Genomic DNA, 51,706 nt, shown 5'->3' on the forward strand with positions numbered 1-51,706 from the left:
TGAATTGCTTTTACGACATTGTCTTCATTAAGCCCACCTGCGATGAAAAATGGCTGAGCTAGTCCAGTCGTATCCAGTTGGCCCCAGTCAAAGGTCTGGCCACTCCCAGCCACAGGGGCATCAAAGAGTAGATAGTCTGCCTGAGAATTGGGTACATGCCCCTCTCCATCCACTTGCACAGCTTGAATGCTGGCACAAGGCAAATTCTCAAATAAATAATCTGCCACCTGACCGTGAACTTGAACCAAGTCCAAGCCAACTTTGTCAATCGCTTCTAGCAGTTCTGCCCGACTTGGTGAAACAAATACACCAACCTTTTTGACATCTGCAGGAATAAGCTTTGCCAGCTCAGCAGCCTGATCCAAGGTCACCTGTCTTTTACTAGGTGCAAAGACAAAACCGATGTAGTCTGCCCTTGCTGATACGGCTGTTTCCACCGCTTCTTTGGTCGATAGTCCACAAATCTTAACCTTTGTCAATCTGCAACTCCTTGATTCTCTGGGCTACATCTTCTGCCTGCATGAGAGCTGTCCCTACTAAAATTCCGTTAAAGTATGGCGCTACTCGTTCCGCATCCTGCCCTGTGAAAATAGCAGATTCGGAAATGTAGAAGCAATCATCTTTGAAATGTTTAGCCAAATCTACACTGGTCTGCAAGTCAACTTCAAAGGTGGTCAAGTTGCGGTTATTGACCCCGATAATCTGGGCACCAAGTCTGTGAGCCACTTCTAGTTCAGCTAGATTGTGAGTTTCCACTAAAACTTCCAGACCAAGCTCTGTCGCGTAGTCATACAGTTCCTTGAGGCGTTCTTCGGACAAGGCTGCCACGATGAGCAAGATGACTGTCGCACCTGCATTGCGAGCGCAGATAATTTGCTTTTCATCGATAATAAAGTCCTTGTTAAGCGTCGGAATCTGTACCTGACTGGAAATCTCCCGTAGATAATCCAGATGCCCTTTAAAGAAAACCTCATCTGTCAAAACCGAAATCATCGCTGCACCATTTGCTTCATAAGTCTGGGCCTGTTGCACAATATCCACATCGAGATTGATATCTCCCAGACTAGGGCTAGCCTTCTTGACTTCTGCGATTACTTGCAAGCGGTCCTGATGATTCTTCAAAAATTCTGCCAAGCGATAGGTCTGGCGCAGGGACTGGATTTCCTCCAGCTCCATCTGCTCAACCTCACGCGCCTTCTGCTCCAAAATTCGTGCTAAAAATTCCTGACTCATTTTTGGTACTCCTGTAACAGTCTGAGTTTTTCAAGGGCCTTGCCACTAGCAATCACTTGACGAGCTAAGGCAACTCCATCCTTGATACTAACTACCTTACCATTAGCATAGAAACCAAGACCTGCATTTAAAACTGTCGTTTCCAAGAATGGACTTGGTTCATTTTTAAGAACGCTGAGCAAAATTTCTCCATTTTCCTGAGCATTGCCTCCACGAATATCTTCGATAGCGTAGCGCTCCATTCCCAAATCCTCGGGAGTAAAGCTTGATAAGGTGATTTCGCCATTTTCAAGAAGTGCAATTTTGGTTGTTCCATTCAAACCAGCTTCATCCAACCCTTCTGGTCCAGCAACCACGATGGCACGTTTGCGACCCATATTTTTCAAAACCTGAGCTGTACTTTCTAGGAGTTCTGGACGACTAATTCCAAGAAGCTGTGTTTCTAAAGCCATTGGATGAATCAGGGGACCAGTCAAGTTCATAATCGTTGGAATTCCCAATTCCAAACGAGCTGGCATGATGTATTTCATAGCTGGGTGCATATTTTTAGCGAAGAGAAAGACGATTCCAGTTTTATCAAAGACCTTACCTAGTTCAGCTGGTTTGAGGTCTAGGTTGATACCCAAGGCTTCGAGAACATCTGCAGAACCAGATTTAGAAGAAATCGAGCGGTTACCATGCTTGGCCATGTGAACACCGCCACCAGCCAAGACAAAGGCTGCAGTTGTGGAAATATTAAAACTGAAAGACTTGTCCCCACCTGTACCACAGTTGTCCATGGCATCATGAATTTCAGTTGGAATGTGTTGGGCATGTCCTCTCATGACTTGGGCAATGGCTGTGCGTTCTTCAGGTGTTTCCCCCTTCATCTTAAGAGCCAAAAGGAGAGAAGCAATCTGCGCTTCCGTTACACGCCCAGTTACGATACGCTCAATGACATCCGTCATTTCCACACCTGATAAATTTTCAAATTTTGCTAGTTTTTCAATAATCTCTTTCATCCTAGTTTCCTCACTTTACAACCTTCTCGATAAAATTCCGAATAGAAGACAAACCATCTGGCGTTCCGATACTTTCTGGATGGTACTGGAAACCATAAATCGGTAGGTTTTTATGTTGAATTCCCATAATAGCTTGGTCATCAGTCGAACGAGCTGTCACTTCAAATTCTTCTGGCATTTCCTCAATCAAAATACTGTGATAACGCATGACCGCACGGCCATCCTCGATACCTTGATACAAAACAGATGGTGCTTCAAAGCTGATATTGCTCTGTTTCCCATGCATGACTTTTGGAGCCAAACCTAACTTACCACCAAAGACTTCTGCGATAGCTTGGTGGCCCAAACAAATCCCAAGAATTGGCTTCTTGCCAGCAAAATCACGAATCATGTCTTCCATCTTTCCAGCATCAACTGGCCAACCTGGGCCAGGCGAAAAGACCAGACCATCTGCTTTTTCAGCTTCTTCATACAGCTTGGGATCATCATTTCTCAAAACCTGAACTTCTGCAAAATTCCCAATATACTGCGCCAAGTTATAGGTAAAAGAATCATAGTTGTCAATCAATAAAATCATGGTCTTAGTTCTCCAATTTTAGTCATAGATTTAGCTTTGTTAATGGTTTCTTGGTATTCGTTTTGGGCGATAGAGTCGTAGACAATCCCCGCCCCAGCCTGCACATAGGCTGTTTGATTTTTGAGAATCATGGTTCTGATGGCAATGGCAAAATCCATATCACCCGTCGCAGACAAGTAGCCGATTGCTCCTGCGTATACGCCCCGTTTTTCTGTTTCCAGTTCATAGATGCGTCTCATGGCCCGAATCTTAGGTGCTCCTGACACTGTTCCAGCTGGAAGTGTTGCTTTCAAGGCATCCATGGCAGTGAGTTCTGGAAGCAAACGCCCCTTGACCACACTGGTCAAATGCATGACATAACGGAAGAGCTCCACTTCCATATACTTGGTGACTTGGACACTGGCCGTTTCAGAGATGCGACCAATATCATTACGACCCAGGTCTACTAACATTCGATGCTCTGCTGTTTCCTTCTCATCCGAAAGCAAGTCTGTCGCCAAAGCCTTGTCCTCTTCATCCGTAGCACCTCTTGGTCGTGTCCCTGCAATCGGATTGGTTGTCACGATGCCATTTTTAACTGAAACTAAACTTTCTGGACTGGCACCGATGATTTGATAATCCCCAAAGTCATAGAAATAGAGGTAATTCGATGGATTGGTCACGCGAAGATTTCTGTAGAAGTCAAATGGATTTCCAGTCACTTCTGCTGAGAAGCGTTGACTAAGTACACATTGGAACATATCGCCATTACGAATCAAGTCACGAGCGGTTTCCACCATTTCCTCAAACTTCTGAGGAGCAATATGCGGTTTGAAGTCCAGCGGAGATAGATCCAAGTCTTCAAATTCATTTGGAGCAGGAATGCGTAATTCCTCAAGCACTTGGTTCAAGGATTTTTCCAAGTCTTCTTGACTGCGCTCACTATAGAGAGAATCCTCGATGACATGGATTTTTTCCTTCTTGTGGTCAAAGACCATGTAGCTCTCATAAACAAAGAAATGCATGTCTGGCGTCCCAATTGTATCTTCAGGAATTTGACCAATTTCTTCATAAAGCGAAATCATATCGTAACCAACAAAACCAATTGCCCCACCACCAAAAGGTAGCTCTGAATGGTGCTGGCTCTTATGAGTCACTTCATAAAGAAAATCCAAGGGATCCCGATCAATCACTTGACCATTTTGATAAAGGACTCCATTTTCAAACTTAATCTCAAAAACTGGATTATAGGCTAAGATAGAAAAACGAGCTGTTTCCTTGTCTCTCGGAATACTTTCTAGAATAACCTTGTGTTGCCCCTTTAAGCGCATATAAGCCAAGATTGGTGATAAGACATCTCCATGAATGATTCGTTCCATTGTAATTTCCCTTTCAGTTCCTTATTTTTAATTTTTTATCTTTTTCTATTTCCCTTAAATAGTGCGGACGGGAGGTAAAATTATCCAGTGGATGATTTTAGAAAACCATGAAATGAAAGACCTAATTTTTGAGCTCCTCGCTCATTCATTTCTAGGCTCAGGCTAAAATAGTTCCCCGAACTATTTTACTCTCAAAAATTCCGTCCTAGAGAAGCATCTTTGCTTCTCTAGGATACCACTATGGCGGGAAACAGCTTTTAGAAACTCACTTCGTTCGTAAATATTCTATAACGACCTATTTATTGAAAATATTTAAAAAATTAATCGCAATATCTGCGGTAAATATATAAAAATCCCCACGCAAAATAACTTGCGTGAGGACGAAATTCGCGGTGCCACCTCAATTATAGGATTTCTCCTATCTCTCATGCCTGTCTCAGAAACCTCCTGTAACAGGCTGTGCGATAAAGGGCACTCCCTTGAGAATTATGTTTTCTTCTCTCGTTTCAGATGGACCCAACCTTACAGCTTTCTCTGCTTGTTTCCAGCAACCACAAGCTCTCTGTGAGAGAAAAGACTGTAATTTTTCCATCTATTATTTTTTAGCTTCTAGATAGTCTGCAATCGCAGCTACGTCCTTGTCTCCACGACCAGAGACATTGATGATGATAATGTCGTCTTTACTTAGTTTCGGTGCACGTTTAACTGCTTCTGCGATAGCGTGTGAGCTTTCAATCGCTGGGATAATCCCTTCAGTCTTGCTGAGAAGGAGGAGAGCCTGAACAGCTTCTTCATCCGTCGCAGCCACATATTCCACGCGACCTGAATCTTTGAAGTAGGCGTGTTCTGGGCCAACCCCTGGATAGTCCAATCCAGCTGAGATAGAGTAAACTGGAGCTAGCTCTCCATCTTCCTTAAAGACTGCATAAGTCTTCATGCCGTCGACAATTCCGATACTACCTTTTGTCATAGTAGCTGCGTGCTTGTCTGTGTCAAGTCCATGACCAGCAGCTTCGACTCCAACCAATTTAACTTCTTCATCAGCCACATACTGAGAAAAAGCACCAATAGCATTGGAACCACCACCTACACAGGCAATAACGTAGTCTGGTAAACGACCTTCTTTTTCTAAGATTTGACGGCGAGATTCTTCACTGATGACCTTTTGGAACTCATGAACAATGGTTGGATATGGGTGAGGTCCCACAGCAGATCCCAGAACATAAAAGGCTTCAAGGTCATTCATCCATGCTCCAAAGGCTGCATCAACCGCATCTTTGAGGGTGCGAGTCCCTGTTTCAACTGCGTGAACAGTTGCTCCCATCATCTCCATACGGAAAACATTGAGACGTTGACGTTCCACATCCTCTGCTCCCATGTAGACATCACAAGCCATACCAAACTTAGCTGCAGCCGCTGCTGTCGCAACACCGTGCTGACCAGCTCCTGTTTCTGCGATTACTCGTTTTTTACCCATGCGTTTAGCCAAAAGAATTTGTCCTAAAACATTGTTGAGCTTGTGAGAACCAAGGTGGTTAAGGTCTTCGCGCTTGAGATAAATCTTAGCGCCACCTAGGTGGTCTGTCAAACTTTCCGCAAAATAGAGCGGTGTTTCGCGACCTGAATAGTCCTTTAAGTAATGGCGAAATTCTGCCAAAAATTCTGGATCATCCTTGTACTTGTCAAATGTCACTTCCAACTCATCCAACAAAGCCTGAATCGGCTCCGGTACAAAACTACCACCAAATTGTCCAAAATAACCTTTAGTTGTCATAAAATTTTCCTCTTTCAGTATTGATTTCAAGATATGAAAAAAGCCCACACACAGAATATACTTCCATGTGAGGGCGTTGGTAACGCGGTGCCACCTCAATTATAAAGGGACTATCCCTTTACATCTCTGCCTTGTCTAACAACAAGTTGCACTGTAAGGTGTGCGCACCGAATTTTCATTGTTTCAAATTCATTTTTAAAATCAGCCCACTTTCACTACTTCCAACCACCTGTTCACAATCACCACAGGCTCCCTGAAGATCAAAAATAGTTACTTTTCTGATTTGTTGAACTTATTTTAATACTTTGTTTTTTCTTTGTCAAGACTTTTTTACGATTTTTTTGAAAGATGTGTGATTCGAATGTGATAATGTCTTTAGTAAATCGAACGTGAAAATGTCCCACTTGTTAGAAATTGGATCCAACTCAATAGAAACTGAATAGATGCTAAACAGAACTTACTTTAGAACACTCCATCTTTTCCATTAGGATTTTCAAGAATTAAACAATACTAGAAACTCTGTCTCCTAACAAGTTTAGTAGAAACTTCAACAGATGTGACACTTTCCCCCTTTATAATTGCTAATACCCCTTCAATCATTTCTTGAGCTAATTTAACATAATTAGGAGAAATTGTAGATAAAGCAGGAGTGTAATACTGTGAAATTGGAATATTATCAAATCCAACAACGGATATATTATCCGGAATCGCTATTCCTTTTTCGTAACACGCACGAATTAGTCCCTGAACTTTTTCATCGCCTGAAACAAATATAATATCTGGATAATTTCCAAAAGACAAATCATTCACAGCAAAGGAATAAACTGACTCTATTGTAGTTAAACCATAAACTACCTTCAAATCCATAGAATAATTATTATCCTTTAAAAAAGTTCTCACTCCTCTCTCTCGATCCTTATTTACATAAGACTCACCTCCCATAAGTAACCACATATCTTTAAAATTCTTTTCCAAAACTACTTTCATCATATCATAAGTAGCTTGAAAGTTATTGTTAGATACGTAAACTACTCCAGGTGTTTGAGACTCTCCAAAGACAATGAAAGGCATATTATTTTTCTTTAAATATTGGATTCGAATATCATTCTCCCCCTCATAAAAGACAATCACTCCATCTACAAGGCTACCAATACTTGAAATAATTGAATTACTAATCGAATCTTCCTCTCCAAAATATTCAACAATAGCATTTACTCCAAATTGTCTACAAGTTTGTAAAACTTTATCTAAAAGTGTTTGAAACCAGATTAAAGGAAAAGAATCAATCTTCTTCACAGATATTAAAATATTCGTGGTTTCTTTCTTCGTTAAATTCTGAGCATAGGCATTTGGAATATAGGATAACTCATCGATGACTTTTTTTATGGCATTATAAGTCTCAGGTTTTACTCTATTCCCTCCATTTATTACACGTGAAACTGTCTTTGGAGAAAAACCAGACAAACGTGCAATATCATATATCGTTACCTTTTTCCCTTTTTCCATTAAAATACTCCTGTCATAAACCTTCACTATAACTATACAATATTTAAATTATTTTAACAAGAAAATTACATTCTAATCTTTTAATCTAGTTTACATCTGGAGGAAATACTTCACTAAATCTACATTAACTTTCAGTACTAGTAACATAAATTTTACAATTCAATTCACTGTTTTGTACTATTTTGTAAACTGCATTACAAATCACCGTATAAGAAAATACACTACCTGAAAATTCCAAGGAATCATTTTCAGTAAATCCTTCTGTATTTAGAAATGTATTCATTATCTGTTCAATATAACACTCTAATATGGGAACAGCTTTCTCCTTAACAATAACATTTCTAAGCATTTCTTCAAATGGTAAATGACAAGCGAACACCATCTCACAAACATCATAAAATGAATGGAAGTGGTATACCTGTATGAGATTATAGTCATCAAAATAAGTTATTTTTCCTGCATCAAAATCCACTTTATATACTCTCAAATTAGTTAGATCCTTTTCTTCAAAAATTATTATGGACACCTCTAAAAACTACCGATTTTCTATTTTTATTGCTCAGAAAACGTTGATACATCAATGTTTAAAAGTATTGAAATTGAGTTTTTAGATGTGCCCTTATATTTCTTATTATTTAAAGAAAACAAAAGGACTAGAATAATCCGTCCCTTTGTTTATCCCTAGATTAGCTGATTTCCTCAACATAAATCACACCAACAATATTAGCAATTTCTTCCATTAGTTTAAGGTGCTCAAATCTACCTGATAATTCCAGAGTAATAAATGACGCGATTTTTTTGTCTGGAACATCAAAATATTCAATTCTTTCTGAATTAACATCTCCAAATGCAGTTCTAGAATCAGTCATTCTAATGCCATTCTCAGCACAGTATACTAGTACCCGATTATATGCCTCTGTAGATCTAACAACGATATACAATTCGATTATCTTTGAACGACTTTGAAGATATTTTTTTAAAGGTTGGAACATAGTTATAACACTCCAAACAGACATTGCTCCTAGTATGGCTCCTTCATAAAAACCAACACCAATAGCTAGACCGATTCCAGCTGAAGCCCATATTCCGGCTGCAGTTGTTAAACCAGTTATTTTCTTTTTATCTGTAATAAGTATTGTTCCAGCCCCAAGAAAACCAACACCTGATATAACCTGCGCACCTAAGCGTGTAGGATCTCCTGTACCAAATTTATAAGATACATACTCATTAGTCATCATAATTAAACATGCAGCCAGACAAACAATACTATGTGTACGAATACCTGCTGGTTGAGATTTACTTCCTCTCTCTAAACCAATTACACCACCAATAACTAATGAAAGTACAATTCTTAATACAATTTCGATATATGATAGTCCTAAGCTTGTTGCTTGCATTATTATTTCCTTTTTCTACTAACTGGTCTCTGAGTAAAGTATAAAACAGAACCAGAAATTATCATTAATACAATAGTATAAACGAATACAAGTGCTTGAGCATTTGAAGTTGCTGTTTCATCACCTGCTGAACGAATAGTTATACCCAGTGGTTGAGCTAATGGATGGTAAAGAAATACAGATAAGTCGAAGTCAGTTAATAAAGAGTTAAAGTTTAAAGCAATAACAGAGAGAACAACCGGTAAAATAAATGGAATGATAACCTTCATCATAGTATAAAAAGGTGAAGCACCCATACTTCTTGCTGCATCTTCCATCTCATCATCAACACTAAATAAAATAGCACGTACCATTCTATAAGAAAATGGGATTTTTACAACTATATATGCAATAAGTAGAATTACCAAACTACCTACCAAAATCTGATTCAAGACAAGAAATTGTGGCTGATTAAAAGTAAATAATAAACTTACTGCTAAAAGTGTACTTGGTAGTAACCAAGGAAGTAGAGCACCATATTCAAATAAGAAATCAAAACGAGATTTATGTTTTCTGACAACACGAGCAAATACAACTGCGAGAATTGTTGCTGTTGTCGCAGCAATAATAGAATAAATAAAGCTGACCAAGAATGGAGAGAATGCCGCACTATTACTAAAGAATAAGCGATAATTTTCTAAAGTAAAGTTTGATAATGTTAAGTTACCTGTTTGAATTGCAACTGGATCTGTAAATGAGTATAATACTATAAAAATTAGTGGAAGCATGAAAACTGTGAACAATCCATATGCTACAATGTGAGCAATGATATTCCAAGGCTTAGACGCAATTTTTTGTTTTTTAAGAGGCGCTTTAGTCTTAGAGATAGAAATATAATTTCCACCTTTTTCTATCTTGTTCATGATAGTAAGCAAAATTGTAGTTGCAATACCTAAAATAATTGCAAGTAGAGCAGCTAAATCACGAGAATTCCCCATCCCTGCAAATGTAATAATCATTGGATTTATAGTTTGAAATTCTTTACCACCAACAATCATGGGTGCTGCTACTGCAGATAAACCACTAAGAAAAACCATGATAGTAAGTGCAAATAGAGTTGGAATTAAGGTTGGTAACACTACTTTTCGGAAAACAGTAAATGGTTTTGCTCCCATATTTCGAGCAGCCTCAATAGTGTGATAGTCAACGCTTCGAATTGTATTTGTTAAAAACAATGTATGATTAGCAGTTCCTGAAAATGTCATAATGAATAAGACTGCACCATACCCAATAAACCAGTTAGGGTCTAAAGAAGGGATAATATTTTGTAAAAATTTTGTAATCAATCCATAAGGACCATAGACAAATTTATATCCAGTCGCTAAAACCACTCCTCCATAAATTAAAGAGGTCATATAACCTAATTTTAAAATTTTAGCACCTTTAATATCAAAGCACTCTGTAAATAGAACACAAAGAATACCTACGACATTAACTGTAATAATGAGTGAAAATGCTAACTTAAAACTGTTCATAATACTCTGAAGTGCCCTCTGAGATTTTAGAACACGATGTACAGCATCAAGGGAAAATTCTCCTCCTTTTACAAATACATTCACTACTAGATCAAAGTTTGGATAAATAATAAATGTTACTAAGAACCAGATTAACCCTAAACGAATAAGCCAATCTTTTAAATTTAATTTATGACGCATACTGCACCTCCTTAAAATTGCAGAACGTCTGATGGTGTGATAAATAATTCCACACTTTCTCCGACAGATCTAATAGCAGCCTGACTATCAATACTTGTTACATTAAGAATCTGACTTTCAGAAACTTTTATTGTATAGTGAATTGTAACTCCAGAAAACTCAACATCAATAATTGTCCCTTTTAGAGTGAAATCTTGTTCAGTTTCACGATTGAATCGAACTTTCTCTAATCGAATGTATCCTTTTTTATCTTCTAAGAAAACGCTTGCATTTTTCAGTAATACTTCGTGGACTGTTTCATCGGTCAAAACATTAATATCTCCAATAAAATCACATACAAATTCAGTTTGAGAATTATGATAAATCTCTACTGGTGTACCGACCTGTTCGATGTATCCATTGTTAAAGACTGCAATTCTATCAGATAAAGTCAAGGCTTCCTCTTGATCATGAGTAACATATAAAGTAGTAATACCTAACTCTTTTTGAAGTCTTTTCAACTCTTTTCTCAAATCTACACGTAATTTTGCGTCAAGGTTTGACAATGGTTCATCTAGACAAAGAATTTTAGGTTCAAGAACCAGAGCACGAGCCAATGCTACCCTTTGTTGTTGACCCCCAGATAATTCTGATACATTACGCTGTAACTGTTGATCAGAGATCTTAATTTTTGCTGCTACTGCTGATACTTTAGCTTTAATAACATCTGGAGCTACCTTCTTAACTTTTAAACCAAATGCAATATTATCAAAAACAGTCATAGTTGGAAATAGCGCATAAGATTGAAATACAATACCAATTCCACGCTTTTCAGGTTCCAAATGAGTGACATTTGTTCCATTAACTTCAATACTTCCTGATGATGGATCTAGAAAACCTACCAATGCTCTCAAAGTAGTTGATTTACCACACCCTGAAGGCCCAAGAAATGTAAAGAATTCCCCTTCATGTATATCTAAATTCAGATTATCAATTGCAACAAAATCACCATATTTAATTTGAATATTATCAAATTTAATCATCTCACTAACTCCCTCTATTACTAAACCAAAAGCCTCTCTTTATTTCTTCTATAAATTTAGAAATAATAGAGAGACTTGGACATAAAAATTAACTCTTATTTCTTATTGTACGTATTCTAATTCAGCTTTTTCTACCCATTCATCCAAATGTTTTCCAACAGCTTCCCAGTCAATATTTTGTGGTTTCACTTGATCAACAAATTTCTTAGTATCTTCTGGTAGATCTTTGAGGGCATCTTTATTTGCAGGAATAGATCCAAAGTTCTTACTATATTCTACTTGAATTTCTGTTTGACCAAACCAATCAATAAATTCTTTAGCTAACGCTTGTTTTTTACTAGTGCTTAAAACCATAGTTTGTTCAGTTACAAATGGTACACCAATCTCAGGAGTCATAACTTTGAAAACAACATTTTGTTCTTTTTGTCCAACTAATGCACCAGAACCCCACATCATTCCATATTGTATTGGATCTTCTTTGTCTAACATCTTAACAATTGAACTTTCTCCCTTTTGAAGAGTGTATGCATTTTTCAAATATTCTTTTGCTGCTTCCCAACCTTTTTCGGAAACACCTAATTCACCTTTATCATCAAGGTATCGAACTAAGATACTTGCTAGAATTGCCCGTCCTGTTCCACCTGAGAGCCCAGAAATTGAATATTTACCTTTATACTTACTACCTAATTCAGTCCAATCTTTAGGCATTTCTTTTACATCAGGCGCCCCAATTAAAACTAATGGTTGAACAATCACAGGATTATAATAATTATCTTTATCTGATAAAGATTGATCAATTTTATCTAACCATTTAGGCTTGTACTGGACTAGTAATTTTTGATCTCTAATTTTATTTGAATCAACAGCACCAATTCCAAATACCATATCTGCAACTGCATTATTCTTCTCGGCAATAACACGGTCTGCTAATTGAGCGCCAGGAATATCAACCATTTTTATATTAAAACCAGCTTCTTTTGCTTTAGCAGTTAACCAATCACCACGACCATTTGAGACTGAGTTCGAATAGATTACTAATTCTTGACTTTTATCAGCTTTTTCTTCAGATGAAGAAGCAGTCGTAGAATTTGAACCTCCAGAGCAAGCAGCAAGTGTAGTAAGAGCAACTCCCGTTGCAAGTACAGTAGACCAAACTTTCATTTTTTTCATGATAAGTTCTCCTTTTTTATTATTTTATTTAAATTTTTCGTGATATGGAACAAATTGTCTCATATCTTCAAATACAGTATAGTCAATACGGTTTACAGTAATAGTTGGAATCTTCTCTAATAAAATTTCAGTTAATTCCGCTCTAACTTTAGTAAACTCTTCTTCCTCCTCTTCGGTTAGAGGAATCCGAAGATACCCAATTGAAATATGGAATTGATATCTATCATGATTAGGGAAACGAACACCTGCTTTTTCTGAGACATAAGTACGAATTTCTTCTAATCTCTTAGCAGAAGCTTCATCTGCAGGTTCAACTAGTATGTTTTGTTTTCCCATTTCCGTTACACGCATAAGAATTTCTTCATTTAACAATGGAAAAATTTCAAGTTGTTTAGCAAAGTAATCATGTATTTCCTGTAAAGGTGTATCAAGAGGAAGATTACTGCTCCAAAACTCCGTTTCACGATTTTCATGGCACAACAATTCAATTACAGTCATGTGAATAGAATTCCTTGGAGTTAAAGTAAACTTATCGATAAATGGTAATTCTCTATAACGTGATTGAATAATATCAACAACTTCCATCAAATCTTGTTTAGTATAAAGATTTGCTACAACAGTATTTCCTGGAAAATGATTAAATTCTCCATTTTCTTTGAACTTAATTTTTGTTAGGTTTTTCATATAAAGACCCTCTTTTTTATATTTGACACCGGTGTCATCTATGCTTATATTATATAACGAAACCGTTTACTTTGTCAAGCGCTTTCAAACATTTTTTTAAAAAATTTATCTTTCATTAAATATGCATTTCATTAAAAGTTTAAGTAATTTTTCCAAAATACAGCACTCATATAGACAGTATCATCAATTATAGCCATTGGGATTTTTTGATTGCCAATTCCATGTATCTCTACACATGTCTTCAATCGATTTTGTTGTCCTCCAATTTAATTCCTTATATGCTTTGTCTGCATTTGCATAACAAGTTGCAACGTCTCCTGAACGTCTTGGAACTATTTTATAAGGAATAGGGATCTTATTAACACTTTCAAATGTATTTACAAGTTGTAATACACTAGTGCCTTCTCCCGAGCCTAGGTTATAGATATAAACATCTGTTTTTTCAGATACTTTTTCTAAAGCTTTTATATGTCCTATTGCTAAATCTACTACATGGATATAATCACGCACACCAGTACCATCAAGCGTATCATAATCATTTCCGAACACACTTAGCTCTGACAACTTACCTACCGCTACTTGTGCAATATAAGGCATCAAGTTGTTAGGAATTCCTGAGGGATCTTCCCCAATCAAACCAGACTCATGAGCACCAATTGGATTGAAATAACGAAGCAACGCAATACTCCATTCTGAGTCTGCCACATGAACATCTTTTAAAATTTGCTCAAGCATCACTTTCGTATACCCATAAGGATTTGTAGCACTTGTTTGCATTGTCTCAATTAGAGGTGACTGATTGTTAATTCCATATACAGTCGCACTTGAAGAAAAGACAATCTTTTTAACATTAAATTCTGACATCACTTCAACAAGTGCCAATGTACTCATAATATTATTTTTGTAGTACATCACAGGCTTTTGCACGGATTCTCCGACAGCTTTATAACCTGCAAAATGAATTGCAGCATCAATCGATTCTTGTTCAAATACCTTTCTCAATGCTTGTTTATCACAAACATCTAATTCGTAAAACACGGGACGTATTCCTGTAATTGCTTCAATACGGTCTAGCACCAAGATGCTAGAGTTCGAAAGGTTGTCGACAATGATGACTTCCTTTCCTAAATTTAGTAATTCTACTACGGTATGGCTACCAATATAACCAGCTCCGCCTGTTACCAATATTGCCATTTGGGTTTCCTCCTAATTAATTCCAACCGACTTAACAAATCTCATAAACGCTTCATGCCCAGACGGTGTATTCTTATAAACTCCTGCATCTTCCAGAACTCTCGCAAACACTTGTCCTGCTTCGTGTTGAACTACGCTATTAACCTCTTCTTTATTAATGCGAGGATATTTTTCTTTCAATTGGTCGGCCCATTCTAAATGATAATCCGCAATTACGTTTTCCTCTCCTAAAAGATATTTTCCAACTTCTTCTAACTCTGGTTTCAAACGAGGTGGTAATATCGCAAGTCCCATCACTTCGATTAATCCGATATTTTCCTTTTTAATATGTTGTACATCTTGATGAGGATGGAAAACACCATCTGGGTATTGTTCAGTAGTATGATTATCTCTTAGAACAATATTTAATTCATATCTCCCGTCCACTTTACGAGCAATAGGAGTCACCGTATGGTGTGGGACATCTTCAGTCATAGCAATGATGTCTACTTCTAAATCTGAATATTCTCTCCACTTATTTAGAATTTTAGTAGCTAAATCTAACAAGCGATTTTTATTTTCACTTTGTAACCTAATTACTGACATTGGCCATTTTACAATACCAGCATTAACATCCTCAAAGTCTTTAAAACGAAATTCACTCTCAAATTTTGCTTTTTCCATTGGGAAAATATGTTTCCCTCCCTGGTAGTGGTTATGACTAAGAATGGAGCCTCCTGAGATAGGAAGATCAGAATTTGAACCAGCAAAATATCCTGGCAAAATATCAACAATCTCCAATAATTGTTCAAATGTTTTAGAGGTAATAGCCATTGGTACATGTTGACTATTCAAAAATATCGCATGCTCATTAAAGTATGAGTAAGGAGAATACTGAAATCCCCATACTTCGTCACCAAGTTTCATCCGAATAATTCTATGATTCGAACGTGCTGGATAATTTATTCGCCCCTGATATCCTTCATTTTCCATACATAGTAAACATTTGGGATAATTAGTGGCTTTTACTAATTTTTCAGCAGCAATTGTTTTTGGATCTTTTTCGGGTTTTGACAAATTTATCGTAATCTCTAGCTCTCCGTATTTAGTTGATGCTCGAAACTCAATATTCTTAGCAATAGCAGAAGTTTTAATATAATCACTATCTTTACTTAACTTATAAAACTCTTCAACTGCTTCTTGAGGTGATATATCATATGAACTCCAAAAAATATCATTTAATCGACTAGGTAAAGGAACTATGAAATTCATTAACTCTGCTCCTAAACATTCCTTTTCCTCAATTAAATCTTTAATTTTACCGTTTTTTAAGGCGATTTCCACTAAGTAATCTTTTATTTGTTTCAGGTCATTTTCATCGGAAATGCGATCAGTTCCCTCCTCACCTATTAACGCTAGTACCCTATTTTTCACATATATTTTGTCAATTTCATTATACATTCCGTATTCAATTACTCTATCAACAAAATTATCAATAATTGTTTTCATATATTTTTCTTTCTAATTTATGTTCCCATATTTTCTATACATTATCCATTTATAAATTGATTGCGTAGTATGAGCAATTTTATCAAGGTGATGAATAATATCTAAAGCACCAATTACTTCAGAAACATTCCCATCATCTTCAAATATGTAATTCATTATTTTCTTTTCAATATTTATACTAAGCTCTTCTATCTCATTCTGTTTTTGTATAACAACCATATCTAAACATCCAAATTGTTCCTCTCTATAACAAGATATAGCCCTATTCATATGCAGTCCGATAACTTCATGAAGTATTTTTATTTCTGAAATAATTTTCTTCAAAATTTCATTATTTTGAATAATCTGTAGATTTTTTAAAATTTCAACAATTCTATCCCCAATACGTTCAATGTCAGTTGATATTTTTATTACACTAATAATTCTTCTTAAGTCATATGAAACGGGATGTTGTAAACAAATTAACTCATATCCTTTTTTATCAACATTTAGAACTGACTCATTTATGATTAAATCTTCTTTAATCAATTCTATTCGTTCTTCATTTGATAAATATTCAAATAACTTCTCGTATTTATCAAGCACAGATACCCAAATGGTCTCTAAATTATTTGATAATTCTATAATTTCATTTTCTAAATATAACCTTAACATTTAGGTACCTCTTCTTAACAAAGTTCAATAGTAACAATTAATATTTTAAACAATATATCAAACATCAATAACTAGAATACTTGCATCATCCTTCTTTCCATAGATTGGATCAATAGCAGAAGAATTAAATCTCATCTTAATTAACTCTTCAAAAGTCTTATTTTGATTATTTTGATAGAATTCATAAAAGCCATCGCTCATTAAAACAATTTGTTCACTAGTAACATCTATTTGATTAATAATAGCATGGTCTAAAAATCTCTCATCCAACGAACCTATCCAGTACCCACTCGGTTGATTAGATAATTTTCTGATTTTTTGTAAAATAATTTTTTTATTTAAAGCACTATTTGTACCAATTGAATCTTTTATCTCATTTTTTCCTTTTTCAAATAAGTTATCTACTCTATGATCAGTTATTTCCATTTCGTTTACTAACATGACGCAGTCACCTAGCATCATATACTCCAACTTTTTTTCTGAAAGTTTAGCAAATATAAAAGCAAATGTTGGTAAGCGATAATACTCTGTTAATTCATATGAGTTTAAACCGATTTCATCTTTAACCTCTAGTAAAGCAGTTTCAAATATTTGTTTAAGAGTTTTTGATTCTTTACAATTAACCGACAAACTTTCTGATAAAATATGTACAACTTCTGAGACTGAATAACCTATCTCCTCTTTAGAATTATATAAATCTGTAGCTCCATCGATAATCCAAAAATACTGATTTTGTGAACCTACAGTATCCTCATTTTCTACAGAACTTCCTTGTATCGAACAAATTTTATTTATCTTTACCATAATACTTCAACCCTTTTAGTGTCAAAAGTAAACCAATTCCTGTCACTGTTAAGAATAGTTCCATAATCTTGTTCGAACCAGTCTTTGGTAATTTTTGTTTTACATCTACTATTTCTTTAGATTTATTAATATGATTTTCAGTTTCTCTGCCATCTCCAACTATTTTATAGTTTACTTCTTCTGTCTTATTATCTTGTTTATTGTCGATCTTGTCATTCATTTGTCTATTATCTTTACTTGAGTTAAACTCTCCGTTCTTCTGGTTACTATCAATTACATTATTTGAATTAGATTGTTTTTCCTCTTTGTTTTTTTCTTTTTCGTTTTTATCACTTAAATTATTTGTTACAATTTTGTAAAGCCCATTCTCCGTTACAATATTGAAATTACCATCGCTATCACGTATAACAGGTTCTTTCCCATTTGCATTAGATTTGATGAATGATATATACTTACCGGATAAATTATAAAATTGGTTATTTAAAACGGTTATTTTACCCTTCGAATCCGCAATAACAATTCCTTCTTTACCACCGAATATACTATTCTCTGAGACTACTAAATTATCACTAACTCGTAATAATTCAATATTTGGTTGTTCTGTTTCCTTAGAATTATTATTAATTACATTTTTTGTTACAGTAATATCTGATACTTTTCCTAAATATTCTGCACTATCTTTTGCAACTCGTATCGCTTTTGTTTTAGGATCGGCAATATTAAATATATTTTCGGCGATAACCACCTGTTTATTTAAATCTAATAGGTCTTTAGTGTTTTTATAGCTATAAGCATTTACTAAAGCTGCTCCGCTTTCTCGATAATGTACACTCTCTCCTTTAACTTTCTTATCAAAGCGATTTCCTTTGATTAATACATCAGTGAATCCTGTAAAACGTACACCTGCATACATCATGTTATCAAAATGATTATTTAAAATTTTAATATTAGAGGGGTTCTGTGTCGACAATGTTTGATAGTGTGTGCCAATTGCTGTTACTAATTCCCCAGATTTATCACTTTTGCCAAAATAGGAATTTTGAATAGTCACATTTTCAGATTTTTTCCCATCATCATTCAAGGCATAAGGAAAACCTTTTCTAGTTAATGGTTCAATCTGAATGCTCTCCTTACTTATGATTTGCCCATCCTTCATCGTTTTGGGTAAGGCTTGCCCAAGAAAACGAGAATTATCAACTAATACATTTTTCGAACCTGCAATTTGAATAGCATGCCCTTGATAACTATCCTTGAATGTTACATTTTTTATAGTTACGTTATTTGAATTCCCAATAGCAAATGCACCTGAAGAATTTATAAGTGGTAGATTTTTTGCTTTAGTTCCTTCTTCATTCAAAGCACCGTTCATATCAATAGTACCACCAGAATAACTAATATCTTCTGTTGGGCCCCATTCTACTTGCGCACCATCATCCGTAAATAAACCTGTCATAAAAACAATAGAAGGGTGATTCTTAATATTTATACCATTTAGAATGGTAGCTTTCTCATTCAATTCTAAGTGTGTATGACTTTTTAAAAAAACAATTTCTTTTACTAAATAAGTTCCTTCCGGAAAATATACATTTCCTCCACCTAGCCCTTGAGCTGCAGCATCTATTGCATCTTGAATTGCTTGTCGATCATCATTAACCCCGTCACCTATTGCTCCATAATCTTTAACATTCAAAGCTACGTGTTCGTTCAGATTAGTACTTAAAATAGTATTCACTTCCATCCCAGAGATGTTACCCATCATAGTATCATTTGTTATATCAGGTTTATTTTGATTAATACTCACTCCTCCATTATTATCAGTACTTAAACTTGAATTGTTATCAAGACTGAGAGTATCAGGATGGGGTTCCGCAGATAATGATGTAGATGTGCTACTCAACAAAGAGTTCATTTGCATATTATCTTTAGACGAAGAAGTTTCACCAACTACTTCATTAGCTAAAACACTTTGTGTTCCAATAAATAAAACCGCTAAGAGAACTGAGCAAACTCCCACCTTAGACTTACGAATAGAGAAAACCTCATTTTGTTGAAAAGATTTCATATTAGCCTCCAATTAAAAATATTATGTCCTAATTTAATATTCATATAAATTCCATACCAGAAAATGACACCGCTGTCATTTTCTTTATAATATATTTTTAAATCAAAATTGTCAAGGAATAACACAATAAAATATCAAAATTGTGAAAGCGTGACCATTTATATATCTAACCATACTTCTAATAATTCTTTAACCTTCCATTCAAAAGTGATTACTATCTTTCTTAGCTTGAACATAAAAATATCCTATTCACTGTATTTAAAGCATGTTGACATCTTGTAAAATACTAATTTATAAATACAAGAACAAATATCTTGTCATGCAAGCATTCGCCAGGTATATTTACATGAATATCGTTCATATAGCGGATTGAAATCAAAACAATACAATATATTTCTTAAATAGATTTTCTATAAAAGCTAGATTCAAGCTCTATAAAAATAGACGCAGTTCTTCTAAAATACTGGAATAGGACATATAAATCATTGTAGACACGTGTTTTATAGATTATTTCAAAAGAATGACTAGAACATGAAAAATAGTCTCAAAACTTTGAACAATATTCTGAAAACAAAAAAGAAAGACGCGAGTTTCCACAACCTCATCGTGGAAACTCGCGTCTTTCAAAAAATAGGGTGAATTGAAAACTAGAACAAGACACTACATTTTCTAAATGATGCCTAATAAAAATTCTAAATGCTACACCAAATTGCTCACATCTCATTTCAAACCATACAGTATATTGAAACTATAAGAGTACACCTTTGCTTCTAAAATATTGCTAGAAATTAATTTGACTATCCTGATTGATTTGTCCTGTTTTTATTTCATTTTACTATAGGACTTTCAATTGAAAACAACAGTTTTACACTCAATTAGACTTTTTAGAAACAGAATCACTATTACTTGACTGTAGTTTGTCATTTTTTTGATGAAACTAGTACTTTTTCAGAAACTGTTTTGAAAGTCTCAATGATATAGTCTACTTCTTCATCGCTTAATTTAGTGTGAAGAGGGAGCGTAATTTCATTTTCAAAGAAGGCATAGGCCTTAGGATAGTTGGCTATATCAAAGCCAAGATTCTTATAGGCTGTCAAGAGCGGAAGCGGTTTGTAGTGGACGTTACTCGCAATTCCTGCTTTAGCCAATTCTTGGATGATAAGATTGCGTTCTTCTAAGCTCGCTCCTTCTACATGGGTGATGTAGAGGTGGCGTGAAGATTCGACAGTTTCAGTCTTGTGTGCCAAAGGATGGATGAGAGAACCTGCAAAACCACGATCATAGCGATCCACTATCTCCTTACGACGTTCTAGTAAACCAGGGTAACGGTCCAATTGTACCAAACCAAGTGACGCCATGATATCTGTCATATTGCACTTGTAGGCTGGTGTGACGATATCGTATTCCCATGAACCCAGTTGCATCTTAGCAAGAGCATCCTTGGTTTGCCCGTGAAGGGAAAGGATTTGGAATTCCTTGTACATCTCTTCGTCGTCAATCGCTGGATTGGCTTTCCAAGTGGCACTTCCACCCTCTGCAGTTGTAAAATTCTTAACGGCATGGAATGAGAAGGAGGTAAAGTCAGCGATAGAACCAGCTGGTTGTCCTTTATAAGTAGATCCCAAAGCATGGGCACTATCAGAAACAATCACGATACGGTTAAAGGCTTTTTGCCACTTGCTTGAAGCGGTAAAGAGATCACGTTTCTTCTCCACAACTTGGAACAAACGGTCATAATCGCAAACAATCCCTGCAAGCTCTACTGGGATGATCACCTTAGTTTTCTCAGTGATAGCTTGCTCCAGCAGGTCATAATCCATCTCAAAAGTATCTGCTTGAATATCCACCATGACAGGGGTCGCTCCTACGTGAGTGATGACACTACATGAAGCTGTATAAGTCATAGCTGGAACGATGACTTCATCTCCAGGACCCACTTCCAAAACACGCAAAATCAACTCAAGCGCGGCAGTTGCAGAGTTAAGACAGACAGTCTTAGGCGTCTTTGTGTATTGAGACAAGCGACGCTCCAGTTCTTTTGTTTTAGGACCTGTTGTGATCCAACCAGAACGCAGGGTATCCGCTACTTCAGCAATTTCTGCTTCCGTGATATCGGGTGGTGAAAATGGAATATTGTAATTTGGCATTGATTTGCTCCTTTTATCTGTACTCATTTTCTCATGACTACTTTATTTTAGCACTTCAAACACGGTTTGAAACATGATTTTGATGTCTCCAAGGAAACTAAACTCTCGGAGATAGGCGAGGTTATAGCGCATCTTTTCAGGGAGGACGTGTTCGACATAGGCTTGGTCAACTGACAGGCCTTTTTCGGTCATTTGACTGATAATAGTGTCCTCATCCTTGTAGTTGATGCTGGCTGGAGAGGTAATCCCTGCTGGTAAAAGTAAGGTCGCCATCATTTCAGGGCTATACTGCTCTGTGTAGCGTGGCACTTCAGGTCGTGTACCGACAAAGGACATTTCGCCTTTAAGGACATTGACCAGCTGAGGCAGTTCGTCCAAACGGACACGGCGGATAAAATTGCCAACCTTGGTAATGCGACTATCGTTAGCAGAAGTCACCAAACTTCCTTTTTTGTCTGCATCCGTCACCATGGTACGGAACTTCCAAATCTTGAAAGGTCGATTGTACTGGGTCACGCGCTCTTGCTTGTAAATCACTGGCCCCTTGCTATCCAACTTGATCCAAATGCTCAAGATGAGAAAGATGGGAGAGGCCAGAACCAGTAAGACCAAAGCTAGAACCCAATCCAAGCAACGCTTAAAAATCAGCGAACCCTTCCTTTTAGAGACAAGCTGGTAGTAAGACTCAACCTCGCTTGATTTCATTTCCACGGGCAAGTCTTCCCATTTCAGCATGCTGTTTCTCCTTTGTTTTTATTATACTATTTGTCAACATTTTTCATTATACCACAAAATAGAAAAGGCGGTGAAAGAAATCTGTAATTTGAAGGATTTCCTTCTTACACTCAATGAAAATCAATGTACAGCTTTGAGATTGCAGATAAAGCTGACATGGCTTGAATAGATTTTCAAAGAATATTAAGACATAGCACCCGCCTGCAAACTATACATCTTGTGATAGGTTCCTCCCAGAGCCAAGAGTTCTTCATGAGTTCCACTCTCAATGATGCGCCCCTTGTCCAAAACATAGATGCAGTTGGCGTCTTGGATGGTAGAAAGGCGGTGAGCAATGGCAATGGTTGTTCGTCCCTGTCTCATCTTAGCCAGAGAAGCTTGAACCAGACTTTCTGTTTCAGAGTCAATATTGGCTGTCGCTTCATCCAAAATCAGGATTTTAGGCTGACTGGCGACTGTTCTAGCAAAGGCAAGAAGCTGGCGCTGTCCAGTTGAAAAACTCGAACCACGCTCAGACACAGGGGAGTCGTAACCCTGCGGAAGTTCTTGAATAAAGGAATCTGCATCCACAAAAGCTGCCGCAGCCTGGACCTGCTCATCACTGATTTCTTGGTACATGGCGATATTGGACTTAATGGTTCCATGATAGAGGAAGGGATCCTGCAAGACCAGACCGATGTTTTTTCTCAACTCTTCCTGACTATAATCCCTAATATCCACACCATCCAAAAGAACTCGGCCTGACTGAAATTCATAAAAACGCATGAGGACATTGATAATCGAAGATTTCCCCGAACCTGTATGCCCTACAAAGGCAATGGTTTCACCCTTATTAACAGAGAAAGAAATATCATCCAGAATCTGATGTTTACCGTCATATGAGAAACACACATGTTCAAAACGGATATTGCCTTCTTGGACTTTGGCTTGCCCATCTTTTTGAAGAGGCTCATAGGTCTTCTCGTCAATCAAGGCAAATACACGCCCTGCAGAAACCATAGACGTTTGCAGGGTTGAAAAGTTTTGCGTCACCTCGATCAAGGGATCAAAGAGGCGATTGATGTACTGGATAAAGGCATACATGGTTCCGGCCGTTATCCCGATAGAAAGACCACGGTAGCCAAAATAGGCCATCAAGACAGCGTATCCTAGGAGTTTCAGCAAACTCATGGCAGGTCTCAAAAAGAGGGCATCCAAGGCTACAGAACGGTTGGCATAGACCAAGTGTTCTTGGTTGATCTCATCAAATTCTGCCTGCAGGCGCTTCTCTTGATTAAAGGCCTGGATTATCCTGATTCCCTCAATATTCTCTGCCAGCTTACTATTGATATCTGACAAGAGACTTCTGGTCTTCTCGATAATCTTGACTGATTTTTTCCGATAGAGATTGACCAAAAGGAAAATCAAGGGGAGAAAGAGCAAGACCAAAGCTGTCAAACGAAAATCCAACACCAACATGGTATAAAGGGTTGTCAGAAAGATGAAAACTGCTGAGATAAAGCTGGACAAAATTCCCGAAAACATATCACTGATGGTTTCGGTATCATTTGTCAAACGAGAAACGATGGAGCCTGCTGGTGTCTTATCAAAATAAGACATGCCCAGCTTCTCCATATTGGCAAAAGCATCCCGACGAATATCTCTAACGATGCTGTAGGATACGCGCGCAAAGAGAAGATTGCCGACATACTGAACTAGAGTTTGTAGGATATAAAGGTCATAATAGACCAGCAAAACGGTCACAGCGAGTTGGTTGAGATTGCTGAGATACTGGTCTATAAAGTGGGAAGCCACAAGGGGAATGACACTTTTGATGACTGTCGTCGCTAGTAGAAAACTGAGTGCCAAAAAGGTCAGGAGTCCATAAGGCTTGAGATAAGACATCAAGCGCTTCAATACAGTCCATTGTTCTTTCTTATTCTGCATCTTCTTCTCCTTTCATTTCCAGCTGCTGAGACTGGTAGGTTTGGGCATACCAGCCATCCATAGCTAGTAAGTCTTCGTGCCTGCCTCGTTCGATAATTTGACCATTTTGCAGAACCAAAATCAAATCTGCATGGACAACTGCACTGAGGCGATGGGCTGTGATAATGGTTGTCTTGTCCTGACGCGTTTCCTTAAGATTATCGACAATCGCATACTCTGTCTTGGCATCCACAGCTGACAAAGAATCATCCAAAATCAAGATATCAGGGTCTAAAATCATAGCCCGACTCATGGCCAGACGCTGCTTTTGACCTCCAGAAAGACTGACTCCTTTTTCACCAATCAGCGTATCAAATCCCTGAGGCATGGCTACAATATCTTGGTAAACTTGGGCTAGCTTAGTCGCTTCCTCGACCGCTGAAAGTGTTAAATCAGGATTCCCAAAACGGATATTGTCTAAGATCGAAGTCGCAAAGAGGAACTGGTCCTGAGGGACGTAGCCCATGAGACTACGAAGGTCTGTCAAACGGTAGTCACGAATATCGTGACCGTTTAGATAAATGGCTCCCTTATCCACATCGTATTCACGCAAGAGGAGTTTAATCAAGGACGTTTTCCCAGAGCCTGTCTGACCAACTAATCCCAATGTTTGCCCTTTTTCCAAACTAAAGTGAACATTTGTCAGTGTTTCCTCATTTTCAAATGCAAAACTATCAATGGCATACTGCAAGCGCCCATTTTCAATACTGTCTAGAGGAAACTCAGGGTCTTGTACAGGTGATTCCTGAGACAAAAGTTCCTCAATCCGCTGGTAGGAAACTTTCCCTCGCTGAGTAATATTAAAGAGGAAGCCGATGGCCATAAGAGGCCAAACCAGCATATCCAAATAACTGATAAAAGTGACCAGATTACCAACCGTAATTTGCCCTTTCTGAACCATCAAGGAGCCTACCAAGAGCGTTAAAACATAGGAGGAACCAACAAATAAGAGAACCATAGGGTCAAAGAGACTATCGTATTTCATGGTTTGCAGGTTCTTTTGGAAGGTCAATTCATTGACTGTCTGAAAGGACTTGAGCTCGTCCGCCTGGTAACCGAAAGACTTGGTCACTTTGATACCTGATACAGACTCCTGCACCTTGTTATTGAGTTCAGAAAAGGCAGCCTGTGATTCGCCAAAAGCCTTGTGGGTCTTTCTCCCTAGACGACTGGTCGCATAAGCCATGAAAGGCAGGGGTAGAATGGCAACCAAGGTCATTTGCCATGAAATGCTAAAGAGCATGGTCATCAAGGTCACTAAAGCCGTGATAGAGGCATCCACGGCAGACATAACACCACCCCCTGCCAGACGCGTTAGGGCATTGATATCATTGGTTGCGTGTGCCATCAGGTCCCCCGTCCGGTAGGTTTGATAAAAAGCTGGAGACATTTTTGTGAAATGTTCAAATAAGCGAGAGCGCATAATCTGTCCCAAACGGTAGGAAGTCCCAAGGATATACATACGCCAAACATAGCGCAGATAGTACATCCCAAAGGCTGAAAGAAGCAAGTAAAATAGGGCAAGAAGGAGGTCCTGCTGGGTTAATTGCCCCGATGTGATGGCATCAATGACCCTCCCCATAACCATTGGGGGAATGAGGTTGAGGACGGAAACCAAGACCAGAGCCACAATCCCGACTAAATAACGGCGTTTTTCTAACTTGAAAAACCACCAAAGTTTTTGAATAATGGACATAACATCCCTTTCTGATTGCAAATAGAAACCTGAGGCCAAGACCCCAGGTTTTTCTTATTCATAGGTTACGACTGTGACCGCACCCTTGTCATACTCAGCGATAAAGATATTGGCTACATTGTCATGCCCTTGCTTGCTGAGGTTATCAAGCAACCACTCTTCGTTACGACCAATCGACTCCAAAACATCGACTTGTATCACACCGTCAGTCACAACTGGATACTTAGGATTTTCATCTCCCATTTGGACCACGATGAGTTGGCCATTTTGCTCCTGCACAGCGCGTTTGACCTGCTTCATCTGGAAAATCCCTTGGCTACGAAGCTTGAGGGCTACTTCCGCTGCAGACAAACCAACTGAACGACAGGCTTCTGGGTCAATCTGACCATTTTTGATGAGGAGAGTTGGCTTACCATCAATCAAGCGTTTGACAAAATGAACATTGTTACTAAGCCACTTGAGGGTCAAAACCAAAATCGTCCACATCATCAAAATCACTGCGTACTGGAGAATGCTAATAGAACTATTGTAAATCACCCCACCGATAATACCACCGAGAACATAGTTCTGAATTTGGTCTGTCGCAGAGTTAGGCGCCAGATTTCCCTTTCCTGTCACATTGATAACAAAAACAAGCGAGAAAAGACCCAAGGCCAGTTTGATTAAAATTTCCATATAATTGAGTGTCATTTGTTTACCTCCACCAATTCAATAGCGTCTGTTTGATGCAATTCTAATTTCTCTAAAAGATACTTGTCTGGTTGGCTCCCGTTCATGGCACGATAGAAATTTGAACCTACCTTGATAAGTGCTCCATCAGTGGCTGCAGAAGTATTGACATAAACTTCTGATTTATCCACTCCCAAGTCTTTGGAAACAACCTCTATGAAATGAAGTGAAGTTTGAAATTGGTTGTTAGAGGCTTGATTGGTCTGGTATTTTGAGATTGTCACCAAAAGCATGGCCACCAAGGTCAAGGCCAAAATCATGACCAATTCCCGAAACTTAGTCCCCTTTTTATCTCGATAGGCTTTAAAAGCAAAAAATCCTGTGATAGCTAGGAGCACAATCCCAAAGCCAATCATCATTCCATTTTGCTGACTGATTTGGCTAAGTACATAGTCATATGAGTAAAATTTCATTTATTTTCACTCCCTTTCATAAAATCATTCTTAATTATAAACGAAAGAGAGTGATTTTTCAAGCCATACGTTGGGGAAATGGACATATCAGACCAACTTCTCAAACTAATGACTCCAGTAGCTATTTCAAGATTCTGATTTTGATAATTGATATGAATAAACACCAGGCATCAACACCACAAGTAGAAGTGTCAAGAAAAACACCCAGTAAACATATAGTTGAACAAAGGAATTTAGAAACAATAACAATCCTCCTAATACCCAAATTTTTCCAGCTAGACGATGCGTTTTTCTCCAGTTTTCATCATTCTCCAAGGTCCACGGTAGTCGAATACCGATTATATAATTTCGGTGTGTTTTTGGTAGATAATTTCCAATTACGATCATCACGACTCCCATAAAAATCTGAGCTAGTAGCCCACTCATCATGGAATAACCCAAATATTCTCCGAAGATAGAAATCATTAATAGACAAGATACAAAAGGAATAATCCAGTAAATCAAAACTTGTATTTTTGAACTGATATTGCTAGATTTAGGATCCTTAATCATTAAAAATAGAAGCAACCAATGCATCAAAAGCATGAGAGTCGGTAATCCAAAGATAGCAAACATTTTATGATTGTAGCCATCTGCTTGACCCAGTAGATTAAAATGAGTGGGTATCTCCTCTGGTAATTGATTCCAGAAAACACAACCTACAAGGGAAGGTAGTAGGATGAGAATGCTCGTAAATAATACCAATTTCTTATTGATTTTTATCTTCATCAAAATGATCTCCTTTCAGATCTGCTAACCAAACCATTATATCCTCTAAAACCGATGTATTTAACTCATAATAAATAAAGTTTTTTTCTTTCATTTCATGAATCAAATCCGCTGCTTTCAAAATCGTGAGATGATGTGAAATCGTTGCACTTGTCAACTCGAATTGACTGGCAATTTCTCCTGCAGATAATCTACCTGCTTTGAGTAAATTTAAAATCTCTCTCCTAACTGGATGAGAAAAGGCTTTAAAACTATTTGCAAAACTCATAATGGCTCCTTTCCCTTTGTAATATTAGTAGGGCTAGGACTAAGCAAGGTAGAACTGATAGTATTCCTGTCGGTGATGGGCCTAAAATCAAGAGGCTTGAAACTTTTTCTCCTGGTAATTGAAAGAGTAACCCAATACCTGCAGTTGCATTGATTGCCCCATGAAATAGGGCAGAAGCCCAGATAGAACCTGTCTTTTCCAACAACCAGCTCAACAATATTCCTAGGCTAAAACAAAATAGAAACATAGCAACAACTCCCAAAACGGGATAAGCAAAATAAGATAGTCCATAATTATAGCCTTGCAAATTGATTGGTAGATGCCAAATACTCCAAATGAGACCAAGCAAGACATGAGTCTGGACTAGTGAAAAGCGTTCTCTTAGAGCTGGGTAAAGATAGCCACGCCAACCAATTTCCTCTCCCAATGCAAAGAAACTATTAAGAAAAGGAGCGTAGGTCAAACTAGCTAGGATTTGAATCAAGGCCAAGAAAGATAAGGGAACGGTTGATTGAGAGACACCTTTTTCTTGTAAGATGGCTTGAATAGATTCAAAACCAAGGCTGAAATTGCTAGGGAATACAAGAAAATAAAGTCCCGCTCCTAAAAAACTGATGACAGCTGGTAACCAGATAGCTAGTAAGTAAAAGCGCCAGTTGCTCTTGAGATTCACAACTAATTTAGATTTGATTCCACTAGGTTGATTCGTGATTTTCCCTAAAATAAAGACTGCAAGTGCAGGCATCCACATGGCTACAATACTAGCAAGTTGACTCCATGGAGAATTTAGACCAACACCACTTAGCCATAGTGCCAACCATATTATCCAAGCAAGGGTATAAGCCAAGACCACAAAAAGAAGGATTGTTCTCTTATTTGACATATATGTAACGTCACTTTCTATTTAGATGTTTTTCTAAATAACATTATACACCTTTCCATTCTAAATACAATAACTATTTAGATTTTTTTCTAAATAGTTTAGGGAATTTTTATTTTCTCAGGATAAAGTCTAAAGAGTAATTTTCAAGCCATACGTTGGGGAAATGGACCTTTTTTTGGTATAATAAAATCTATAATCTGAATGAAAAAGGTAACTTTATGAAACTCATCTCATGGAATATTGATTCCCTCAATGCTGCCCTAACTAGTGACTCAGCTCGTGCCAAATTGTCCCAAGAAGTACTACAAACCTTGGTCGCCGAAAATGCTGATATCATCGCTATCCAAGAAACCAAGCTTTCTGCCAAAGGGCCTACAAAGAAACACTTGGAAATTTTAGAAGAACTCTTCCCAGGCTACGAAAACACGTGGCGCTCTTCCCAAGAGCCTGCCCGTAAAGGCTATGCTGGAACCATGTTCCTTTATAAGAAAGAACTCACACCCACTGTCACTTTCCCAGAAATCGGTGCCCCTTCTACCATGGACTTGGAAGGCCGTATCATCACGCTAGAATTTGATGAATTTTTCGTAACCCAAGTTTATACACCAAACGCTGGCGATGGCCTCAAACGCTTGGAAGAACGCCAAGTCTGGGATGTCAAATATGCTGAATACTTGGCTCAACTAGACAAAGAAAAACCAGTCCTTGCGACTGGTGACTACAATGTAGCCCACAATGAAATCGACCTTGCAAATCCTGCCAGCAACCGTCGTTCACCAGGATTTACCGACGAGGAACGTGCTGGATTTACCAACCTCTTGGCAACTGGATTTACCGACACCTTCCGCCACATTCACGGCGATGTTCCAGAACGCTACACTTGGTGGGCACAGCGCAGCAAGACTTCTAAAATCAACAATACAGGCTGGAGAATCGACTACTGGCTCACAAGTAACCGCATCGCTGACAAGGTGACTAAGTCTGATATGATCGACTCAGGAGCTCGCCAAGACCACACACCCATTGTCATGGAAATTGAACTTTAAGGAGGAATGCGATGGACTATCAGCCTGTCATTCCCGAATTTGTGGTATCTGACCTCGAACAGTCGCGCCACTTCTACTGCGACCTGCTAGGATTCTCTGTCGAATACGAGCGTCCAGAGGAGAAATTTCTCTTCCTCTCGCTTGAAGACTGCCAACTTATGCTAGAAGAAGGTAGCACAGAAGAATTAGCCCAACTAACCTATCCTTTCGGGCGCGGTGTCAATATTTCCTTTGGCATTGCAGATGTTCCTCAGCTCCACCAAAAACTGCTGGAAGCTGACTATCCTATCCATCGTCCCCTGACAAAAAGAGAATTTCGAGTAGGAGATAGCTTTATATATCCCCATGAATTTGCAGTTCTAGACCCAGATGGCTATTTTTTAAGATTTAGCGAGTAGAATAATAAAGATTGGGAAAAAGTCTTTAAAGTTAGAAAGAGGCATATTGTCAGGTGTTTAAAAACCTAATAATATGCCCTTTTATGATGGAAAAACCTTCTAAATGTTAGCTAATAAGTTAATTTTTTCCTATTTTTATTATATTTGTTCGTTTTTCAAACCAAAACACTAACAAAGTATTTGATTTATAAAGTTATTTAGTGTAAAATAAAAACATTGGCTCAAGCCTATTTAAAATTAAATATCGTTTTACTTGTTTATGTCGTGAATTGGCACGATGTTTCTACAAGGTGCCGGAACACCTAACAATAAGTAAGTCAGCAGTGAGGTATGGTCGTTTTTGCCACGCCTATTTTGGGGACTTACTTAGAGATTAAGTAAGTCCTTTTTCTATTTCTTGTTAGAAACTATAAACAAGCAAATGGATTGGCTTTTAGACTTTAGGAGGTCTTATGAAATTATTAGAAGAGCGCATCCTCAAGGATGGGCATATCTTGGGTGATAACATCCTCAAGGTAGATTCCTTTTTAACCCACCAAGTTGACTTTAGCTTGATGCGAGAGATTGGTAAGGTTTTTGCGGAAAAATTTGCTTCTGCTGGTATTACCAAAGTCGTGACCATTGAAGCGTCAGGTATTGCCCCAGCCGTTTATACAGCTGAAGCCTTAAACGTTCCCATGATTTTCGCTAAAAAAGCTAAAAACATCACTATGAACGAAGGAATCTTAACTGCCGAAGTTTACTCCTTTACCAAGCAGGTTACCAGCACCGTTTCTATCGCTGGAAAATTCCTCTCACCAGAGGACAAGGTCTTGATTATCGACGATTTTCTTGCTAATGGCCAAGCTGCCAAAGGCTTGATTCAAATCATCGAACAAGCTGGTGCCACAGTCGAAGCTATCGGTATTGTGATTGAAAAATCCTTCCAAGATGGCCGTGATTTGCTTGAAAAAGCAGGCTACCCTGTCCTATCACTCGCTCGTTTGGATCGTTTTGAAAATGGTCAAGTCATATTTAAGGAGGCAGATCTCTAATGCAAACTCAAGAAAAACATTCACAAGCAGCCGTTCTTGGCTTGCAGCACTTACTAGCCATGTACTCAGGATCTATCCTGGTTCCCATCATGATTGCGACAGCCCTTGGCTATTCAACTGAGCAGTTGACCTACCTGATTTCCACAGATATCTTCATGTGTGGTGTGGCAACCTTCCTCCAACTCCAACTCAACAAATACTTTGGGATTGGACTTCCAGTCGTTCTTGGAGTCGCCTTCCAATCCGTCGCTCCCTTGATTATGATTGGGCAAAGCCATGGTAGTGGCGCTATGTTTGGTGCCCTTATTGCATCAGGGATTTACGTTGTTCTTGTTTCAGGAATCTTCTCAAAAGTAGCCAATCTCTTCCCATCTATCGTAACAGGATCTGTTATTACCACGATTGGTTTAACCTTGATTCCTGTCGCTATTGGAAATATGGGAAATAACGTTCCAGAGCCAACTGGTCAGAGTCTCTTGCTTGCAGCTATTACTGTTCTGATTATCCTCTTGATTAACATCTTTACCAAAGGATTTATCAAGTCTATCTCTATTTTGATTGGTTTGGTTGTTGGAACTGCCATTGCTGCCAGCATGGGCTTGGTTGATTTCTCTCCTGTTGCAGCAGCACCACTTGTCCATGTCCCAACTCCACTCTACTTTGGGATGCCAACCTTTGAAATCTCATCTATTGTCATGATGTGTATCATCGCAACGGTGTCTATGGTTGAGTCGACTGGTGTTTATCTAGCCTTGTCTGACATCACAAAAGATCCAATCGACAGCACGCGCCTTCGCAACGGATACCGCGCAGAAGGTTTGGCCGTACTTCTCGGAGGAATCTTTAACACCTTCCCTTACACAGGATTTTCACAAAACGTTGGTTTGGTTAAATTATCAGGTATCAAGACTCGCCTGCCAATCTACTACGCAGCTGGTTTCCTCGTTCTCCTTGGACTCCTTCCTAAGTTTGGTGCCCTTGCTCAAATCATTCCTAGCCCTGTCCTCGGTGGTGCCATGCTGGTGATGTTTGGTTTTGTATCGATTCAAGGAATGCAAATCCTCGCCCGTGTTGACTTTGCTAACAATGAACATAACTTCCTTATCGCAGCTGTATCCATCGCTGCAGGTGTCGGACTCAACAACAGTAATCTCTTTGTCAGCATGCCGACAGCCTTCCAAATGTTCTTCTCAAACGGAATCGTCGTAGCCAGCCTACTTGCCATTGTCCTCAATGCCGTATTAAATCATAAAAAGAAATAAGAAAAAGAGGTGCGAGCCTCTTTTTTGTTTCTCTATATCCTTACCTGTCTGTCTTCTGACCGTTGGCCTGTGACAAACATGGTAAAGGTTGCCTTGCAGACATTTCTGCCCTCTTGATTGGTAATATCGACATCCACTACACAGGTTGTACGACCTTGATGGACACACTCTCCTTTAATGGTCAGCACATCGTCGAGTTTTCCTGCCTTAAGATAGTTGATAGAGGATTGGAGTGTCACCCCATCAAGCCCCAGCGAGATAACCACCAAACCACTGATCTGGTCACAAAGGGTAAAGAGATAGCCACCATGGGCATTGCCATAGTAGTTGAGCGATGAGTCCACTACTTTTGTCGTTACTACAACGTGACCATCTCTCATTTGTTCAATTTCGTAATTTTCAAAGGCAGATATAGCGTCAAAATGAAAGTCTTTCATCGTTTCCTCCTGATATTTCAAACGACACTATGATACTACTTTTTATAGGACTGTGCAAGGAGAAAGCTCCTAGTCTGACAAAATTCCGACCTGCTCCACAAAGCGCATAAAGGCTGCCTGTCCTTGTTCTGTCTGCTTGTAGACTCCTGCGTCCTCAAGCACACGTGCAAAGATAGCACCAACAGAGTCCTTGACGATTTCAAGGGCTCTTTCTTTATCCGCTAGATCTGGATGTTGGACTTTGAGTTGGTCTGCCCATTCCTGATGATAATCGGCAACTGTAACAGCTTCTCCTACAAGATAGCTAGCGACTTGCTCCACTTCTGCTTTCAGACGTGGTGGCAAGATTGCCAAGCCCATGACCTCAATCAAGCCGATATTTTCCTTCTTGATATGTTGAACATCTTTGTGGGGATGATAGATGCCATCAGGATGTTCTGCAGAAGTCTGATTGTCTCGCAAGACTAAGTCCAACTCAAATTGTCCATCGCGTTTACGAGCAATTGGTGTGATGGTGTGATGCGGTATCCCGTCTGTTTCTGCCAAAATCTGCACTGCAGGATCTGAATACTGGCGCCATTCCTGCAAAATCTTGTCAGCCAAGTTGATCAAATCCTCTTTGGAATCCGAAGTCAAACGCAACACTGACATGGGCCACTTGACAATCCCAGCCTTAACCTGCTCAAAACCTGCAAATCGAAAGGTCTTTTGCAAGGGAGCCAATTCCATAGGAAATACGTGACGGCCTCCCTGATAGTGATCATGAGTTAGAATAGAGCCCCCCACAATCGGCAAGTCGGCATTAGATCCAGCAAAATATCCTGGAAACTGCTCTACGATAGCCAGCAGACGCTCAAAACTCTGACGACTAATGGCCATGGGACGATGCTGGCCATCTAAGAAAATACAGTGCTCATTAAAATAAGCATAGGGCGAATACTGGAAGCCCCACTCCTGACCAGCCATTTCAAAGCGGATAATACGGTGATTGCTACGGGCTGGGTGGTTAACTCGACCATGGTAGCCCTCATTCTCTAGACAAAGCTGACATTGAGGATAATTACTAGCTTGCACCAACTTGGCTGCCGCAATCTCTTTCGGATCCTTTTCAGGCTTAGAGAGATTGATGGTAATCTCAAGTTCTCCGTAGTCAGATGGAACACGATAAGCAATATTTTTAGCAATGGCCTTGAGTTTTATGTAGTCATTTTTCTGACTGAGTTGGTAAAAATCCTCTATCGCTTGCTCAGGAGAGTAGGCATAGGTTGCCCAAAAGTCACGATTGATCTGACTCGGACAAGGGGTCACCAAATCCATCAGTTCAGCACCAAGGATTTCACGTGCAGTCTGACTATCCTCAATCGTCTCTAATCGAACGGCTTCCTCAACCAGCTGGTCCTTGAGGTCAATCAATTTATCCAGATTGGTCTCAACTTCCAAAACACCATCTCCCACTCGTGCCAAGACACGATTGGTCAGGTAGATTCGATCCATTTCCTCAAATGAACTTTCAGAAATGACATGTGTTACAAATTTATCTACTAAGGTCACTATAGAGCCTCCTTTTGACTAGTCAAGGACGCGAGTGCCACCTGCAACTTCAGCGATATAGAAGCTTGGAGCGTATCCAACTACTTCCTCGTAGTGTTTGCCTACAGCTTCCTTAAAGGCATCAACAGCATCTTTTTGCACCAAGGCAATGGCACATCCACCAAAACCTGCCCCTGTCATACGAGCACCGAGAACTCCTTCTTGTGCCCAAGCTGTGTGAACAAGAGTATCCAATTCCAAACCAGTTACTTCATAGTCATGCTCTAGGGAAACGTGTGACGCATTCATCAAACGACCAAATCTTTCCAAATCTCCTGCTTGAAGAGCTGCTTGAGCTTTAAGGGTACGTTGGTTTTCAATTACAGCATGGCGAGCACGTTTCAAACGATTTTCATCTTTAATCAGATAGCTATATTGGTCAAAGGCCCACTCGTCCAATTCACCCAGGGTCTGAATATCTAAGGCTACTTGCAATTCTTCCACTGCTTTTTCACACTCAGCACGGCGTTCATTGTATTTAGAGTCCGCCAATTCACGGCGTTTGTTAGTGTTCATGATAACAACGACATTGTCCTTCAAATCAAGTGGCACCAAGTCGTATTCTAAAGTATTGGTATCTAGGTAAATTGCACGTTGGTCAGCTCCCATACCAATAGCAAATTGGTCCATAATGCCAGAGTTGACTCCGATAAAGTTATTTTCTGTTTGTTTTCCGATTTTAACCAAATCGAGACGCTCTAATTTTAAATCAAAGAGATGCTCTGCCACGACCCCTGTCAAGAGTTCCAAGGATGCTGAAGAAGACAAACCAGCACCATTTGGGATATTCCCATAAACATAAAAATCAAAACCTTTATCAATCACGTGCCCAGCTTCTTGCAAGAAATGAAGAACTCCTTTTGGATAATTGGTCCAGTTATGCTCTTTTTCAAACTTGAGGTCAGCTAGAGGCACTTCGATAATGCCCTTGTCCTCAAAGTTAGCTGAGTAGAAACGCAAGACTTGGTCGTCACGCTTACGAGCTGCACCGTAAGTTCCCAAGGAAATAGCAGCTGGAAAAACGTGCCCACCGTTGTAGTCTGTGTGCTCACCAATCAAGTTGATACGACCTGGTGAAAAGAAAGTTTGGTCTGCATCTTGACCAAAAACAGCAAGAAAGTCTTTACGAAGAGCTTCAGCAGTAAGATCTTGTGTCATATGATTTCTCCTTTGACTGTCCGTTAAGTTACCTTAACGTGTAATCGTTTTCTTCTATTGTATCCAAGGGATTTCCCAAGGTCAATCCTTTTTACTAAAATTTTACTAAACTATCAGTAAAATACAGAAAAATATGATATACTAACCTTAAAGAAGGAGGATTTATGGCTACCTTAAAAGACATTGCACAGCTAGCCTCTGTCTCAATCGCGACCGTATCCCGTGTCCTCAATCGCGACCAGAGCCTATCTGTTACAGAAGAAACCAGACACCGTATTTTAACTATTGCTGAAGAGTTGGGCTACACCAAACACCTCAAGACAGGCGAGTCCCACAAACCCAAGCAAAAGATTGCCATTATCCAATGGGTCAGCGAACAAGGGGAGCTGGACGACCTCTACTACTACCAGATTCGCCTGGGTATTGAAAAAAGAGCCCAGGAGTTGGACTACGATATCTTGCGCTATTTTAATGACCATCCTTTTACCCTAAGCGAGGAAGTGATTGGGATTCTCTGTATCGGAAAGTTTAGCCGAGCTCAGATTTCTGCCTTTGAAGAATACCAAAAACCTCTTGTATTTATAGACAGCGATACACTTTCACTGGGACATACCTGCATTATCACGGACTTTTACACTGCCATGAAACAGGTTGTCGATTATTTCCTCAGTCAAGGGGTGAATCGCATTGGAATTCTAACAGGTCTTGAAGAAACAACCGACCAAGAAGAAATCATTGAGGATAAGCGGCTGGAAAATTTCAGAAACTACAGTCAAACAAAAGGAATCTATCATGATGAATTGGTCTTTCAAGGAAGCTTTACTGCCCAGTCTGGCTATGACTTGATGAAGGAGGCCATTCAGAGTTTAGGAGACCAACTCCCACCAGCCTTTTTCGCAGCCAGCGATAGTTTAGCTATCGGTGCCCTCCGTGCCCTCCAAGAAGCTGGAATCAGCCTGCCAGACCGCGTCAGTCTTATTTCCTTTAACGACACCAGCCTGACCAAGCAAGTCTATCCTCCCCTCTCCAGCATCACCGTCTATACCGAAGAAATGGGCCGAGCGGGCATGGATATTCTTAACAAGGAAGTCCTCCACGGTCGCAAAATTCCTAGCCTGACCATGCTGGGAACCAGACTGACTTTAAGAGAGAGTACTCTGCCATAACTCCCACAAATTAAACATGACAAAAATCCTAATAGAGAGTCTCAAATCTCCATTAGGATTTTCTTTTTTAATCCATCACAATCATAGACTTAATGGTCTTACGTTCATCCATGTCTTTATAAGCTTGATCAATATCTTCTAATTTATAGCTTGAAGTAAAGACACGGCCTGGGTTGATATCGCCATCAAGAACGGCTTTTAGTAAAAATTGCTTATCGTAGGTTGTCGCAGAAGCTGCCCCTCCTGCTACAGAGATATTTTGCATAAATGTCGAACCAAGAGCACGATTATTATAGTGTGGGACTCCTACAAATCCCATACGCCCTCCATTATGGAGAACACCTAGCGCCTGTTCTATAGCAGCCTCCGTACCAACACACTCAAGTGCTGCGTCTGCTCCACCATCGAGAATTTCACGCACCTTGGCAATACCTTCTTGACCTCGCTCAGCTACAATAGCTGTCGCACCCGACTCCAGAGCCATCTTTTGGCGATCTTCATGACGGCTCATAAGGATAATTTGCGATGCTCCACACATCTTAGCCGCGATGACAGCACATTGACCAACAGCCCCATCACCGATGACCACAACCTTATCACCTTTTTGAACATTTGCAACACGCGCCGCATGATAGCCTGTCGGCATGACATCTGCAAGAGTCAAGAGGGACTTTAGCATACCTTCTGTGTAGTCAGAAGGTTGTCCAGGGATTTTAACCAGCGCCCAGTTTGCATAGTGAAAACGAATATATTCCGCCTGAAAATCGCCCCCCAAGTTATTACCAATATGATTGTCGCAAGAGCCGTCAAAGCCAGCAAGACAGGCATCACACTCACCACATCCATGGGTAAAAGGGACGATGACAAAGTCACCTTGTTTCACCGTCGTAATGGCTTCCCCAGTTTCTTCGACAATCCCAATCGCTTCGTGTCCACTATTTTTGTGTCCAGCTTTCGTTTCTGGATTACGGTACCTCCATAAATCTGAACCACAAACGCGCGAACTACACGAATAATCACATCATCTGCGTCTATAATTTGCGGACGTTCAATGCTAGCAAGTCCAACCTGGCCTGCCTTCGTATATACTGCTGATTTCATTTAAAATTTTCCTTCCTTATAAAATTTAATTTTGAGATTTAAACGATTTAAAGCTGTCTGTAGCTGAGACAAGCGCTCCTCTAATTTTTTCTTTTCCTCTTCTAAAATACCAAGTCTTTTCTCTCTCGTTTCATCCCCTTTTTGATAGAGCGACATATAGTCAACTAAACTATCTACAGAGACACCCGCCGAACGAAAACACTTAATAAATTCCAGCGCTTCTATATCCTGATCTTGAAAATCACGAATCCCTGTTGCAGTTCGAGTAATCGGTGGCACAAGACCAACCCGTTCATAATACCGAATCGTATCCGCTGAAATTCCCAACAAATCACTGGCAGATTTAATATTCATAGGCTAACCTCCTCTCATTTCATTCACTGAGTTTAAGCTACTCTAACTCACTTATCTTATTATATAACTTTGAGTTGACTCCAAGTCAAGCATTTTGCACCTAATCGAAAAATTTTTATCATTAGCAATCATATATCTGGAGTTTATACAATGCTCTTCTCTTACCAATTTTTGAAATATTTAAATAATAAAGAAATTACTCTATTCCAAATAAGATAGTACCCAAGTATTTTTCACTTTTTTCTAATGTTGATGCTCATAACTCCGTTCCAAGTCACACACCTTTCGCTTATGGGTTTGGTGAGTTTCTAGGTCAGCATCAATTTCAATGGTAATATTTTGAAAACCACAATCTTTTAGGAAAATTCGAATAGACTCTTTACAAGTTTCCATACGTTCCATTTCTTTTAGACAAACATGGACAATGGCATTTTTTTCCAAAGCATCCATAGTCCAGAGATTAAGCTGATTAAGGCTGGCCACATTGTCCAATCGCTCCAGGCCACTCTTTACTTGCTTGATATCAAGACCTTCTGGCACAGCATCCAAGAAAATCTTGAGTGTAGACCAAAAACGTGGAAGGGCTTTTGAAAGAATAAAGAAAGAAATGACAAGGGACAAAAGAGGATCTAGGATATACCAGTCCGTAAATCGAAGAACAATCGCCATCAGGATAACAGCTACCCACCCTAGCGTATCTTCCAGAAAATGCAGACTCAGAATAGACTCATTCTTTGTCTTTCCCTTACCAACCACCAGACTCGCTAACAGATTGATAGTAATCGCAATAATTCCTAACCAGAGAATCCCCTCATCATTGACTGGTTGCGGATGCAAAATCTTCGTGACATTTTCCAAAATGACTAGAACAGAGCCCGTGACGAGAATCACAGCTGTTACCAAGGCTCCTAGCAGGCTAAACCGCTTATAGCCCAAGGTGTACTGATTGTCTTCTTCACGATTGGAGATTGTTTCTAGAAAAGCTGATATTCCAATTGCAATCGCATCTCCCAAGTCATGCACAGAGTCAGCAAGAACAGCGCTAGAACCAAATACTCCACCTGCAATAAACTCAACAATGGCATAAGTCAAATTTAAGAAAAAAGCCACCCAAACAGCATATTTTGCCTTCATATTTCTCATTCCTTTGTTATAATAGATTTATGAACACCTTGTTCATTATCATTATCCACTAAAACTCAAAGAAAGGATAGAAGCAAAACGTCAGCTTTATTCAGTTCTGAACAATTTGCCTTAAGTGTCCATATGACTAACATTGACCGCCGTATCAGCAAAACCAAAAAAGCCATCTATCAAACTTTTATACAACTTTTGAATGCTAAGGGCTACGAGGCCACTACTGTTCAGGATATCATTGATCTCGCAGATGTGGGACGATCCACCTTTTACTGTCACTATGAGAGTAAGGAGCTTCTTCTGGACCAGCTCTGCCGCTACCTCTTCCATCATCTTTTTGAAAGAGAGCAAGCCATTTCAACCGAGGACTACCTCGCCCACCTCTTTCTCCATTTTCATAAAAACCAAGACCATATCACCAGTCTGCTATTTTCCAAAAATGACTACTTCCTCCGTCAACTCCATAAAGAGCTTGAGCACCACGTCTATCCCATGCTGGCTGCTGATTTGAAGCAAACTCACCCAAGTCTACCTACTTCTTACCTCCAACATTTTGTCGTAACTAACTTTATCGAAACATTGACCTGGTGGCTCAAAAAAGGTCAAGATTTCACAGACCAGGAAGTTGTCCAATTTTATCTAGACCTTCTCATTCCTAAAAATTGAATATAGAGTAAAGCTTCAGTTGTCTTATTTCTAGGTTACTGAGTTTTTTATCTTTTCAACAACAAAAGAGGACCCGCCGATCCTCTTTTTCATACTATAAATCCTTGATTTTCAACTCTATCTGTTTTAATCTAAATCTCAAAACAGTACTTTTAAACATCTTTTCCTAGTTAGGTAAGTCAATATTCTGCTTAGCAGCCTTGCTCCACTGATACCAACCAACTAGACTGTTGATGAGATAAATCAGGTATTTCCCTTGAATTTGCAGGCTTTCTCCCCACCAGAGATAGATTGAAAAGACATTGGTAGCTGCCCAGAATATCCACTGTTCACGGTAAACAGCTGTCATGAGGATTTGCCCTACCCCATTGGTCGCATCGGTGATTGAATCACGATAGGGACGATTGGCACCAATAGACTGATAAATAAAGCCAAAGGCCAACCACCAAAGAACACTAATGGAAAGATACTTTGTCCAGCCCTTGCCGTCCAGTTTACGTGCAACAAACTCCTGCTTTTCTTTCTTAAACTGTGCCTGATAAATCCAAACTAGAAGTCCAATCGGTTGCATGACTGTGAAGTAAATTGTCGTCAACACCTCACCATAGAAGCCTTTTTGAAGGGCAAGCACCAGATAAATGATGGAATTAATCAAAACAAATAGGTAGTTACTAGCACGACCTTCAGCTTCTCAAAGAGCAGAAAAAAGGTTAGTAAGGCTTGAGAGATGAATCATTTTAAAGGCAAACAATTCCAACAAGACGTCATCATTGTCGCTGTTGGTTATTACCTACGTTACAATCTGAGCTATCGTGAAGTTCAGGAATTGCTTTATGACCGTGGAATAAATGTTTGTCACACTACGATTTATCGGTGGGTTCAAGAATACAGTAAAATCCTCTATCATCTCTGGAAAAAGAAAAATAAACAGTCCTTCTATTCGTGGAAAATGGATGAAACCTATATCAAAATTAAGGGGCGTTGTCATTATCTCTATCGAGCGATTGATGCGGACGGTTTAACATTGGATATCTGGTTACAAAAGAAACGTCGAGCAGACGATAACAGCTATAAGTTAGAAGATACCGCCTATCAAGAAGATAAAGCACGCAAAGCAGAAACCGAAGATAAGCTAGCTATTGAAGCAATGAAAAACAAGTACACCACGCTATTGCTAGAAAATATGTTGCTAAGTCCGTTTGAAATGCAAGATACAAAAATCATGGCAGGATTGCAAGTCCATGTTTACCCCCTCTATGACGAACTGAAAGAATTAAGAAGGCTAAATAGTGTTAAAGACCACTTGTCTTATGTTGCCAGCAGACGTGAAGAATATTCTAAGCATAATATCGTACGCTACCTCAAAAAAGCCATTGAACAATATCTACCAAAGGTTAAAAGGCAGGACTTAAACCATGAGTGAAGACTTAAAAACGATCAAAGAGCTGGCGGATGAGTTGAGTGTTACAAAACAAAATATTCAATATCACTACCAAAGGTTACCAAAAGAATTACAGCTTAAAAGTTCCAATGGGTCTAATCTAATAAATTCTAAAGCAGAAAAAATAATTTTAGGTAAAGTAGAAAGTAGTAGCAAATCAAATACCAAAGACCAACAAATAGAAAAACTAACTAATTTGTTAGACCAGTAACAACGATTAGCCTTGCAAGATAAAAAGTTGCTAGAAGAATACAAGGCGGAAAATGATAACTTAAAAGCCCTCAAAATGCCCTCACAGGAAACAGAATTCAAACACTTAGACAATCAATATAAAGATGAAGTGAACGCTCTTAAAGAGAAGTTGGAAAATTTGCAGGAACAAATCAAAGATCAAAAAAGGATAGAAGAACAAGAAAAACCAATAAAATGGTGGGGACTATGGCGAAAATAGATGATTCAGTTAAAAAGAAAGTTCCAGAATTGCGATTTAAAGGATTCACGGATGAATGGGAACAGCGTAAGTTGGGAGACGAAGTTCGAATAGTGATGGGACAGTCTCCTAATTCAGAAAATTATACTGATGATCCTAATGGGCGCTAAAAATGCGAAGACCTATGAAGACCTATTTTGTATTAGTCAAACAAAAAATCCAAAAGAAATGGTATATGATTATGACCATGAAACAAAGTAAAATCAAACCGAGTGATCTGAGGAAGCACCCGATGATCATGAAACGTTATTAAACACAAAAGTCACCCATGTGAGTTCTTGCCAGAAGCTGAAGTTAATCCTTCAACCTGGAAAACCCGCAGAGGTGACTTTTTCTATACATCTCGATTTTTCTGGCAATAATCATTAACCGATAAATATGTCTGTGAATCACCCAGCGACTCCGCTATGTCCATAATCCGCGGTGGTAGTAATCCCACTCGCTGGACAAGTTCGTGATTGCTGAACAATTCCCGTGGACTGCCGGCGAAGCCAAACTTCCCGTGTTCCATAACATACACCGACTCAAACTCGGCGGCGACCCAATCCATGTCATGGGTGATGGTCACAACTTGGTGGCCCGAATCAGCCAACTGATGGAAAATTGCGGTCAACTTGCGCCGGCTTTCCCAATCAAGCGACATCATCGGCTCATCAAATAAATAAATCGCCGGATCCACTGCCAAAACTGTGGCAACGCTCAACAGCTTGCGTTCCGACAATGACAGGTCATATGGACTTTCAGCTGTTTTATCATCCAAGCCAACTCTTTTTAGAGCCGCTAAAGCCCGCCTCGTAATCGTGTCGTGGTCATCCATGACCTGCGCGACATTCCACTCCACCTCTCGTTGAACGGTCGGGTTGAAAAGCTGATCGTCAGGATTCTGAAAAGTAATCCCAACCTTCAGTAACTTTTCGACTGGTTTAAGATCATTAAAATTTTCTCCATCGATCTTAATCACACCGGTTTGTGGTGTCAGCAAGCCCGTCAACAATTTGAAGAGCGTTGATTTGCCGGCACCATTTTGGCCGACAATCGCCACCATCGGATCGGCGAAGTGTTTGTCTTCAACATCCAAGCTAAAGGACCGTTCCGGATAAGTGAACGTCAGGTGGCTCAGTTCAATTGTGGACATAACGAACCTCCTTCAGATCAGCGTAATTCACCGGATACCGGCCATCAGCCAAGTGCCAATCCATTTTTTGAGCAAGTTGCTGGATTGTCGGGGCTGGAATCTGCCAGTCAGTTGCCAAATGATTAAACACCTCACCCGGCCTGCCCTGGGCTACCATTTGACCCTCGTGCAACACCCACACAACGTCGGCGACTTCGCACAAATCGTCAATTTCACTGGTGACAATGAAGACAGTCGTCTCTTTGACTTGGGCCAGCCATTGGAAAAATTGCCGGCGGCCAAGGGGATCCATCTCACTGGTCGGATCATCCATAATCAAAACAGCTGGATTAGCCACAATCGCCGTGGCAATTGCCAACCGCTGGATCTGACCACCGGAAAGGCTCTCGGGACGCAAATTCAGCTGTTCAATCAGCCCCATTTGCGTGGCAACTTCTTCAACCCGTTTTTGAATCAGTCCTTCAGCCATTCCCTGATTAATCAAGTCAAAGGCGATTTCATCGGCAACCGTGTCTGCCAACCCGCTTAGTTGGCCAGCTGGATTTTGCAGTACAACTCCATTCATGGCATTATAAACGGGCCAATTGTCGGACACTCTCTGGCCAAACATGTGCCAATCGCCCTCAATCTCAGCAGACACAATTTTGGGAATGACCCCTGCCAGCACACGGCACAAAGTCGATTTGCCGGAGTGGCTATTCCCGATAATCCCAACCACCTGGCCGGTATGAACCTCCGCGTTAATCTGACGCAGTTGTGGTTGCTCAGTACCCGGATAACGGGTGGTCAAATTTTCAATTACAATCCTTTTATCTTCGTCCATATCTTCCACCCAATCAATAAAATTGCCAATCCAGTCAGACCAATGTGCAGCGTCCGCGACAGGCGATACACGCGCTGGGAGGTTCTGACAGTCCGGTTGAGATTATCAAAACCTCTCAGTTGGAGAGAAATCGACCGCGTCATCGATTGATCCAAGGTCTTAATCACCAATGGAATTAGAACCGGCAGGACTGACTTTAATTTCTGAATCAACGTTTTTTGCGGATTGGTTCCGCGAACTTTTTGTGCCTGCTGGATTTTCCGCATATTGCGCATCATTTCCGGCAAAATATAACACACCGACATCAAAACGTAGACGGTTTTATAAGACAATCCGGACAGTTCCAAATAGGCCGCGTTTTCTGAAATACTCGTGGTCACCATAAAAAAGCCACTGGTCAAAATAATCACCAATACTCGACAACCCAGAGTGGTGGCGTAAATCAGGCCTTCTTTGTAGAACGACACCCCAAGCACAGAAAACAGCACAGTTTGATTCCGACTGTAAAATAACCCTTGGATGATCAGCATGGTGCAAATCAGAAACAGGCTGAATCCCAGCGCCTTAAAGGTGGTAGAACTCAATTTGGAAAATAACAATAGCAGTGTTGCGACAAGAATTAATCCGGCCTGAAGCAATAAATTCATACTGGCAAAACTCAACAACGTCATGTCCAAGATGAACAAGAGCTTAGTAATCGGATCGATCACCTGGTACCACTTGAGCTTGACCCGTGGCGCTCCAGAAATCAATGTTTTATCAGTCATCATTTATCATCGCTAAAGAAGTGCACCATCCGCTTCGGTAGCTGACGATAGATGAAGAATGCCAGGTAGGCCACGCAGACTTTATCCAAAATATCCAAGACAAACTCATCGGTAAATGAGGCCAGCCACACTGGTACATGATTGGCGACCATTACCGCAAACAATAAGTCACCCCAAGCGATACCGGTCTGACCACCCCAAAAGATGACGTTGAGTGGCGTTGAAATGACAGCTGAAACGATGGCAATAATAATAGCAGAAACAAATACTCGTCGCGCTGACGAGAACCACCCTTTGGCGTGCAAAACTCCGACAGCAATCCCAATTCCGATGCTGGTAATCGCATACACGGTTGAAATTGGCGATAAGGTCAGCCCATAGATCACGTTGTTGATGAAACCACTAATGGCACCGGCAACCGGCCCAACCAACATGCTGGCAAGAAAGGTTCCCAAAGACCCCAGCCAAACGGGCAACTTTAATCCCTCCGCCAAGGCTTTGGCAACATAGTTAATCCCCACGGCAGCGGGAATCAAAGTCATGGTGGCAGCACTTAACTTAAATTTCCACATACTGGTACGATGAATCGGTTCTGTTTTCATAATCTTCTCCTTTTGTTTTTAAAGAGCCGTGTCTGGATAGACTTTCGGACGCAAGGCTCTATTAGATAATGAACTGTCTATACACAAGATTTCTAACCTTAGTCGACATGAGTTGAAAATCCTTATTTGTTAAGTAGTTCACAACACATTATACACCTATTTTATGAATAGCCAAGTGTGTTTACAGTTAAATTTTAGAAATTCCTGAAAATTTTCTCTTTCTTTCCATTTTAAGTGACATTCAGTAATTCTCACCTCAAAAAAGCCCAGACGACATTGTCTGAGCAGTTTTCTATATAGTCGTTTAACAAAGTTGAGTTTGACATTTTCAAACTATTTCTTCAACAAACCTTGTTCTTGTAGAAACTCCTTGGCTACTTGTTCTGCTGACTTGCCTTCAACACCGACTTTGTAGTTGAGCTGGCTCATCTGGCTTTCTGTAAACTTACCAGCCAATTTATTAAGAACAGTTTCCAACTCTGGATGTTTCTTGAGAAGAGCTTCTTTCATGAGTGGAGCCCCTTGATAAGGTGGGAAGAGTTGCTTGTCATCTTCCAAGACCTGTAAATCATAACGCGCCAATTCCGCATCAGTCGAATAGGCATCCGTGATTTGAATATCACCTGACTGAATAGCTTGATAGCGAAGGGCTGGCTCCAGGGTTGTCACATTGAGGTTAAGGCCGTAGAGAGTTTGCAAGCCCTTATTTCCATCCTCACGGTCATTAAATTCGAGAGTAAATCCTGCCTTCAGCTGTCCTTCCACTTTTTTCAAGTCCGAAATGGTCTTTAAGCCATATTCTTGAGCAATCTTTTTCGGAACAGCTACAGCGTAAGTATTTTGATAGGACATGGGTTTGAGATAGGCTAGATGATCCTGTTTGGCAATGCCATCACGCGCCACTTGATAAACCTGATCTGGTTCATGTTCCACTTTAGGTGATGGTTGAAGTAAACTTCCAGTAATCGTACCAGTAAACTCTGGATAAATGTCAATATCCCCTTTTTTCAGAGCTTCATAAAGAAAATTTGTTGCCCCAAAATTCGGTTTAACAGTCGCAGTCATGTTGGTATTTTCTTCAATGAGGAGTTTATACATATTGGCCAAAATTTCTGGTTCTGGCCCCAATTTCCCAGCAATAACCAAGTTTTCTTTCTCTTTTTGAGCTAAGAGGGCTGGACTATAAGACAGACCGAGCAATATGGTCACCAAGGCAAAACCAGAAAAAATCGTTCGCAATTTTGCCTTTTCCATCACTTTTAGTAGGAAGTTAAAGGCAATGGCAAGCACTGCAGAAGAAAGTGCCCCAATCAAAATCAGACTGGCATTATTACGGTCAATTCCCAAAAGGATAAAGGAACCCAGTCCCCCTGCCCCAATCAAGGCCGCCAAGGTTGCCGTACCGATAGTCAAGACAGCTGCCGTCCTAATTCCAGACATGATAACAGGCATGGCAAGTGGAATTTCAAACTTCTTGAGACGTTCCCATCTAGTCATCCCAAAGGCAATCCCAGCCTCTTGCAGACTCGGATCAATTCCCTTGAGTCCAGTGATGGTATTTTGCAAAATCGGGAAAATCGCATAAATCACTAGAGCTGTCAAAGCCGGCAAGGTTCCAATTCCCATCAAGGGGATAAAGAGCCCCAATAAGGCTAGAGACGGAATAGTCTGAAAAATACCTGCAATCTGCAAGACCCAGTCAGCTAACTTCTCATGATAGCGAAGAGAAACAGCCAAGGGAATCGAAATAAAAATAGCGAGTAACAAGGTCAACAGTGACAACTGTAAATGTTGAGATAGAGCTGTCAACCAATCACTAAAACGATCCTGAAAAGTTGTAATTAAATTAGTCATGAACACTACCTCCAAACAAGTCTGCTACAAAGTCTGTTGCAGGCGCTTTTAAAATCGTCTCGGGATTCGCCACCTGACGAATCTCTCCATCCTGCAAGACAGCAATACGGTCCGCCAATTTCAAGGCTTCATCCGTATCATGGGTTACAAAAATAGTTGTCATCCCAAACTCTTTATGCAATTCTTTCGTCAGAACCTGCAACTGTTTTCTCGAAATAGCATCAAGAGCCGAAAAAGGCTCATCCATGAGGAGAATCTTAGGCTGACCAATCATGGCTCGGACAATACCGACCCGTTGCTGTTCTCCACCAGATAATTCACTCGGAAGTCGATGCCCATACTCAGCCACTGGTAAACCAACCTTAGCCAAAAGCTCTTCTGTTTTCTGAGCAATTTCTTCCTTAGTCCAGCCCTTCATCTCAGGAATCAGGGCAATATTTTCCGCAACCGTTAGATTTGGAAAGAGAGCAATAGCCTGTAAAACATAACCAGTAGAAAGACGAAGCTCCCGCTCGTTATAGTCTTTGATGCGCTTGCCATCCATATAAATATTTCCGTCAGTTGGTTCCAAGAGACGGTTAATCATCTTAATCATGGTCGTCTTACCTGAGCCAGATGGCCCAACTAAAACCATAAACTCGCCATTATCAATCCGTAAATTAACATCTCTCAAAACATCTTTTTCTGTGTAACGTAAAGCTACATTTTTGTATTCAATCATTCTGTATCCTCAATTTAAAACTTCCCTCTATTGGTCAAGTCTGCTACCTTAGGTATGACTTCCTTATTATCCCAATGCTCCACAATTTTCCCGTTCTCTAAACGGAAGATATCGCACTGGGCACAGGCATCACCATCAATCTGAGTCTGACCAGAGCTAACCACATAGTTTCCTTGTCCTAAGAGTTGGAAAACAAAGTCGAAAGCGGCCTTTACTTATAAACAGCTAATTTGATCTATTTTAATCCTCATTTGCCTTCTCTTTCAGATTTGCCAAAATTCTTTCTTGAAAGGCTTCAAATTGCCGAATTTCTTCCTCTGAAAATCCTTTGTAAAAAATCGTATCCAATTTCTGACTGACACGATGCCCCACTTCTTTCTGGGACTTGCCTAACTCCGTTAAAACTAAATACTTCTTACGCTTGTCTTTCCCACACGGACTAACAATTACAAGCTTTTGTTCCTCTAACTTTTTTATCATAGTCGTCAGAGTATTATTCGCAAGCCCAGTTGCAAGCGCGATATCTGTCGCAGTTGCACAGCCAGTTTCACTATTCCATAAAACCGCTAAAATCTTGCCCTGTTCACCCCTATAAAGAGCCTCAGGATCTTGGCTCAGTAACTTTTGAAAAATCCTCCCATTCAACAAACGAATATGATGGGCTACCAAATGACTATCTTTCATGACACCTCCAATTTATTTCGATATCGAAACGAATAAGACAATTGTAACACTCATCATTCCATCTGTCAACTATTTCGATTTAGAAATAATTTTTCCCAGTAAAAAAATCTCCTACCCAAGGTAGAAGATTTCAATCTTATAAAACTTAATCCGTCATGTCCGAAACCAACGTTCGATGCTCCAATGGAATACTGCACATAACTAGCAAGAAAATGAAACCTGACTGAATCCAGAAGAGGGCCAAGTCAAAGATTCCATGCACAGCAACCACTGTAAGGAAAGACAGATAAAGACCGATAATCGGACGTTTCCCCGACTCCTGACTCATATCCATCATCAAGCGAACAGGAGCAACAGAAGATAAAACTAATAAAATGGTCCCCACAATTCCGTAACTCAGAATCGTATCAATATAAAGGCTGTGAGCATGTTCATGATAAGGAGCATTTATCCGAGGATACGAGTGCATGTAGGTCAATGGCCCCTCACCCCAAAAAGGATTTTGCTTAAACAAGGCCATCCCAGCATCCCAGATAGAAATGCGTTCTTCCATAGAAGAATCTAAAGTCCCCATCCGAACTCCCAAATCACTGGAAAAGAGGAAGCTCAAGCCAATCGCAAAGACCCCAATACTAAGCCAAAAGGCCTTCCAGTTTTTAATGGTCGTAAAGAGATAGATGATTGCTCCAGCGATAATAGCAGGAAATGCAGTTCGATTTTGCGTAAAGTTCAAACCAAAGAGATTCACAAAGCCTGCAATCACACAGAATACTTTCAACCAATTCAACTTGGTCGTTGTAAACAGATAGAAGGCAATCATGATACAGAAACAACAAATAATTCCATAATAATTAGGATTAAAGAAGGTCACTTCTGCACGATTCTGATGCCACACCTGCATATTGGGTGAAAGAAAAGCATAGTTGAATTTCTTCACAATTTGGAAATGTTCTAAACTCGCAAAAGCAGCTGACAAGACGCTACCAAACAAGACGAGCTGCAAAATCAATCGAAAGAATTTATGTGATAAAATCGACTGATAATGCAAAAAGAAAACAGTAAATAGAAAAATTCCTACTGAAGCTACAACTCCCATCCAATTTTGTGCAAAAACGGATATAACAGTACTATAGCCAAGAAAAAGAAGCAGCATCGGATGCTCCCCCATTTTCTGAAGAATACTTTTCATGTCTCCTGTAAAAATCAAACTAATAATATATAAACAGAATACAACTACAAAAAGATAAAAGGGTAAAAAGATACTCAGGATAATTCCCAATAAAATCAGCTCTTTACTAGACAACCCTTTCAGCTTTTCAATAAAGCCTATTGATTTCAAAACGAATCCTTTCTCTCCAAATCAGTTGATTCAGATAATAGTAAGCTATCCTATATTGTACCACTTTTTTAGCAATTTGAAAACAAAGGAAACGTTTACTAGGTAAAAAAGGGAGCAAACGTAACTTCTCAAAGTAACTTCCACTTGCCTGACCAAAGTGGAAATTAGTCTAAAACGGATTTTTATGGTGGAATTAAGTATGAGACGTTTGAATTAGAAATGAGGTCTACTATGACAAAACATAAACACCTTACCCTTTCAGACCGCAATGATATCCAACTGGGCTTAGAGCGCGGTGAAACCTTCAAAGCTATTGGACAATCCATTCTAAAAGACCCGACCACTGTTTCCAAAGAAGTCAAACGAAACAGACAAGTCCGAGAGTCTACATGCCATAACCTTCCTTGCCCTCTACTCGATAAGGCTCCCTTTGTCTGTAACGGTTGCCCTAAAAGAAGACAAAATTGTGGCTATAAGAAGATCTTCTACCTCGCTAAACAAGCTCAAAAACAATACGAACAAACTCTTGTCGAAGCTCGTGAAGGAGCTCCCCTCAATTCCAAGACCTTCTGGGACATGGACAAAGTCATTTCTGATGGTGTTAAAAAGGGACAACACATCTATCATATCCTCAAAACTCATAACCTTGATGTCAGCTCCTCAACCGTCTATCGACACATCCGAAAAGGATACCTATCTATCGCTCCTATTGACCTTGCTAGAGCCGTTAAATTCAAAGAAAGACGGAAAAGTAAGCTACCTTCCATCCCTAAAGAAGCTAAAAAAGGCCGTTCCTATGAGGATTTCCAAAACTATTTATCTCTTAATCAACTAGACTCTTGGCTGGAAATGGACACCGTTATGGGCAGGATGGGAGGGAAAGTCCTACTCACCTTCAATCTCTCTTTCTGTAACTTTATCTTCGCTAGACTTCTGGATAATAAAACTGCCCTTGAGGTTACCAAACACCTCTATGACATCAAGAACACTCTTCATCAAGCCGACAAAGATTTCTTCCAACTCTTCCCTGTCATCCTGACAGATAATGGTGGAGAGTTTGCCAGGGTCGATGATATCGAAATGGATGTGCGAGGAGAGAGTAAACTCTTCTTTTGTGACCCTAATCGCTCTGACCAGAAAGGGAGAATTGAGAAAAATCACACGCTGATTCGCGACATTCTACCTAAGGGAACTTCTTTTGATAACTTAACTCAAGAGGACATCAATCTCGTCTGTTCGCATGTCAACAGTGTCAAACGCGCTGCTTTGAATGGAAAGT

The 51,706-nt window shown here is 39.6% G+C and carries 50 protein-coding genes, 3 pseudogenes, 1 riboswitch and 1 other annotated feature (1 of these 55 only partly in view); of the genes and pseudogenes, 11 read left to right on the forward strand and 42 right to left on the reverse strand.

Translation table 11 applies throughout. The features are described 5' to 3' along the window. The 26 genes from HT724_RS04055 to HT724_RS04180 form a co-directional block, all read right to left on the reverse strand. Positions 1 to 479 carry the 5' portion of a phosphoribosylanthranilate isomerase gene (locus tag HT724_RS04055; protein ID WP_138701960.1) on the reverse strand. The gene continues 121 nt to the left of window position 1, outside the view, so only the first 479 of its 600 coding nucleotides appear in the window; its start codon is at positions 477 to 479; its stop codon lies beyond the left edge, outside the window. Next, entirely contained in the window at positions 466 to 1,233 is a 768-nt protein-coding gene (gene trpC, locus HT724_RS04060; RefSeq protein ID WP_173276500.1) for an indole-3-glycerol phosphate synthase TrpC, read from the reverse strand. Before trpC ends, HT724_RS04055 begins: the two co-directional genes overlap by 14 nt. Beyond that, complete coding sequence (gene trpD, locus HT724_RS04065; protein ID WP_173276499.1) at positions 1,230 to 2,234, reverse strand: anthranilate phosphoribosyltransferase; 1,005 nt, start codon at positions 2,232 to 2,234, stop codon at positions 1,230 to 1,232. The genes trpC and trpD overlap by 4 nt, the downstream gene beginning before the upstream one ends. Before the next feature lie 10 nt (positions 2,235 to 2,244). Beyond that, entirely contained in the window at positions 2,245 to 2,811 is a 567-nt protein-coding gene (locus HT724_RS04070; protein WP_042900462.1) for an aminodeoxychorismate/anthranilate synthase component II, read from the reverse strand. Then, positions 2,808 to 4,169 (reverse strand): anthranilate synthase component I, encoded by a 1,362-nt coding sequence (trpE, locus tag HT724_RS04075; RefSeq protein ID WP_173276498.1) that lies wholly within the window; start codon positions 4,167 to 4,169, stop codon positions 2,808 to 2,810. The genes HT724_RS04070 and trpE overlap by 4 nt, the downstream gene beginning before the upstream one ends. Before the next feature lie 373 nt (positions 4,170 to 4,542). Beyond that, positions 4,543 to 4,774: a binding site (T-box leader), on the reverse strand. Then, positions 4,765 to 5,943, reverse strand: coding sequence for a tryptophan synthase subunit beta (gene trpB / locus HT724_RS04080; RefSeq protein WP_000208439.1), 1,179 nt, complete (start codon positions 5,941 to 5,943; stop codon positions 4,765 to 4,767). Its footprint overlaps the feature before it by 10 nt. A 510-nt stretch (positions 5,944 to 6,453) precedes the next feature. Then, entirely contained in the window at positions 6,454 to 7,449 is a 996-nt protein-coding gene (locus HT724_RS04085) for a LacI family DNA-binding transcriptional regulator (RefSeq protein WP_000410752.1), read from the reverse strand. Positions 7,450 to 8,135: 686 nt separating this feature from the next. Beyond that, positions 8,136 to 8,846, reverse strand: a complete 711-nt coding sequence (locus HT724_RS04090; protein ID WP_001149044.1) for an MgtC/SapB family protein — start codon at positions 8,844 to 8,846, stop codon at positions 8,136 to 8,138. A 2-nt stretch (positions 8,847 to 8,848) separates the two neighbouring features. Continuing rightward, positions 8,849 to 10,540, reverse strand: a complete 1,692-nt coding sequence (locus HT724_RS04095) for an iron ABC transporter permease (RefSeq protein ID WP_173276497.1) — start codon at positions 10,538 to 10,540, stop codon at positions 8,849 to 8,851. A gap of 11 nt (positions 10,541 to 10,551) precedes the next feature. Next, positions 10,552 to 11,562, reverse strand: coding sequence for an ABC transporter ATP-binding protein (locus tag HT724_RS04100; RefSeq protein ID WP_061389837.1), 1,011 nt, complete (start codon positions 11,560 to 11,562; stop codon positions 10,552 to 10,554). Between the two features lie 102 nt (positions 11,563 to 11,664). Further along, the gene (locus HT724_RS04105) at positions 11,665 to 12,732 is read right to left on the reverse strand and encodes an extracellular solute-binding protein (protein WP_173276496.1); all 1,068 of its coding nucleotides are present in this window, start codon (positions 12,730 to 12,732) and stop codon (positions 11,665 to 11,667) included. Positions 12,733 to 12,756: 24 nt separating this feature from the next. Continuing rightward, positions 12,757 to 13,416 (reverse strand): DUF1868 domain-containing protein, encoded by a 660-nt coding sequence (locus tag HT724_RS04110; RefSeq protein WP_050206829.1) that lies wholly within the window; start codon positions 13,414 to 13,416, stop codon positions 12,757 to 12,759. 183 nt (positions 13,417 to 13,599) lie between these two features. Beyond that, on the reverse strand, positions 13,600 to 14,610 hold the full coding sequence (gene galE / locus HT724_RS04115; protein ID WP_000996560.1) for a UDP-glucose 4-epimerase GalE: 1,011 nt from the start codon (positions 14,608 to 14,610) through the stop codon (positions 13,600 to 13,602). A gap of 12 nt (positions 14,611 to 14,622) precedes the next feature. Continuing rightward, complete coding sequence (gene galT, locus HT724_RS04120; protein WP_173276495.1) at positions 14,623 to 16,098, reverse strand: UDP-glucose--hexose-1-phosphate uridylyltransferase; 1,476 nt, start codon at positions 16,096 to 16,098, stop codon at positions 14,623 to 14,625. A gap of 12 nt (positions 16,099 to 16,110) precedes the next feature. Beyond that, positions 16,111 to 16,752 (reverse strand): phosphate uptake regulator PhoU, encoded by a 642-nt coding sequence (locus HT724_RS04125; protein ID WP_000945323.1) that lies wholly within the window; start codon positions 16,750 to 16,752, stop codon positions 16,111 to 16,113. Positions 16,753 to 16,809: 57 nt separating this feature from the next. Continuing rightward, entirely contained in the window at positions 16,810 to 17,556 is a 747-nt protein-coding gene (locus tag HT724_RS04130; protein ID WP_084675176.1) for a protein phosphatase 2C domain-containing protein, read from the reverse strand. Further along, positions 17,540 to 19,618 (reverse strand): glycosyl hydrolase family 28-related protein, encoded by a 2,079-nt coding sequence (locus HT724_RS04135; protein WP_173276494.1) that lies wholly within the window; start codon positions 19,616 to 19,618, stop codon positions 17,540 to 17,542. The genes HT724_RS04130 and HT724_RS04135 overlap by 17 nt, the downstream gene beginning before the upstream one ends. Positions 19,619 to 20,538: 920 nt before the next feature. Further along, positions 20,539 to 21,765, reverse strand: a complete 1,227-nt coding sequence (locus HT724_RS04140) for a DegT/DnrJ/EryC1/StrS aminotransferase family protein (RefSeq protein ID WP_173276493.1) — start codon at positions 21,763 to 21,765, stop codon at positions 20,539 to 20,541. Positions 21,766 to 21,807: 42 nt separating this feature from the next. Then, positions 21,808 to 22,500, reverse strand: coding sequence for a sugar transferase (locus HT724_RS04145; protein WP_000922194.1), 693 nt, complete (start codon positions 22,498 to 22,500; stop codon positions 21,808 to 21,810). Positions 22,501 to 22,683: 183 nt separating this feature from the next. Further along, positions 22,684 to 24,426: an ABC transporter ATP-binding protein gene (locus HT724_RS04150; protein ID WP_173276492.1), complete on the reverse strand. Its 1,743-nt coding sequence runs from the start codon at positions 24,424 to 24,426 to the stop codon at positions 22,684 to 22,686. After that, positions 24,416 to 26,161 carry an ABC transporter transmembrane domain-containing protein gene (locus HT724_RS04155; RefSeq protein WP_173276491.1) on the reverse strand — a complete coding sequence of 582 codons (1,746 nt, stop codon included), beginning with the start codon at positions 26,159 to 26,161 and terminating at the stop codon, positions 24,416 to 24,418. The genes HT724_RS04150 and HT724_RS04155 overlap by 11 nt, the downstream gene beginning before the upstream one ends. Before the next feature lie 54 nt (positions 26,162 to 26,215). Further along, positions 26,216 to 26,851 carry a DUF421 domain-containing protein gene (locus HT724_RS04160; RefSeq protein WP_000174458.1) on the reverse strand — a complete coding sequence of 212 codons (636 nt, stop codon included), beginning with the start codon at positions 26,849 to 26,851 and terminating at the stop codon, positions 26,216 to 26,218. Further along, positions 26,848 to 27,303 carry a DUF3290 family protein gene (locus HT724_RS04165; protein WP_000675343.1) on the reverse strand — a complete coding sequence of 152 codons (456 nt, stop codon included), beginning with the start codon at positions 27,301 to 27,303 and terminating at the stop codon, positions 26,848 to 26,850. Before HT724_RS04165 ends, HT724_RS04160 begins: the two co-directional genes overlap by 4 nt. A gap of 126 nt (positions 27,304 to 27,429) precedes the next feature. Further along, positions 27,430 to 28,071 carry an SdpI family protein gene (locus HT724_RS04170; protein WP_080982470.1) on the reverse strand — a complete coding sequence of 214 codons (642 nt, stop codon included), beginning with the start codon at positions 28,069 to 28,071 and terminating at the stop codon, positions 27,430 to 27,432. Beyond that, positions 28,052 to 28,339 carry an autorepressor SdpR family transcription factor gene (locus HT724_RS04175; RefSeq protein ID WP_049521689.1) on the reverse strand — a complete coding sequence of 96 codons (288 nt, stop codon included), beginning with the start codon at positions 28,337 to 28,339 and terminating at the stop codon, positions 28,052 to 28,054. The genes HT724_RS04170 and HT724_RS04175 overlap by 20 nt, the downstream gene beginning before the upstream one ends. Then, positions 28,323 to 29,222 carry a type II CAAX endopeptidase family protein gene (locus HT724_RS04180; RefSeq protein WP_173276490.1) on the reverse strand — a complete coding sequence of 300 codons (900 nt, stop codon included), beginning with the start codon at positions 29,220 to 29,222 and terminating at the stop codon, positions 28,323 to 28,325. The genes HT724_RS04175 and HT724_RS04180 overlap by 17 nt, the downstream gene beginning before the upstream one ends. Positions 29,223 to 29,440: 218 nt before the next feature. Here HT724_RS04180 and HT724_RS04185 point away from each other — a divergent pair, with 218 nt between their 5' ends. The 4 genes from HT724_RS04185 (at position 29,441) to HT724_RS04200 (ending at position 32,962) form a co-directional block, all read left to right on the forward strand. Then, positions 29,441 to 30,268, forward strand: coding sequence for an exodeoxyribonuclease III (locus tag HT724_RS04185; protein ID WP_173276489.1), 828 nt, complete (start codon positions 29,441 to 29,443; stop codon positions 30,266 to 30,268). A gap of 11 nt (positions 30,269 to 30,279) precedes the next feature. Beyond that, entirely contained in the window at positions 30,280 to 30,666 is a 387-nt protein-coding gene (locus HT724_RS04190; protein ID WP_173276488.1) for a VOC family protein, read from the forward strand. Positions 30,667 to 30,899: 233 nt separating this feature from the next. Further along, positions 30,900 to 30,995, forward strand: a riboswitch (purine riboswitch). Positions 30,996 to 31,118: 123 nt separating this feature from the next. After that, the gene (locus HT724_RS04195; RefSeq protein ID WP_173276487.1) at positions 31,119 to 31,700 is read left to right on the forward strand and encodes a xanthine phosphoribosyltransferase; all 582 of its coding nucleotides are present in this window, start codon (positions 31,119 to 31,121) and stop codon (positions 31,698 to 31,700) included. Then, the gene (locus HT724_RS04200; RefSeq protein ID WP_004256021.1) at positions 31,700 to 32,962 is read left to right on the forward strand and encodes a nucleobase:cation symporter-2 family protein; all 1,263 of its coding nucleotides are present in this window, start codon (positions 31,700 to 31,702) and stop codon (positions 32,960 to 32,962) included. The genes HT724_RS04195 and HT724_RS04200 overlap by 1 nt, the downstream gene beginning before the upstream one ends. A 32-nt stretch (positions 32,963 to 32,994) precedes the next feature. Here HT724_RS04200 and HT724_RS04205 read toward each other — a convergent pair whose 3' ends face one another. The 3 genes from HT724_RS04205 to HT724_RS04215 all read right to left on the reverse strand — a co-directional run bounded on the left by HT724_RS04205 (position 32,995) and on the right by HT724_RS04215 (position 36,147). Beyond that, positions 32,995 to 33,399 (reverse strand): PaaI family thioesterase, encoded by a 405-nt coding sequence (locus HT724_RS04205; RefSeq protein ID WP_000651223.1) that lies wholly within the window; start codon positions 33,397 to 33,399, stop codon positions 32,995 to 32,997. 69 nt (positions 33,400 to 33,468) lie between these two features. Next, entirely contained in the window at positions 33,469 to 34,950 is a 1,482-nt protein-coding gene (locus HT724_RS04210; protein WP_173276486.1) for a UDP-glucose--hexose-1-phosphate uridylyltransferase, read from the reverse strand. 18 nt (positions 34,951 to 34,968) lie between these two features. Further along, positions 34,969 to 36,147, reverse strand: a complete 1,179-nt coding sequence (locus HT724_RS04215; RefSeq protein WP_173276485.1) for a galactokinase — start codon at positions 36,145 to 36,147, stop codon at positions 34,969 to 34,971. A gap of 164 nt (positions 36,148 to 36,311) precedes the next feature. Here HT724_RS04215 and galR point away from each other — a divergent pair, with 164 nt between their 5' ends. Beyond that, positions 36,312 to 37,313 (forward strand): DNA-binding transcriptional regulator GalR, encoded by a 1,002-nt coding sequence (gene galR, locus HT724_RS04220; protein ID WP_173276484.1) that lies wholly within the window; start codon positions 36,312 to 36,314, stop codon positions 37,311 to 37,313. Positions 37,314 to 37,380: 67 nt separating this feature from the next. On the opposite strand, the pseudogene HT724_RS04225 reads toward galR, so the two are convergent. From HT724_RS04225 to czcD, 3 genes and pseudogenes are all read right to left on the reverse strand, one after another. Then, positions 37,381 to 38,414 (reverse strand): annotated as a pseudogene (locus HT724_RS04225) (zinc-binding dehydrogenase). Continuing rightward, a complete protein-coding gene (nmlR, locus tag HT724_RS04230; protein WP_173276483.1) occupies positions 38,415 to 38,768 on the reverse strand; it encodes a stress response transcriptional regulator NmlR in 354 nt (117 codons plus the stop codon). 243 nt (positions 38,769 to 39,011) lie between these two features. Then, a complete protein-coding gene (gene czcD / locus HT724_RS04235) occupies positions 39,012 to 39,902 on the reverse strand; it encodes a cation diffusion facilitator family transporter CzcD (protein WP_050214563.1) in 891 nt (296 codons plus the stop codon). A 132-nt stretch (positions 39,903 to 40,034) separates the two neighbouring features. Between czcD and HT724_RS04240 the strand changes: the two genes are divergently transcribed. Then, positions 40,035 to 40,571: a TetR/AcrR family transcriptional regulator gene (locus tag HT724_RS04240; RefSeq protein ID WP_173276482.1), complete on the forward strand. Its 537-nt coding sequence runs from the start codon at positions 40,035 to 40,037 to the stop codon at positions 40,569 to 40,571. A gap of 166 nt (positions 40,572 to 40,737) precedes the next feature. On the opposite strand, the pseudogene pnuC reads toward HT724_RS04240, so the two are convergent. Then, positions 40,738 to 41,259, reverse strand: a pseudogene (gene pnuC / locus HT724_RS04245) (nicotinamide riboside transporter PnuC); the annotation flags it as partial. 39 nt (positions 41,260 to 41,298) lie between these two features. Between pnuC and HT724_RS10400 the strand changes: the two are divergent. The 4 genes from HT724_RS10400 to HT724_RS04270 are packed head-to-tail and all read left to right on the forward strand — an operon-like array spanning position 41,299 to position 42,612. Further along, entirely contained in the window at positions 41,299 to 41,994 is a 696-nt protein-coding gene (locus HT724_RS10400) for an IS6 family transposase (RefSeq protein WP_275690535.1), read from the forward strand. Continuing rightward, positions 41,987 to 42,223, forward strand: coding sequence for a hypothetical protein (locus HT724_RS04260; protein WP_001287839.1), 237 nt, complete (start codon positions 41,987 to 41,989; stop codon positions 42,221 to 42,223). Before HT724_RS10400 ends, HT724_RS04260 begins: the two co-directional genes overlap by 8 nt. 12 nt (positions 42,224 to 42,235) lie before the next feature. Then, positions 42,236 to 42,463, forward strand: coding sequence for a hypothetical protein (locus tag HT724_RS04265; RefSeq protein WP_001152920.1), 228 nt, complete (start codon positions 42,236 to 42,238; stop codon positions 42,461 to 42,463). Next, on the forward strand, positions 42,451 to 42,612 hold the full coding sequence (locus tag HT724_RS04270; protein WP_001062367.1) for a hypothetical protein: 162 nt from the start codon (positions 42,451 to 42,453) through the stop codon (positions 42,610 to 42,612). Before HT724_RS04265 ends, HT724_RS04270 begins: the two co-directional genes overlap by 13 nt. Before the next feature lie 224 nt (positions 42,613 to 42,836). Here the strand turns inward: HT724_RS04270 and HT724_RS04275 are convergent, their stop codons facing one another. From HT724_RS04275 to HT724_RS04315, 9 genes and pseudogenes are all read right to left on the reverse strand, one after another. Then, on the reverse strand, positions 42,837 to 43,637 hold the full coding sequence (locus HT724_RS04275) for an ABC transporter ATP-binding protein (protein ID WP_000103848.1): 801 nt from the start codon (positions 43,635 to 43,637) through the stop codon (positions 42,837 to 42,839). Then, on the reverse strand, positions 43,624 to 44,460 hold the full coding sequence (locus HT724_RS04280) for an ABC transporter ATP-binding protein (RefSeq protein ID WP_125389182.1): 837 nt from the start codon (positions 44,458 to 44,460) through the stop codon (positions 43,624 to 43,626). The genes HT724_RS04275 and HT724_RS04280 overlap by 14 nt, the downstream gene beginning before the upstream one ends. Then, entirely contained in the window at positions 44,436 to 45,227 is a 792-nt protein-coding gene (locus HT724_RS04285; protein WP_173276481.1) for an energy-coupling factor transporter transmembrane component T, read from the reverse strand. The genes HT724_RS04280 and HT724_RS04285 overlap by 25 nt, the downstream gene beginning before the upstream one ends. Further along, complete coding sequence (locus HT724_RS04290) at positions 45,227 to 45,829, reverse strand: ECF transporter S component (RefSeq protein WP_173276480.1); 603 nt, start codon at positions 45,827 to 45,829, stop codon at positions 45,227 to 45,229. Before HT724_RS04290 ends, HT724_RS04285 begins: the two co-directional genes overlap by 1 nt. A gap of 333 nt (positions 45,830 to 46,162) precedes the next feature. Beyond that, positions 46,163 to 47,683 (reverse strand): ABC transporter permease/substrate-binding protein, encoded by a 1,521-nt coding sequence (locus HT724_RS04295; protein WP_173276479.1) that lies wholly within the window; start codon positions 47,681 to 47,683, stop codon positions 46,163 to 46,165. Continuing rightward, entirely contained in the window at positions 47,676 to 48,404 is a 729-nt protein-coding gene (locus HT724_RS04300) for an ABC transporter ATP-binding protein (RefSeq protein ID WP_173276478.1), read from the reverse strand. The genes HT724_RS04295 and HT724_RS04300 overlap by 8 nt, the downstream gene beginning before the upstream one ends. A gap of 14 nt (positions 48,405 to 48,418) precedes the next feature. Continuing rightward, positions 48,419 to 48,607: pseudogene (locus HT724_RS04305) on the reverse strand (polyketide cyclase); the annotation flags it as partial. A 37-nt stretch (positions 48,608 to 48,644) separates the two neighbouring features. Beyond that, positions 48,645 to 49,088 carry a MarR family transcriptional regulator gene (locus HT724_RS04310; RefSeq protein ID WP_173276476.1) on the reverse strand — a complete coding sequence of 148 codons (444 nt, stop codon included), beginning with the start codon at positions 49,086 to 49,088 and terminating at the stop codon, positions 48,645 to 48,647. 145 nt (positions 49,089 to 49,233) lie between these two features. Further along, positions 49,234 to 50,427 carry an O-antigen ligase gene (locus tag HT724_RS04315; RefSeq protein WP_064275733.1) on the reverse strand — a complete coding sequence of 398 codons (1,194 nt, stop codon included), beginning with the start codon at positions 50,425 to 50,427 and terminating at the stop codon, positions 49,234 to 49,236. Positions 50,428 to 50,658: 231 nt separating this feature from the next. Here HT724_RS04315 and HT724_RS04320 point away from each other — a divergent pair. Further along, the coding region (locus HT724_RS04320; RefSeq protein WP_173293550.1) for an IS30 family transposase at positions 50,659 to 51,706 on the forward strand (1,048 nt) is incomplete at its 3' end.

The sequence above is a fragment of the Streptococcus sp. k-402 genome (genome assembly GCF_013277515.1).
Lineage (GTDB): Bacteria > Bacillota > Bacilli > Lactobacillales > Streptococcaceae > Streptococcus.

Excerpts from the sequence above, each read along its gene's own strand:
- galT (WP_173276495.1), bottom strand. The coding sequence starts at position 16,098 with ATGAAAACAATTATTGATAATTTTGTTGATAGAGTAATTGAATACGGA.
- czcD (WP_050214563.1), bottom strand. The coding sequence starts at position 39,902 with ATGAAGGCAAAATATGCTGTTTGGGTGGCTTTTTTCTTAAATTTGACT.
- HT724_RS04165 (WP_000675343.1), bottom strand. The coding sequence starts at position 27,303 with ATGAAATTTTACTCATATGACTATGTACTTAGCCAAATCAGTCAGCAA.
- HT724_RS04135 (WP_173276494.1), bottom strand. The coding sequence starts at position 19,618 with ATGAAATCTTTTCAACAAAATGAGGTTTTCTCTATTCGTAAGTCTAAG.
- galR (WP_173276484.1), top strand. The coding sequence starts at position 36,312 with ATGGCTACCTTAAAAGACATTGCACAGCTAGCCTCTGTCTCAATCGCG.
- HT724_RS04090 (WP_001149044.1), bottom strand. The coding sequence starts at position 8,846 with ATGCAAGCAACAAGCTTAGGACTATCATATATCGAAATTGTATTAAGA.
- HT724_RS04170 (WP_080982470.1), bottom strand. The coding sequence starts at position 28,071 with ATGAAGATAAAAATCAATAAGAAATTGGTATTATTTACGAGCATTCTC.
- HT724_RS04085 (WP_000410752.1), bottom strand. The coding sequence starts at position 7,449 with ATGGAAAAAGGGAAAAAGGTAACGATATATGATATTGCACGTTTGTCT.
- HT724_RS04105 (WP_173276496.1), bottom strand. The coding sequence starts at position 12,732 with ATGAAAAAAATGAAAGTTTGGTCTACTGTACTTGCAACGGGAGTTGCT.
- nmlR (WP_173276483.1), bottom strand. The coding sequence starts at position 38,768 with ATGAATATTAAATCTGCCAGTGATTTGTTGGGAATTTCAGCGGATACG.
- HT724_RS04145 (WP_000922194.1), bottom strand. The coding sequence starts at position 22,500 with ATGCTGAAATGGGAAGACTTGCCCGTGGAAATGAAATCAAGCGAGGTT.
- HT724_RS04195 (WP_173276487.1), top strand. The coding sequence starts at position 31,119 with ATGAAATTATTAGAAGAGCGCATCCTCAAGGATGGGCATATCTTGGGT.
- trpE (WP_173276498.1), bottom strand. The coding sequence starts at position 4,169 with ATGGAACGAATCATTCATGGAGATGTCTTATCACCAATCTTGGCTTAT.
- trpC (WP_173276500.1), bottom strand. The coding sequence starts at position 1,233 with ATGAGTCAGGAATTTTTAGCACGAATTTTGGAGCAGAAGGCGCGTGAG.
- HT724_RS10400 (WP_275690535.1), top strand. The coding sequence starts at position 41,299 with ATGAATCATTTTAAAGGCAAACAATTCCAACAAGACGTCATCATTGTC.
- HT724_RS04150 (WP_173276492.1), bottom strand. The coding sequence starts at position 24,426 with ATGCAGAATAAGAAAGAACAATGGACTGTATTGAAGCGCTTGATGTCT.
- trpB (WP_000208439.1), bottom strand. The coding sequence starts at position 5,943 with ATGACAACTAAAGGTTATTTTGGACAATTTGGTGGTAGTTTTGTACCG.
- HT724_RS04190 (WP_173276488.1), top strand. The coding sequence starts at position 30,280 with ATGGACTATCAGCCTGTCATTCCCGAATTTGTGGTATCTGACCTCGAA.
- HT724_RS04110 (WP_050206829.1), bottom strand. The coding sequence starts at position 13,416 with ATGAAAAACCTAACAAAAATTAAGTTCAAAGAAAATGGAGAATTTAAT.
- HT724_RS04280 (WP_125389182.1), bottom strand. The coding sequence starts at position 44,460 with ATGGACGAAGATAAAAGGATTGTAATTGAAAATTTGACCACCCGTTAT.
- HT724_RS04160 (WP_000174458.1), bottom strand. The coding sequence starts at position 26,851 with ATGACACTCAATTATATGGAAATTTTAATCAAACTGGCCTTGGGTCTT.
- galE (WP_000996560.1), bottom strand. The coding sequence starts at position 14,610 with ATGGCAATATTGGTAACAGGCGGAGCTGGTTATATTGGTAGCCATACC.
- HT724_RS04095 (WP_173276497.1), bottom strand. The coding sequence starts at position 10,540 with ATGCGTCATAAATTAAATTTAAAAGATTGGCTTATTCGTTTAGGGTTA.
- HT724_RS04185 (WP_173276489.1), top strand. The coding sequence starts at position 29,441 with ATGAAACTCATCTCATGGAATATTGATTCCCTCAATGCTGCCCTAACT.
- HT724_RS04295 (WP_173276479.1), bottom strand. The coding sequence starts at position 47,683 with ATGACTAATTTAATTACAACTTTTCAGGATCGTTTTAGTGATTGGTTG.
- HT724_RS04125 (WP_000945323.1), bottom strand. The coding sequence starts at position 16,752 with ATGTTAAGGTTATATTTAGAAAATGAAATTATAGAATTATCAAATAAT.
- HT724_RS04140 (WP_173276493.1), bottom strand. The coding sequence starts at position 21,765 with ATGCCAAATTACAATATTCCATTTTCACCACCCGATATCACGGAAGCA.
- HT724_RS04300 (WP_173276478.1), bottom strand. The coding sequence starts at position 48,404 with ATGATTGAATACAAAAATGTAGCTTTACGTTACACAGAAAAAGATGTT.
- HT724_RS04285 (WP_173276481.1), bottom strand. The coding sequence starts at position 45,227 with ATGACTGATAAAACATTGATTTCTGGAGCGCCACGGGTCAAGCTCAAG.
- HT724_RS04270 (WP_001062367.1), top strand. The coding sequence starts at position 42,451 with ATGGCGAAAATAGATGATTCAGTTAAAAAGAAAGTTCCAGAATTGCGA.
- HT724_RS04070 (WP_042900462.1), bottom strand. The coding sequence starts at position 2,811 with ATGATTTTATTGATTGACAACTATGATTCTTTTACCTATAACTTGGCG.
- HT724_RS04180 (WP_173276490.1), bottom strand. The coding sequence starts at position 29,222 with ATGTCAAATAAGAGAACAATCCTTCTTTTTGTGGTCTTGGCTTATACC.
- HT724_RS04155 (WP_173276491.1), bottom strand. The coding sequence starts at position 26,161 with ATGTCCATTATTCAAAAACTTTGGTGGTTTTTCAAGTTAGAAAAACGC.
- HT724_RS04100 (WP_061389837.1), bottom strand. The coding sequence starts at position 11,562 with ATGATTAAATTTGATAATATTCAAATTAAATATGGTGATTTTGTTGCA.
- HT724_RS04290 (WP_173276480.1), bottom strand. The coding sequence starts at position 45,829 with ATGAAAACAGAACCGATTCATCGTACCAGTATGTGGAAATTTAAGTTA.
- HT724_RS04175 (WP_049521689.1), bottom strand. The coding sequence starts at position 28,339 with ATGAGTTTTGCAAATAGTTTTAAAGCCTTTTCTCATCCAGTTAGGAGA.
- HT724_RS04200 (WP_004256021.1), top strand. The coding sequence starts at position 31,700 with ATGCAAACTCAAGAAAAACATTCACAAGCAGCCGTTCTTGGCTTGCAG.
- HT724_RS04240 (WP_173276482.1), top strand. The coding sequence starts at position 40,035 with ATGACTAACATTGACCGCCGTATCAGCAAAACCAAAAAAGCCATCTAT.
- HT724_RS04205 (WP_000651223.1), bottom strand. The coding sequence starts at position 33,399 with ATGAAAGACTTTCATTTTGACGCTATATCTGCCTTTGAAAATTACGAA.
- HT724_RS04130 (WP_084675176.1), bottom strand. The coding sequence starts at position 17,556 with ATGGTAAAGATAAATAAAATTTGTTCGATACAAGGAAGTTCTGTAGAA.
- HT724_RS04260 (WP_001287839.1), top strand. The coding sequence starts at position 41,987 with ATGAGTGAAGACTTAAAAACGATCAAAGAGCTGGCGGATGAGTTGAGT.
- HT724_RS04215 (WP_173276485.1), bottom strand. The coding sequence starts at position 36,147 with ATGACACAAGATCTTACTGCTGAAGCTCTTCGTAAAGACTTTCTTGCT.
- trpD (WP_173276499.1), bottom strand. The coding sequence starts at position 2,234 with ATGAAAGAGATTATTGAAAAACTAGCAAAATTTGAAAATTTATCAGGT.
- HT724_RS04310 (WP_173276476.1), bottom strand. The coding sequence starts at position 49,088 with ATGAAAGATAGTCATTTGGTAGCCCATCATATTCGTTTGTTGAATGGG.
- HT724_RS04275 (WP_000103848.1), bottom strand. The coding sequence starts at position 43,637 with ATGTCCACAATTGAACTGAGCCACCTGACGTTCACTTATCCGGAACGG.